The sequence below is a fragment of the Nocardia caishijiensis NBRC 108228 genome (assembly GCF_001612825.1).
Classification (GTDB): domain Bacteria; phylum Actinomycetota; class Actinomycetes; order Mycobacteriales; family Mycobacteriaceae; genus Nocardia; species Nocardia caishijiensis.
Window position 1 is genome coordinate 1 of record NZ_BDBE01000018.1, and the last position, 42757, is coordinate 42757.

Genomic DNA, 42757 nt, shown 5'->3' on the forward strand with positions numbered 1-42757 from the left:
AATGCTGTCATGGCGGACTCGAGTGGTTCGGGCTCTGTTGTGGGGGTGGATGATCGTGTCAGGGTCTGCGGCCTAAGCTGCAGGTTGCCGCCTTCGAGGTTTCGGGGGTGGTCGATTACGGCGAGCGCAGCGTTGCTCGGTTTCCGGCTGGTGGTCGGTCCGGGCAGGTGATGGAAGGGATGTCCCGTTCATGGTCAACGTCACCGATGGATTCGGGTCGAGCGTTCTCGGATATCCGCGGATCGGTCCGCACCGGGAACTCAAGCGCGCGCTGGAGTCGTACTGGCGTGGGGCGCTCGAGCGCGACGAGCTGCTCGCGGTAGGGCGCGACATCCAGGAGCGGCAGTTCGACGAGCTGGCCGCGACGGGCCTCACGCAGGTGCCGGGCAACACCTTCTCCTTCTACGACCACATCCTCGACAACGCGCTGCTGTTCGGTGCGGTGCCGTCGCGGTTCAAGCCACATCAGGAAGGCCTGCACCCGCTGGACTTCTACTTCCTGATGGCGCGCGGCAACCCAGACCTGCCGCCGCTGGAACTGGTGCGTTTCTTCGGCACCAACTACCACTACCGGCAGCCCGAACTCGACGCCGACTCCACGTTCTCGCTGCACCCGCAGGCCCTGCTCGACGAGTGGGACCGGGCGATGGCGCGCGGGATCGAACTGCGTCCGGTGGTGCTCGGGCCGGTGTCGTTGCTGCTGCTGTCCAAGGCGGGACAGGTGCCGGGTGAGGCGGAGTTCGACACGCTGAGCCTGCTCGACAGGCTGCTGCCGTTCTACGAGGAACTGTTCGAACTGCTCGCCAAGCGCGGGTCGACCTGTGTGCAGCTCGACGAACCCTGCTTCACCGGGGAGCAGTCCGACGCGGCGCTCGCGGCGTTCGAGAAGACGTATCAGCGGTTGTCGAAGGCGCCGCTGCGCCCGCGCATCCTGGTCACCGGCCAGTACGGTGATTTCGGTGAGGCGCTGCGGATCCTGGCGGCGAGCAATGTGGAGGCCATCGGGCTCGACCTGGCGTCCTACCGGATGACGCCCGAGGAACTGGCCGAGATCCCCGGCATTCGGCGCAAGCGGATCTACGCGGGCGTCATCAGCGGCACCAATGTGTGGCGCGCCGACCGTTACGTGACGCTGAACTACCTGAACTCGATCGCCGAGGTGTGCCCGGATCTGGTCGTGTCCACGGGTTCGACCCTGCTGCACGTGCCCTACGACGTGCTCGCCGAATACGACATCGAAGGAAACGTGGCCGACCGGCTCGCCTTCGCCAAACAAAAGGTGGGCGAGGTCGTTTCGCTCGCCAAGGCGCTCACCGAGGGTCCCTCGGAGAACTGGCGCAAGCGGCCGACCTCGGTGCATTTCAAGCAGAAGCACGCCGTGCGCCAGCGCGTGTACGCGATCACCCCCGACATGCGTGAACGGGTGCCCTACGCCGAGCGGGCCGTCGCCCAGCAGGAACGGCTGAACCTGCCGCTGGTTCCGGCGACGACGCTCGGGTCGTTCCCGCAGAGCGGCCGGTTGCGACAGGCACGGCACGAGGTGGCGGCGGGCCGGTTGTCGGAGCAGGACTACCGCAAGCAGGTCGAAGCCGAGATCGAGGCGACGATCCGGCTGCAGGAGGACATCGGCCTCGACGTGTTCGTGCACGGCGAGCACGAACGCAACGACATGATCCAGTTCTTCGCCGAACAGCTCGACGGCATGGCGACCACCCGCTTCGGCTGGGTGCAGGTGTACGGCTCGCGGTGCGTGCGACCGCCGATCATCTACGGCGACGTGGCGCGGCCCGCGCCGATGTCGGTCGACTGGACCAGCTACGCGCAATCGTTGACCGACCGGCCGGTGAAGGGCATGGTCACCGGGCCCGTCACGATGCTCGCGCGCTCGTTCGTCCGCCAGGATCAGCCGCTCTACGAAACGGCCGACCAGGTGGCGCTCGCCATTCGCGACGAGGTGGTCGACCTGGAGAAGGCGGGCATCGCCATCATCCAGGTCGACGAACCGGCCATCCGCGAGCTGCTGCCCGCGCGTCCCCAGGGTCGCGAGGAGTACCTGCGGTGGGCGGTCGCCGCGTTCAGGCTGGCTACCTCCGGCGTGCGCCCCGACACCCAGATCCACACCCACATCGGCTATTCCGGCCGCACCGAGGTGGTCGACGCGATCGAACAACTCGACGCCGACGTCACCGCGATCGTCGCCACCCGCTCGATCGAATGGGTCATGCAGGCCCTCACCGAAGACGTCGCCACCGGCCACGGCCTGAGCCACGGCGTGGGGCCCGGTGTGTACGAAAGCCGCTCGGCCCGCATCCCCGACATCGACGAACTCGACGAACTCCTCACCCAGGCGGCCGAAGCCGTTACACCGCAACGCCTCTGGGCCAATCCAGACGGTGGTCTGAAAACCCGCCACTACTGGCAGCTCGATCCGTCCCTGCGCAACATGGTCGCCGCGGCCCGCCGCGTGCGCCGCCGGGCATTGGCCGCGCTCGCGGAAGAAGCGGCCGCGAAGTAGCCCGAACCCGAAGGGGCGCACCACATCCGGTGCGCCCCTTCGTCATGTCGGCACCCGGTGCCAAAAATTACTGAATGGCAGCGCATCAGAGATCCCACCGACTAGAGTTCGCCCTCGGCAGGGTCGGGTGGGTCCAGGAGGGGCGCGGTGCTGGATCCGAACAATCATCAAGGCGCGTTCGGCGAGGACTACGTTCGGGTACTCGCCTCGGCGGCCGGATTGGTCTGGTCGACCGACAGCGTCGATGTCGATGGTGTCGACCTGACGATCAAGAAGCCAGGCAAGACACCGCACGGGTTTTCGCCACAGATATCAGTGCAGGTCAAAACGGTTTCGAGGCCGCGGTTTCAGCGGGGTCACCTGGTCTTCCCCGGCTTGACCCACAAACAGTTCAACCAGATCGCCGGTCCGGACTTCGCGACACCTCGGTATCTGTTCGCCATCCACGTGCCGCGGACGGCCGATCATTTCGCCGATGCCGTCACCGGTGCGATGACGCTGCGCCACTGCGGATACTTCTTGTCGCTGCGTGATCGCACCCGGTTCGCTGCCGACGACGCCAAGCGCACGGTGTCGGTGCACATTCCGCTCGGCAACATCCTCGACGTCGAGGCGCTGCGCTCGCTCGTCGCCGGAACGCCACGGTAGCCGCGATGGCGACGATGCCCCGGCACGAGGAGGTGACCGGGTATCTGCAAGCCCAGGGTTGGATACCGCAGGCACCGTGGGGTGGTGGCACGGTGTGGTCACACGGCGAGTTCGAGGTACTCGTGCCTGGTGGCGATGTGGTCGACTACCGCATCCGGATGCGTGAATTGGTCTTGTGTCTGGCCGATTTCGAGCAGCGGTCGCTGGATATCGTTGTGCGCGACATCGTCTCGGGTGGCGTCGACGTGATCGGCTACCGCGCGGGGCACGACGGTGACGAGATCTCGCTCGAAACCGGTGCCGCCGCGCTCGCCGCGCTGCGCTCGTTGCTGGCATCCTGCGTCGACCAGGCTGCCGAGCGGGAGATCGCGGCGTGGTCGATGCGCAGGTATGCCGTTGCCCAACTGCTGGCCGCCACCACGCTGCTGCCACACCGCGACTCCTTCGGGTTCGACGTATTTCTCGGCGGACCGGGCTCACGGCTGGGCCGCAGTTCGGCGGTCCGGCTGCTCGATGCCGCCGCGACCGTGCGCGAAGCCGCCGGCGGTGGGCACGGGTGGAGCGACGAAATCCGCCACGACACGATCGATGCTTTCGGTGCGCTCGGGTCAGCTGAGCAGCGTCCGATGCGTTTCGCACTCAGTTTTCACTGGTCGCGCCAAGTACCACGACCGGATGTCGTCGTCGAGTTTCCGCGTACGACAGTGGAGGGGTTGGGACAGGCTCTGAACGTCGCGGTGGCATCGTCGCCACCGCGGGACGCGGACGCCGACGCGGATATGGCCGAGCTCGCCGCTGTAGTCGATGGGACCGTCGTCGGTGTCGACAACGACGGGGCGCTCAAAGCGATTGTGCGAGGCGCACTCTGGGTCGGCGAGATCACCACCGGTCGGCAGCGACGCATCACCGTGCGCCTACGCACCGCGCAGGAATACGCCCGAGCCCTCACCGCGCACAGCTCCGGAGCGAGGGTGCGCGCCCGTGGGCTCTTCGACGGCAAACGGGACCTGCAGGTGTCCGAAAACGGATTCTTCGTCGACGGCGACGAATCGTGAGAGAACGGATCGAACATTGTCGGATGGGATGAGCCCCCGCGAGCTCGCGGTGCTGTTGACGTTGCTGGCGGAGGCGCGTGAACTCACCAACGTCGAGCTCTTTTCGGTGGCCGGGGTGACGCTGGACGGTGCGCCGAGGCGCAAGCTCAACGGGATGGGGTTGGTCACCAGTGAGAAGGTGGGGCGGGCGCTGGTGCACGAACTCACCGACCGAGGAGTTCAGTGGTGCACCGACGAGCTCACTCGCCCCCGTCCGCAGCAGGCCGGTTCGCACTACTGCGGAGCCCTGTACGCGATGCTCGCGGGTCTGCATCGACACCTCGACAGCACGGGACAACTGCTGACCGATGTGTTCCAGCCCGACGTGGCAGGCCAGATCACCAGGAAGTACACCGAACTCAGCGAAGGCAAGGAGCGGCAGGTCCGGCTCGCCGACCTGCGCGCGCAGCTGCCCCACGTTCCCCCGGAAGACTTTTCGGCGACCCTGCGGCGGCTCGCCCGGCGAGACGGCGTCCATGTCCGCGCGGAAGCCGACCGCAAGATGCTGTCCAGCGAAGACCATGCGGCCGCCGTGGAATTGGGTGGGACCGCCCGTCATCTGCTGACCATCGAGGCGGCACGATGAACGAACTGGAGAATCGCGCGCTCGCGCGGGTGCAGTTCAGTACCGCCCTGGGGCCGGACACGATCTGGCGCCCGCAGGCGCACCACGTGGAGGAATTGCACCGCGCGAAGTCCGCCGAGATCGCGCGGGCCATCGAGCTCGCGAAGGACCGGCCCGACGTATCGCCGACGGGTTTCATCCTCAACGGCGATCCAGGGGTTGGTAAGACGCACCTGCTCGGGTGGGTTCGCCAATATGTTCAAGATCCGGGCGTCGACGGCTTCTTCTTCATGCCGAAACTGCTCGACGGTGAATCATTCTGGGACGGCGCGGTGCACGGGGTGATGAACCGGCTGGCCGACGGCGACCAGTTGCGCAGGCTGCTCCTCGCGCTCGCGACCCGAGCAGGCAGCGACGCCGAGCGCAGGGCCCGCATCGCCGGACCGATGCAGCCGACAGCGGACGACATCGAGAGTTTCCTCGAGGATCTGTCGGTCCCGGAGCCGCGGCTGGTCTACGAATGCCGCGACACGCTGCGCGCCCTCATCCTGTTCCGCGCAGGCGGGAAACAGCGGTACGTCGGTGACTCCTTCCTAGTGTTGCGGCAACCGATCGACCCGGAAACCGCCGCTGAGTGGGGTTTTCGGCCCGGCCGCCGCAACGCGCAATTGATCTTCAACGATCTGATCAGCTTGTTCGCGGCCGCGGGCCCGGTGGTGATCGCGATCGACCAGATAGACGACGTCATGGCCAAGGGCGGGGCCGATCGAACCGCACATCTCGCCGACAGCTTGATGAAGCTGCGCGAAGAGACCATCCGAACGATCGTCGTCGTCGCCTGCATCCCCACGACCTGGGAATACCTGCGGACTCATGGAGTGGCCTCGGTCGAAGACCGCTTCAAGAATCTACAACTGGCGACCAGAATGCCCGGCAGCGCGGTGGCAGCCGCTGTGGTGGCAGGGCATCTGCGCGTGCTCTACGACGAGGTCGACTTCGTCCCGCCGACGCCGACTTGGCCCATCGGGCAGCAAGCCTTCGACGACGAAGAGGTGACGTTCTATTCGCCACGCAAGTTGCTTCAGCGAGTGGCCCAGCACGTCCAACTTTGTTTGGAACGCGGTGAGATTCGCGAGCTCCGCAGTTTCGCCGACATCGACGCGGCCGAACGTGCGCCCGAGCAGCTGCCACCTGCCGACCTGACGGCCTTCGACCGTCGCTTCGTGGCTCTGCGCGAGACCGCCGATGTCGCCGCCGCTCTCGACCCGGCCGAAGAAGACGAGATCATGGCCGAATTGCTGACGGCCGCCCTGCATTGCTTCGTGAACGAGCACCGCGACCGCGACGACCTGACCATCGACCCGGCCACCGGACGCGCGCTGCACGCCCGGTTGATTCGGACGGTCGATCCTGTCCTCGAAGAACAGGAGCACTGGAGCTTCCGGGCCGTCGGTCACACCCATCCCCGCGCGGTGCAGTCCAAGTTGCGCTCCGCAGTGCTCGAATCGGGTATCGGGCACTCGACCGGTGGTCGTCATCTGACGATCCTGCGCAATATCGCCTACTCCGCCGGGCCGATGACGCAGGAAATGCTCGATGATTTTCGCGCGGCGAACGGAGAGACCCTGCCGATCACCCATGACGACCTGCGTACCTTCACCGCCCTGCGTGAGCTGATGGCCGACCCGAAGCCTGGCTTCGCCACCTGGTTGGAGCAGCGCAAGCCCTCAGCGCAGACGCAACTGTTCCGGCGCATCTTCCGGGACCTGCCCGATCCGCGACGTGAGACGGTCGACGCACCACCGCCGACGGTGTCCGTCGATGGGAATGGACCGGTGCGCGGTCGCGGCCTCGAGCCTGCGGACTCGCGGTCCGAGGGGCCGACAATCGTGCTCGGGCGGGGACTCGTCGACGACGTGCTCTTCGATGTGCCGTTGGAGTTGTTGTGCAAGCACCTCGTGCTGTTTGCCAGCAGCGGGTCGGGCAAGACAGTCTTGCTGCGGCGATTGGTGGAAGAAGTGGCACTGCACGGTGTTTCGGCGATCGTGCTGGATGTGAACAACGACTTGTCGCGGCTGGGGGACGCATGGGAACAGCCGCCTGCCGCGTGGGGTTCCGGGGATGTCGAGAAGGCCGCGCGATATCTCGCCGAGACAGATGTGGTGGTGTGGACGCCGCGGCGGCAAACGGGACGACCGCTGATCCTCAATCCGCTGCCGGACTTCGCGGCGGTGCGCGATGACCTCGACGAATTGCGCACGGCGGTAGAAGTGGCGACCGCTGATCTACTGGTGCGGTCTGGTGTCTCGCGGGCGAAATCGAGGCACGCGCGGGCGGTTCTGGTGGAAGCTCTCACGCATTTCGCGCACTCGGGCGAGCCCACGCTCGAGGGGTTGATCGCGCTGCTGTCGGACCTACCCGACGGCGTGAGCCGGGTCCGCAACGCCGCCGCACTCGCGGCCGAACTGGCCGACGGGCTCACGGTTTCCATGATCAACGACCCGCTGTTCGGTGGCGACGGCGAACCCGTCGACCCCGGTGTACTGCTCACCCCGGCCCCTGGCAAGCGGGCACGGGTGTCGGTCATCAGCTGTGTCGGTTTGCCCGATGACGATCAGCGCGCCATGTTCATCAGCCAACTCCAGGTGGCTCTGTTCACCTACTTCAAAACTCATCCGGCCGGTGATCGTCCGCTCGGCGCCCTGCTTGTCCTCGACGAGGCGCAGATGCTCGCCCCCTCGGGCAAGAGCACCCCCGCCTCGGCAAGCACCCTGATGCTCGCCGCCCAAGCCCGCAAGTACGGGCTCGGCATTGCCTACGCCACCCAGGCACCGAAAGGCCTGGACAACAAGGTCGTCGGCAATACCGCGATCCAGTTCTTCGGGCGATTGGGAACGGCGGCACAGATCCAGGCGGCGAAGGGGATCGCCGCCACCTGGGGCGGGAATGTGGACGATGTCGGTCACCTGAAAACCGGCCAGTTCTACGGTGCCAGCGAAGGACGGTCCTTTCGGAAGCTGGCCACCCCGCTGTGCCTGAGCCACCATCCACCCAGCCCGCCGACCGAAACCGAAGTGCTCGAGCGTGCCCGTCGCACCCGCGAGCAGCTGTAGCTCGGGGTCAGTGGCTCAACGCCGACACCACGAACATCGCGCCCACTCCGAGGAGGGTGAGGAAGAGGGTGAGGCGGGAGGGGTGTTCGGCGTGGGCCTCGGGGAGGATGTCGGCGGTGGCGAGGTAGAGGAGGAAACCGGCGAAGTAGCCGAGGTAGAGGCCGATCCATTGGTCGGGGACGTGGATGAGTGTGCCGAGGATGGCGCCTACCACCGGGGCCAGGGCGTCGAGGGCCAGGAGGGTGATGGCGCGTTTGCGGGCGTGGCCGTAGAGGGTGGGGATGGTGAAGGTGTTGAAGCCGTCGGCGAAATCGTGGCAGATGACCGCGATGGCAACCGACAGGCCGACGGTGGCGCCCGCCTGGTAGCCGATGCCGATGCCGAAACCGTCGAGGGTGCTGTGGAAGATCAGGCCGAGCGCGGCCAGCAGGCCGACCGATTCGAAACCGTGGTGGTGTGAACCGAATTCGTCCTCGTGGCCGGTGTGGATGGCGACGGCGCGTTCGATGACGTGCAGGCTCAGGAAGCCGACGACCGCCGCGATCAGCGCGACCGGCACACCGAACACCTCGTCGGGTGACTGTTCGAGGGCCTCGGGGATCAGGTCGAAGGCCACCAGCCCGAGCATCACCCCGGCGGCGAGACCGAGGACGAGGTGCTTGCGGTCGCCGATGCGCATGGCGACGAAACCGCCGAAGAGGGTGGACAGCATGGAGACCACGGACAACAGGATTGCCATGGTGCGGGCCTATTCGTCGGCGGGGCGGTGGGTGTCGGCCGGTGGTTTCGGGCGGGATCTGGGGAACCAGTGGCGCTTCTGTTTCGCCGGTTGCTCGGCTTCCTCGGTCACCTGGTAGCGGCGGATGTAGGCCCCGGCGAAGCCCTGCAGGGTGGCGGTGACCGGGATCGCGAGCAGGGCGCCGGTCGGGCCAAGTAGTGCGGCGCCCGCGATCACCGCGCCGAACGCCACCGCCGGGTGCATGTCGAGGGTGGTCGCGGTGATTCTCGGTTGCAGGACGTAGTTCTCGAACTGCTGGTACGCCACGATGAACAGCAACACCCACAGGGCGCTGATCGGGTCGTGCACCAGCGCGACGAGCACGGGCAGGGCCCCGGCGAGGTAGGTGCCGACGGTCGGGATGAACTGTGAGACCACACCCACCCACAGGGCCAGTGCGAACGCCGACGGTACGTCGAACACGCGCAGCGCCACGTAGTGCGCGATCGCCGAACACAGGGCGAGGAGGGCACGTGAGTAGATGTAGCCGCCGGTTTTCTCCACCGCGATGTCCCAGGCGCGCAACACGTGTTTCTGCTGGCGCGGCGGCAACAGTGAACACACCCAGGTGCGGAAACGTGGCCCGTCGGCGGCGAAATAGAAGGTGAACAGCAGCACGCCGAGCGACTGGAACAGCGCGCCGATCGCGACCGTGCCGATGCCCCAGACGTTTCCGGCGAGACCGACGAGGTAGCCCTCGATGGTCGAGCTCCACTCGGTGGCGTACTTGGTGAGATCGGCGCCGGAGAGGTTCTGGTCGAAGGTGCGGTTGATCCAGTCGACCAGGTCCTGGATATAGCCGGGGGCGTTCTGCACGAGCATGGTGACCTGGTCGATGAGCAGGGCGCCGAGCGTTCCGAAGAACGCGACCATCACCACCAGCACGACGAGGAACACCGCCCCGGTCCCGGCACCTCGCGGAATGCCGTGCCTGGCAAGCCAGTTCACCGCCGGTTCGATGGCGAAGGCCAGGAACAGCGACACCAGCAGGATGGTGAGCAACCCCTGCAACTTGCCGAGCACCCAGAAACCGGCGATCAGGACGACGATCGCCAGGGTGGTGTAGAGCAGGGCGCGCGGCACCCAGCGGGGTGGGGTCCGCACCGTCCAGGTGATCGGCAGGGCGCCCACCGTGGTCGGTGCGTCCGGTGAGGTGTCGTCGGCCACGCCGATCACGGTACTCGCCGGTGGGTGCCGGACCAGCTCAGATCGAGGCGGTGTCGATCACGAAGCGGTACTGCACATCGCTGGCGACGACCCGGTCGTAGGCGGAATCGATGTCGTCGGCGGAGATGAGTTCGATTTCGGCGCCGATCCCGTGCGCGGCACAGAAATCCAGCATCTCCTGGGTCTGGGCGAGCCCGCCGATCATCGAACCCGCCAGCGAACGACGGTACGCGGCGAGGTTGCGACCGGTGACGGTCATCGGGTTCTCGGGCAGGCCGAGGATCACCAGGGTGCCGTCGAGGGCGAGCAGTCGCAGGTAGCTGTCGATGGGCAGATCGGCGGAGACGGTGTTGATGATGAGGTCGAATTCGCCGCGCAACCGGCGGAAGGTTTCCTTGTCGGAGGTGGCGTAGTAGTTGGTGGCGCCCATGCGCAGGCCGTCGTCGCGTTTGCGCAACGACTGGCTCAGTACCGTCACCTCGGCTCCGAGCGCGGCGGCGATCTTCACGCCGATGTGTCCGAGCCCGCCCATGCCGATGATCGCGACCTTCTTGCCCGGACCGGCACCCCAGTGCCGCAACGGCGAGTACAGGGTGATGCCGGCACACAGCAGCGGTGCGGCGACATCGAGGCCGATGCCATCGGGAATGCCGACGACGAACCGCTCGTCGACGACGATGTGGGTGGAGTACCCGCCCATGGTGTACCCGCCGGGCTGGTCTTCCTCGGCGACCGGGGAGTTGTAGGTCCAGGTGGCGCCCTTGGCGCAGTACTGCTCCTCACCGGCCAGGCACGGTGCGCACTTGCCGCACGAATTCACCAGGCAGCCGACGCCGACGCGGTCGCCGACCCGGTACTTGCGCACCGAGGAGCCGACCGCGCTGACGATGCCCGCGATCTCGTGGCCGGGCACGCAGGGATACCGCGCCCCGCCCCACTCGTTGCGGGCGGTGTGGATGTCGGAGTGGCAGATACCCGCGAATGCGATGTCGATCGCGACATCGTCGGGCCCGAGCGCACGGCGTTCGATCGTGACCTTCTCGAAGGAACCGTCGGCGGCGGGCAGGGCGTAGGCGGCAGCGGTGCTCATGGGTATATGCCTACCGCCGCATACGAGGTTTGCCAACCGCCGCGCCCCGGATGTCGACCGGGCCGGACGCGAGCCGGGGGACAATGAAGGGATCGGCCCGCGAGAGAGGACGTGCGCGTGCAACGTGGATCACGGGTGCTCATGGCGCTGGTCGTCGCGCTGCTCGCCCTGGGCGGTGTCCTCGGGTATCGCGGGGAACTGGGGTTCGAGCGGACCGCACCGCAGGAATTCGTCGCGGCCACGCCCGCGCCCGTCCCCCTGGACCCGGGGCTCGTCGCCGCGCAGGTGCAGCCGGTGCTGGTCAACATCTCGGTGGACGCGAACCGGTTCGGCACCGCCGCCGCCGGGTCGGGCATCGTGCTCACCGCGGACGGCCAGATCCTCACCAGCCACCACGTCATCAAGGGCGCCGAAGCGGTGTCGGTGACCGATATCGGCACGGGGCAGCGCTACCCCGCCACCGTGCTCGGCTACGACTCGGGCACCGATGTGGCCCTGTTGGCGCTGGTCGGGGCGTCGGGGTTGCCGACCGCGCGGATCGGTTCCTCGGCCGGACTCCGCATACGTCAGGACGTGCTCGCGATCGGTGACGCGGGCGGCGACGGTGGCGCGCCGACCTCGGTGGCCGGGCCGATCACCGATCTGGACGCCAGCATCGTCGCGATGAACTCCGCGGATCTGAGCCGCAAGTCGCTGCGGGGGATGGTGGAGATCGCGGCACCGGTGGTCGGTGGGCAGTCGGGTGGGGCGCTGGCCGACGGCACGGGCGCGGTGGTCGGCGTCATCACCGCGGCCTCCGGCGATCGCGGCGAGCAGGACCGGCAGCCCAAACCCGCGCACGGTTACGCGGTGCCCATCGACACGGCCATGGGGATCGTGGCCCAGATCCGCTCGGGGACACCGACCGACACCGTGCACATCGGCCCGACCGCCACCCTCGGCGTGCAGATCGTCGACGCGAAACCGGCGGGCGCGCGGGTGGACTGGGCTTTCTTCGGGCAACCGGCCCGGGCCGCCGGGATCAGCGACGGTGACGTGGTCACCGCCGTCGACGGCGCATCGGTCACCACCGCGCGGGCGCTGAGTGTGGCCATCGGCAGGCGCAAACCCGGCGACGTGGTCCGCCTCGACGTCACCGCGCCCGACGGCACCACCCGGGTGGTCGAGGTGGTGCTTGCCGAGGGCACACCCAATTAGACCTTGCTCAGCCAGTAGTCCTGGAACTTCAGGAACATCAGCAGCAGCACCACGGCGTAGAACACCACGACCAGCGTCCAGCGCCACTCGGCGAGGATCCCCATCGGGCCACGCGCGCCACCCCAGGTCTCCTGGGTGGCCACCGCGAACAGCACCGGCACCGCCACCCATACCACCATGCAGTACGGGCACAGCGCGTTGATCCGGTACAGGCTCTGGAAGATCAGCCAGCAGATCGCGACGACGCCGAGAACCGTGCCGACCCAGAGCGAACCCCAGATCCAGCGCGGGAATCCCACACCGACCACCGAGAGCACACCCAGGGTCACCACCACCGAGAACCCGACGATGCCGATGATCGGATTCGGGAACCCGAACACCGCGGCCTGCTGGGTCTGCATGATCGAACCGCACGACAGCACCGAGTCGAAATTGCACGACGCCATGTAGGTGGGATCGGTGAACAGCTTGAACCGTTCGACGGTGAGCGTGCACGACGCCAGCCACCCGGCCAGCCCCGCGATCAGCAGCAGCCAGCCCGAGCGTGCCGACGGGGTGATCACTTGGCCGCGTCGGCGATCACGGACGCCAGACCGTCCTCGGTGTAGACGGCGTCGCTCTCGATCAGCTGACCGTTGACGAACACCGACGGCGTGCCCTTCAAACCGCTGCTCAGCACAGTCTGGGTGGTCTTCGCGAGGGTGTCGGCCATGGCCTTGTCGTTGATGCAGGTGGCCACCGCGGGGTCGGTGTAGCCGGTCTCGGTGGCGATGGCCACGAGCTGCTCGTTGCTCAGGCCCGCGCCGCCCTCGGCGGGCTGACGGTGGAACATCAGCTGCAGCCAGGTGGGGAACTTGTTCGCGTCCGACCGGGCCACACAGTAGGCGGCGTTGCCCGCGCGCGAGGAGTACTGGTTCGTCGAGACCTTGTCGAGGAAGGAGATGACCTGGTACTCGACCGAGGCCGTGCCGTCGGCCGCGGCCTGGGCCAGGGCGAGACCGTTGGCGGATTCGAACTGCTTGCAGGCCGGGCACTGCAGGTCGGCCACCACGCGCACCTTCACCTTGGCGTCCGGATTGCCGATCAGCACGCTGCCGGACGGCGTGACCGTGCCGACGGTGGCGGGCAGGGCGGGCAGTCCCTCGGCCGCCGAGGAACCGCTGCCGCCGCTGGTGTCGGAATCGGAGTTCATGGCGATCCCGACGCCGATCGCCACGACCAGCGCCACCAGCACCGCCGCGACGCCCGCCTGGATCGCCCGCTTGCGCTTCTTGTCGGCGGCCTCGGCCGCCGCGAGAGGGTTCTTGCTGCCCGTGCTCACCGTTGTCACACGCCTTTCGCTCGTCTGCTGCCCATCATGCGGGCCGAACCTGAGAGTTTGTTCAAAGACAAGATCAGGACTGATCGAGCAGACGCAGCTGCTCGGCCACGTCGAAACCGGCCTTCGGCCAGTCGAGCCCGAGACCGGTGAGCGCGTCGATCAGCAGTTCGGTGACAGCCAGCCGCGAATACCACTTGTGATCGGCGGGCACCACGTACCACGGAGCGTAATCGGTATTCGTGCGATCCAGAATGGCCTGATAGGCCTTCTGGTACTCGGGCCAGAAGGCCCGCTCGGTGATGTCGGCGGGGCTGAACTTCCAGTACTTGTCCGGCCGTTCCAGGCGGGCGCGCAGCCTGCGCTTCTGTTCGTCGAGGGAGACGAACATGGCGACCTTGACGATGGTCGTCCCGGCGTCGGCGACTTCCTTCTCGAAGGCGTTGATCTGGTCGTAGCGCTGCTCCCATTCGGACTGCGGCACCAGGTCGTGCACCCGCACCACCAGCACGTCCTCGTAGTGGGAGCGATCGAAGACGCCGAGCTGACCGGGCGTGGGCACGCGCTTGCGGATACGCCAGAGGAAGTCGTGGGCCTTCTCCTCCTCGGTCGGCACCCCGAAGGAGGCGTGGTCGACACCCTGCGGGTCGACCGAACCGATCACGTGCCGCACGATGCCGCCCTTACCGGCGGTGTCCATGCCCTGCAGGATGAGCAGCACCTTGCGGTCACCGCCGGTGCGTCCGTGCGCGAACAGCTTCTCCTGCAGCACCGAGAGCAACTCGCCGCGTTCGGGCAGCATCGCCTTGCCCAGTTGCTTGCCGCCGATGAACCCGGGCGTGGCCGAGGTGTCGATGTCGGCCACGCGCAGCCCGTCGGCGCGCAGGGCGGTGGTGACGGGTTCGGTCCACAGTTTCGCCATCAGCCATGCCTACCACTAGTCGCGGCGGGTCTGCCAGCACGCCACCCCGGCGGGGTCGGCGATCTCGGGCCGGTGCACGTACACCGGGTCCGCGCCCGCGCGGCGCTGGGCGTGGTAGTCGGCGAGCAGCCGGACCGCCACCGCGCCGAGCGGCAGGATCGCGGTGAGGTTGACCAGTGCCATCACGCCCATGAACACGTCGGCCAGGTTCCAGATCAGCGCCACCGAGCCGAGCGCGCCGCCGAACACCGCGCACAGCACCAGCACGCGGAACACGGTGAGCAGGCGCGGATGGTCGGTGATGAACTCGATGTTGGAGCGGCCGTAGTAGAAATTGCCGATCATCGAGCTGAACGCGAGCATGAAAACCACCGCGGTGAGCACGTGCCCGGCCCAGCTACCGAGGGTGGTGTGCAGCGCGGTCTGGGTGAGGTCGGCGCTGTGGCGTTCGGACAGGTCCGGGTCGCTGGTCAAGATGATGAACGCGGTGATCGAGCACACCAGCAGCGTGTCGAAGTAGACCCCGAGCGACTGCACGAGGCCCTGCTTCACCGGATGCGAGACATCGGCCGCCGCGGCGGCATTGGGGGAGGAACCGAGACCGGCCTCGTTGGAGAACATGCCGCGCCGGATGCCCTGGGTGACGGCGACGCCGATACCGCCACCGACCACTTCGCGCAGCCCGAACGCACCGCCGACGATATCGGCGAGCACCCGGGGCAGATCGGAGAAGTTCAACGCGACCACCGCGATGCCGAGCAGCAGGTACACCATCGCCATCACCGGAACGAGCACCTCGGTGATGCGACTGATCCGGCGCACCCCACCGAAGATCACCACGCCGAGCAGCAGCACGAGGAGCAGGCCGACCAGCGCGGGGAACCAGTCGCCGTCGAGCGCCGACAGGGAGGCGCGGCTGGTCGCGACGATGGTGTTGGCCTGCACGGCGTTGAAGACGAAGCCGAAGGTCACTGTGATGACGACGGCGAAGATCAACCCCTGCCAACGGCGGCGCAATCCATATTGCATGTAGTAGGCCGGTCCGCCACGGAAGGTGCCCGGCTCGTGTTCGGGTCGCTTGTACAGCTGGGCGAGGGTGGACTCGACGAACGCCGATGCCGCACCGAGGGTGGCCATCGCCCACATCCAGAACACCGCGCCGGGCCCGCCGACACTGATCGCGGTGGCTACCCCGGCGATATTGCCGGTGCCGACCCGCGCCGCCGCCGAGATGCTGAACGCGCCGAACGCCGACACCGACCGTTTGCCGTCGGCGGCGGGCGTGCCCTTTTCGGCCACCACCCGGAACATCTCCGGCAGCAACCGCAACTGCACCACCCCGCTGCGCGCGGTGAAGTACACGCCGGTGACGATCACCAACGGGATCAGCAACCAATTCCAGAACACCGAGTTGATGTCGACGATCACCGAATTCAGCGTGTCCATGCCCGGCACGCTACCGCCGGGCTACCGCGCCGGAGGATCAGGCGGGGCGCGTCGCTTCGACGTATTGCATGAAACGGTGCACGCGCTGGGTGATTTCGGTGAGCCCGGAGGTGGCGAACAGCGTCGGGAAGGTGTCCCGGTCGAACAGCCGGAGGCCGCTGACCCCGGCGGCCAGGGTGCTCGCCTTGCCCAAGAGGTTGTCCTCGCGGTAGCTGGTGGTGATGGCGATGCGCCCGCCGGGAGCGAGGACGCGGATCATCTCGCGGGCGGCGGCGATCGGATCGGGAATCAGGTACAGGGCGCCGAAACAGCAGACCGCGTCGAAGGTTTCGTCGGCGAAGGGCAGGGTGCGGGCGTCGCCGCGCACGTAAGCGACGCGCGGGCCCGCGTTGTCGGCGGCGGCGCGCGCCAGCATCGGCGCGGAGTAGTCCAGGCCGGTGACGAAACCGTCGCCGGTGAGGTGCTCGCTCAGGTAGTGCGTGAAATTGCCTGGGCCGCAGGCCAGGTCGAGCACCTTCTCGGGACCGCCGAGGCGCAGCGAGCGCACCGCGTCGCGCCGGTCGTCGCCGGTGGTGCGGCCGCTGGCCAGGTAGAACAGGGTGGGACGCCAGGCGTGCTCGTAGATCGCCGCGAGCGCGGGCGCGTTCATGGCTTTGCGGGCCAGGTTCACTGTCGTGCGACCTCGATCGTCATGCCCGCCGCGCGCAGTCGCTCGGTGAGCGCCTCGCCCATGGCGGAGGCGGGGGTGAGCACACCCGCGCGCTCGGGCAGTTCGTCGAAGGCCAGGCACAGGCCGCTCTGGCCGAGCAGTACGGCGGTGGCCTGGTAGCCGGGGTCGCCCGTGCCGGAGAACGTGGCCTGGTACTTGGCGCCGGAACTGGTGTGGGCGAAGGTCTTCATGGTGAACCAGCCGCTGCGGCGGGCCTTCTCGCTCGGACCGGTGCCCGGCTCGGGCAGGATGCGATCGAGCAGCTTGCGGCCGAGCGACACTCGCGAGAGCAACGCGCCCGAGGTCATCCCGGCCACGATGCCGCCCGCGATACCGGCCGCGACCAGCGGTGCGGTGGCCGAGGTGCCCGCGTTCATCACCTCGCGGTAGCGGAACTGCTTACCGTAGGGCCAGCCGAGCAGACCGTTGCTGCGGCGGACCACCTTGGTGTTGTGCGAGGCCATGATGAAGGTGGTGACCCAGCCGCGCAGGCTCGCATCGATGCTGTCGGCCCGGGCGAGCCCCTGGTCGCTCTGCCGACCGACCTCGGGATCCATGCTACGGTCGGGGCTCAGCGAGTACGGGTGGGCCAGGATCTTGGCGCGCCGGGAGTCGGCGGCGATGTCTTCCATCATGGCCCGGCCGGAGTCGATGGTTCCGCCGCTCATCCCACCCTTGAGGTAGGCGACGAGCGTGGTGTCCTCCAGCTCGCCGGTGTTGTCGGCGACGGTGGCGCGGTAGATCTCGTACACGCTCAGATCCGACGGAATCGAGTCGTAGCCACAGGAATTCACGATCTTGGCGCCGGAGTCGACGGCGGTCCGCTCGAACTGCTCGATCGCGTCGTGGATGAACAACGGTTCGCCGGTGAGGTCGGCGTAGTGGGTGCCCGCCGCGGCGCAGGCGCCGAGCAGCGGCATGCCGTAGCGCAGGTACGGGCCGACCGTGGTGACGACGACCTTGGTGCGCTCGGCCATCGCCGCGAGCGAGGCCGGGTCGGTCGAATCGGCGACGACGAGTTCCCACTTCACGGCGGCGGGGCCGAGTTCTTCGCGCACGGCGGCGAGCTTGTCGCGTGAACGGCCCGCCAGCGCGATCTTCGCGGTGGCGGGGGCGGCGGTGAGCAGGTACTCGGCGGTGAGTTTGCCGACGAAGCCCGTGGCACCGAACAGGATCAGGTCGAACTCGCGGTCTTGCGGCACGGAGGAGCCTTTCATCGGGTGGTCGCATTGCGGGCGCGCGTCTTCTTCACCGGTTTCGGTGGATGGGTGCGGAGCCAATCATGATGGGCGATACCCAACTCGGTGATCGGCGGTTCGTCGTAGAGCCATTCGCGGGCGATCGAATGCCAGTTGTTGGTCGCGTCGAGCTGACCGAGCATGCCGAAGGTGAGGAAGTCGGCGCGCCGCGAGAACAGGTGCTCGGGCGGCAGATTCTGCTGCTTCATCCCGGTGAACTCGCTGGCCCTCGGGTCGACGGCGAGCAGGAACGCGCCGCTGGCCAGCTCCGGGGTGATGGTGAGGACCTCGTCGACCAGACACCACTCCGAGGCGGCGAGCACGTACTCGAGGCATTCCTCGGCGCCGATCTCGTCGGGCGAATCGATCACGCCGCGGTCGATCATCAGCTGGCGCAGGTCTTCCGACCGTTCCTCGGCCGCCGCGCGGAGGCACAGCTTCTCGAAGTGCACCAGTTTCGGGTCCATCCGGTTGAACAGGCCGAAGTCGAGGAACGCCACCCGACCGTCGGGCGCGAGCAGCACATTGCCCGGATGCGGGTCACCGCAGAACTCGTTGAACGTGAACAGCGAACCCACGTAGAACCGGTAGACGATCTCGCCGATGCGGTCGCGCTGCTCGGCGGGCAGGGCGCGCATCTCGTCGAAACCGATGCCGTCGACGAACTCGCTCACCAGCACGCGGGTGGTCGACAACTCGGGCACGGCCGCCGGAACGGAGATGAACGGGTGCTCGCGGTAGAGGTGCGCGATCTCGCTCTGCGTGGCCGCCTCGGCCCGGTAGTCGAGTTCGGCCTCCATGTTGAGTTTCAGCTCGTCGAGCACGGCGGGGGTGATCCACGGCATGGCCGAGGCCAGCACCCGGCGGAACATGGTGAGGTTCTTCAGATCCGCGCGCACCGCCACGTCGACGCCCGGGTACTGCACCTTCACCGCGACCCGCCTGCCGTCGGCGAGGGTGGCGCGATACACCTGGCCGATCGAGGCGGCGGCGATCGGCTCGGGGTCGAATTCGGCGAACACCTCGTCCAGCGGACGGCCGTAGTCCTGCTCGATCACCGTGCGCATGTTGTCGAACGACACCGTTGGGGCCGCGTTGCGCAACACGGCGAGGCGCTGTTGGAAACGCTCGCGATGATCTTCGGGAACCAGGTCGAGGTCGAGGACCGACATCATCTGGCCGAGCTTCATCGCCACGCCCTTCATGGTGCCGAGCACCATGACCACCTGCTCGGTGGTGCGGATCATCGACTCCTCGGCCATCTTCGCCCGCACGGCCTCGGACCTGCCACGCATCGACAGCCGGGTCTTCTTGGAACGGATGACCGAACTCGCCGCCACCGCCCCCAGCTTCGTGCCGCGGGCAAGCCGGGATGTCGGCACGTTCTTCGCCATCGAGGTACCTCCGTTGGTGCCGACGTGCACGGCGCCGGGCGCCTGTCGGCGCACAGCGACCTCGCGGTGACACAAGCCACAGCGTCCCGCTCGGTTCAGCGTAACCAACCGAGCGGTGATGTCGAGCCCGGGACGGTCGAAAAGGCTATCGAGGCTGGTCAGGACTCCGGAACGGTGGGCAGGACGTGTACCTGCTCGGTGAAGACGGCGGGCGAACCGCCCGCGCGGGCGATGCCCTCGATGGCGCTCCAGGCCATCATCGTGAGGTAGTCGATGACGTCCTGTCGTGGCATGGCCTTGTCGGTGGTCGTCCACCAGTGGGTGGCCAGTTGGATGCCGCCGACCAGCACGTACGACCACAGCATCGCGCCGTCGGTGCGGACACCCTTGGCTCCGGCCCGGTCGATGAGCACGGCGGTGACGACCTCGGCGAAGAGGCGCTCGAACTCGGCGAGCGAGGCGTTGTCGCCGCTGCCGTTGTGCATGATGAACCGGTAGACCTCGGGGTCGTCGTCGACGGTTCCGACGTATTCGGTCATCGCGGCGCGCACCAGTTGGTACTCGTCGGCGTCGAGGTTGATGGCGCCGTACACGCGCGGCAGCAGTGTGGTCTCGATGAAGCGCTGCATGGTGGCGTGCACCAGGTCGTTCTTGTCGGCGAAGTACCGGTACAGCACGGTCTTGGACACGCCGATCTCGGCGGCGATCTCGTCCATGCCCGCCTGGGCGCCGCGCACCCGGATGGCCTGCAGTGTGCCGTCGACGAGCTCCTCGCGCCGGTCGATCTTGTGCTGGCGCCACCGCCGCTTGCGGCCGTCGACGGGGCCGGTGCCGCGCATGGCGGCACCACGACCGGTCTGCTCGCCGAGCTCGACAAGGTCTTCGGTGGACAGGACAGCCCCCTTGCGATCGATGTGGCGTCTCTCCCGATACAGCTTAGGCCTGCCGATGTGGGGTGGCGCTCGTTTAGGCCACGTTGGGGGATTTACCACAGGGCGGCGTCGGCATGGCGGCATTTCGCACAGCAGAATGGGGCCATGGAGAAATCTCCCGGCAACACGGCGGTGCTCACGCCGCGTACCGCACCGGCGCAGCCCGCCGGGTTCGCGGACCTGACCGACGAGGCGGGCAAACGACGCGACCTGTTCAAGATGAAAGCCCTGGCCACAGGCTTCCTGCTGGTGGCGACGGTGATCTATCTGCTGTGCCGCTGGCTCGAGTCACGCGGCGACGGCGGCGCCTGGGTGGGTTATGTACGCGCGGCCTCGGAAGCGGGCATGGTCGGTGCCCTGGCCGACTGGTTCGCGGTGACCGCGCTGTTCAAGCACCCGCTCGGGTTGCCCATCCCGCACACGGCGATCATCCGCAAGAAGAAGGATCAGCTCGGCGAGAGTCTCGGCGCGTTCGTCGGCACCAATTTCCTCGCTCCCGATGTGGTCTCGGCGCGGCTCGACGCGGCCCAGATCTCGCTGCGCGTCGGTCGGTGGATGGCCACCCCGGCCAACGCGGCCCGGGTGGCGCAGGAGAGTTCGACCATCCTGACCGCCGTGGTCGGGGTACTGCGCGACGAGGACGTCGAGCAGATCATCGACAACACCATCGTCAAACGCATCGCCGAACCGCAGTGGGGTCCGCCGCTGGGCCGGGTGCTCTCGGAGCTGATCGCCGACAACCGGCAGCTGCCGCTGATCGATCTGCTTGCCGAGCGGGCGCATCAATGGGCGCTCGGTTCGCAGGAGACGATCGACCGGATCGTGCTGCGGGACGCGCCGCAGTGGGCGCCGAAATTCGTCAACACCTTGCTTTCGGAACGGATCTACCGGGAATTGGTGGAATTCACCTGGAAGGTGCGTTCGGACCCCGACCACGAACTGCGGCTGGCCGCCACGCGATTCCTGCAGGATTTCGCCGACGACCTGCAGCACGACGAGGCCATGATCGCCAAGGCCGAAAAGGTGAAGGCCGAGATCATGGGCCGCGAACAGATCACCGGAATGGCGGAGGCCACCTGGCGTGCGGCGAAGCGACTGATTCTCGAGTCGGCGAACGACCCCGATTCCACGCTGCGGCGCAAAGTGGCGGAGAATGTGCAACAGCTGGGCGAACAGTTGCGTGACGATCCGGCGACGCGCGGCAAGGTCGACGGGTGGATCGACCGGGGGGCGCGCTATCTGGTCGGTAACTACGCCGCCGAGATCTCGACACTGGTGACCGATACGGTCGCGCGCTGGGATGCCGACGAGGCGAGTAGGAAGATCGAATTGCAGGTGGGCCGGGATCTGCAATTCATCAGGATCAATGGCACGGTCGTCGGTTCGCTGGCGGGCCTGGTGATCTACACCATCTCGCAGCTGCTGTTCCACTGACTCCGGGTGTTCGCCCGGCGGCTGCTAACTGTAGTGCTTGCAAGAGCTAGCACCCTGACCTAGTATTGACCGTACAACGCCAGAAGGTGAGTGATGGCAGACCAGCCCGAGAACCGAGTGGTACACGCTGCTCAAGATATCGGAGGGTTCATCAGGTCCCAGCGCGAAGCAGCGCAGGTGTCCCTGCGTCAACTTGCCGCCCTGGCGGGGGTGAGTAATCCGTACCTGAGTCAGATCGAACGCGGATTACGTAACCCCTCCGCCGAAGTACTCGCGCAGATCGCGAAGGCGCTGCGGGTTTCTTCGGAGGTGTTGTATGTGCGGGCCGGATATTTGGAACAGCGCCCGCACAGCCCGGTCCGGGACGCCCTGCTGGCGGACACTTCGGTGACCGAACGGCAGAAACAGGTGTTGCTGGAAATCTATGAGTCGTTTCGCCGGGAAAACGGGGAAGAAACCGGCTCAGGGGGGAACGAACGGGACAGCGACGTTTCGTTCACGACAATTGACACTCCGCCACACCAGGAGAGCGAAGACTGATGACCGAGAAGACCGCTACCGTGACCAAGCCGCTGTTCGCCACCGTCGGCGCCGGTGATGCCATCTACACCGCCGTGAACGAGGTGGTCGCCGACGTCCGTGAGCGCGTCGCCACCACCGATGCCAAGGCCCGTGTCGAAGAGGCCCGCGAGCGTATCGCCAACGTGCCCGCCGACGTGCAGGCCCAGTTCGACAGCATCCGTGAGCGCCTCGCCGGTCTGCCCTCGGAGCTGCCGGAGGACCTCGCCGAGCTGCGTGAGAAGTTCACCCCGGAGGAGCTGCGCAAGCTGGCCGAGCAGTACTACCGCCAGGCCCTCGACATCTACGCCGACCTCGCCGTGCGCGGTGAGGAGACCGTCGAGCGGCTGCGTGCCAACGAGGCCGTCGACGAGCAGATCGGTCGCGTGGAGTCGCTGTACAAGGACGCCTCCACCCGCGCCGAGGAAGCCCTGGCCAAGGTCAACGACCTGCTCGGCCGTGGCAAGGAAGAGGCGCAGGCCGCTGCCGCCGAGGCCGCCGCTGTGGTCGAGGCCGAGGTCGTCGCGGTGACCGACGAGCCCGCTCCGGCCAAGGCCCCCGCCGCCAAGAAGGCCCCGGCCAAGAAGGCCCCCGCGAAGAAGGCCGCCCCCAAGAAGGCGTAACTCTTCAGCGCGCGCAGCGGCCCCGCACACCCCTGGTGTGCGGGGCTGCTGTTCGTATGATGGGGGAGTGAATGTGGTGCATGGAGTGACGGGGATGATTTTGCTGGTCCTGTGGCTGGCAGCTTTCGGCGCGACGGTGTTCGCGCTGATCCATGCCGTGCGTCAGCGGCCGGACGCGTTCACCGCTGTGGACAAGATGACCAAGCCGATCTGGCTGGCGATCCTGGCGGGCGCGCTGGTGTTCCTGCTGCTGGGGATCAGCGGGTTCGGCATGCTCACCTCGTTCATCGCCATCATCGCGACCGGTGTGTACCTGGCCGATGTGCGGCCGAAGGTCGACGAGGTGCAGCGCGGGCCGCGCTGGTAGATCGCGCCCGACCCCTCGCGGTCGACCGCTCCCGGTGTTACTGTTTCTATGAGTAACACAAAGGAGTGTGTCGATGCGCGCAATGCTGCCCGCGGCCGTGAACGATCTGGTCGATACCGTGACCACCAGGATCAAGGCCGGACTGGCTGCCCACCGGGCCGATCTGCGGACCCGGACCCACGGCGTGGCGGCCTTCGATCCGCCGACGGTCCCGCACGAGGTGATCCCGGTGGTCACCGCCGACGGCGCCCGGCTGCGCGTGCACGCCTACGGCCCGGTCGACGCACCCGTCATCGTGTTCGCCCACGGCTGGACCTGTTCCATCGAATACTGGAACGCCCAGATCAACGCCTTCGCGGGCGAATACCGCGTGATCGCCTACGACCAGCGCGGCCACGGTGAGAGCACCAACGGCTACGCGCGCCCGAGCACCGACCTGCTCGCCGACGACCTGTGCGACGTGCTCGACGCGGCCCTGCTGCCCGGCCAGCGCGCGGTGCTCGTCGGCCACAGCATGGGCGGAATGACGCTCATCGCGTGGGCCGGTCGCTACCCCGAGCGGGTCGCCGAGCAGGCCGCCGCCGTGCTGCTCACCAACACCGGCGCGCACTCGCTGGTCGAGGTGTCGACCATGGTTCCCGGCCTGAACAAGCCGCTGCGGTTGCTGCGCGGCCGGGCCCTGCCCTCGCCCGACTGGCTCGGCAAGCTCATCCTCGGCACCCCCGTGGTGTTCCCGCCGATCGCGCCCGTGCGCTGGATCTTCGCCCGTCAGGTGATGACTCTCGACACGACCCCGGAGAAGCTGAGCTACGCCCTGTCGGTGGTGCGCGCATGCCCGATGATGACCCGGTCCCGCTACGGCCTGCTGCTGGCCGCGCTGCACCTGGGCGACGCCGCGAGCAACTTCACCGTGCCGACCACCGTGCTCGCCGGTGACCGCGACGACATGACCCCGGCCATCCACGCCGAGCGCCTCGCCGAGCTGTTGAGCAAGGCGGGCACGCTGGCGAAGTTCACGGTGCTACCCACCGGGCACCTGGGCAATGTGGAGCGCTACGACCTGTTCAACCGGGAGTTGCGCGAAGTACTCGCCGCCGTCCGCGAGCCCGCCCGCGCCTACGCCTGAGGGCCTGCGAGGATGAGGGGATGAGTTCTGCCCCTGTGACCTCGGACGACCGTCGGTTCGTGCTGACGCTCGGCTGCCCCGACCGGCCCGGCATCATCGCCAGGATCTCCTCGTTCATCGCCGATTTCGGCGGCTCGATCGTGGAGGCCGGGTACCACTCCGACGGTGACATCGGCTGGTTCTTCACCCGGCAGGCCGTGAAGGCCGCGACGGTGCCGTTCGGCATCGATGAATTGCGCGCCCGGTTCGCCGAGGTGGCGGCGGAGTTCGGTCCCGAGACCGACTGGCAGCTGCACGACACCGGCGCCCGCCGCCGGGTGGTGCTGCTGGTGAGCAAGGACGGGCACTGCCTGCACGATCTGCTCGGCCGCGCGGGGGCGGGTGAGCTGCCCGCGACCATCGAGGCGGTCATCGGCAACCACCCCGACCTGGCCGCGATGACCGAGGCGCACGGGGTGAAGTTCCACCACGTGCCGTTTCCGAAGGATCCGGCGCAGCGTGGTCCGGCGTTCGAGCAGGTCCGTGAACTGGTCGACGTGCACGACCCGCACGCGGTGGTGCTGGCCCGGTTCATGCAGGTGCTGCCCGCCTCGCTGTGTGAGCACTGGGCGGGCCGGGCGATCAACATCCACCACAGCTTCCTGCCGTCGTTCGTCGGCGCCCGCCCCTACCACCAGGCCTACGACCGGGGCGTGAAACTGATCGGGGCGACCTGCCACTACGTCACCGCCGAACTGGACGCGGGCCCGATCATCGAGCAGGACGTGATCCGCGTCGACCACGCCGACGACGTGCCCGACATGGTCCGTCAGGGCCGCGACATCGAACGGGTGGTGCTGGCTCGCGGCCTGCGCTGGCACCTCGAGGGCCGGGTGCTGGTGCACGGGCGGCGCACCGTGGTGTTCGAGTAGACCTACAGGTCGTAGAACGGTGCCGGGTAGCGGAATTCGCCGGTGACCGCCGGGTCGTAGGCCGCGAGCGGCCGGACCTGGAAGTAGTCGGCCCAGTCCGCCTGGTCGGGGACGATGCCCCGGCGCGCGCCCGGCACGAAACCGAAGCGCGAGTAGTAGTCGGGATCGCCGACCAGGCCGACCACGGATTCGTCGAGGGCGTCGGCGGCGCCGAGCGCCGCGTGCACCAGGGCCGAGCCGACACCGGACTTCTGGTGGTCGGGATCGACGCCGAGCGGGCCCAGGGCCAGCACCGGGAACGGGCCGATGCCCGCCCGGGTGAGACAGACGTGCCCGACCACGGTGTCGTAGGCCAGCGCGACCAGCGACAACGTAGGCATCCACGATTCGTCGGCGCGTAGGGCCTCGATCAGCGCGGGTTCCGGCGGTTCGGTGACGGTCGGATCGCCGAGGTAGTGCGGGGCGAAAGCGGCGCGCTGGATCGCGGCGATCGCCGCGGCATCCGCAGGGGTCTCGCGACGAATCAACACGGTCCAAGTGTCCCGGATAGGGGTACGCGTGCGCAATGGAGTTCTGTGCCGATGTGTCAGACTCGCTCCCATGACGTCGCTGACCCGGGCCGACGTGGCCGCCATGATCGATCACACCCTGCTCGCTCCCGAGGCGACCCCCGAGCAGGTGAACGACCTGATCGCCGAGGCCCGCAAACTCGGCGTGTACGCGATCTGCGTTTCACCGTCGATGCTTCCGGTGCGCGCGCCGGGGCTTGTGGTCGCCACCGTCGCGGGATTCCCTTCGGGCAAACATCATTCGCTGGTCAAGGGTGCCGAGGCGCGCCTGGCCGTCGACAGCGGCGCGGCCGAGGTGGACATGGTGATCGACGTGGGCGCGGCGGTGGCCGGTGACTACGCGGCGGTGCTCACCGACATCATCACCGTGCGGGAGGCGGTCGAGGACCGGGCGGTGCTGAAGGTCATCATCGAATCGGCCGCGCTCACCGACGAGGCGATCGTCGGCGCCTGCCGGGCCGCCGAGCAGGCCGGGGCCGATTTCGTGAAGACCTCGACCGGTTTTCACCCCGCCGGTGGCGCGAGTGCGCACGCGGTGCGGCTGATGGCCGACACCGTCGGCGGCAGGCTCGGTGTCAAGGCCAGTGGCGGAATTCGGAGCGCGCAGGACGCGGCGGCGATGATCGAGGCGGGCGCCACCCGGCTCGGGCTGTCGAGATCGGCGGCCGTGCTCGACGGCTTTCCCGACTGATCAGCAGCGCAGCTCGGCGTCGCCGCGCCCGGAGCTCTCCAGGACGGTTCGCCCGCCCGAAAGGTGGACGACCACACCGTCATCGGTGACGTCGACCTTCTCGGCGCGCAGCCCCAGCGGGTAGCTCTGCAGGCTCTGGGTGAACGTCTCGACGATGCCCTGCACCAGATCGGTCGGCAGGCCGATGCCGAGCAACTGCGCGGACGTGGTCTCCACCTCGACATTGCCGTCGCGGACCATCGGCCGCACCTGCAGTTGCGCCAGGCCACCGAGCACGTCGAGGGTGAGCGTGTCGGTGCTCGCCGAGGAGCTCACCCCGCTCACCATCGTGCCGAGAGTCTGACGGATGCCGTCGTTGTTCCAGGTCACCTCGGCCTCCGAGCCGCCGACGGTCGCGCCGCCGCGCCCACGATCGGTGAGTTCGATGTCCTCGAACTTCGCGTGCACCACCATGCCGACGGCCGGACCGAACTTGTTGTCCTCGCTGTCGATGCGCACCGACCCGACCTTGCCGTCGAGGTAGGTGATGAGCATCGGTTTCGGGCCGAAGCTCACGTCGATGCTCGAGCCCATCTCCTGCTCGAACTGGCTGCTGATGCAGCGTGAGATCTGGTGGCGGGCATAGGCTTCGGTCGCCGCGATGGTGCCGACCAGTAGCACGGCGACCACGGCCAACGCGATCACCAGCGTGCGCCGACGGACCTTCGGGCGTTGGGGTGTCTGGGTGCTCATGGCACTGAATTCTTCCCGATTTTTCTGTGTCCGCTCTGAGGAGGTCATGAAAGCCGTCACAGCAATCTGTGACCTGGACCACTGCGCGCGGCGTAGCATGGCTGAATGGCTGGCGAGGCAGCGCGCCGGATGGCGGGGACCACCGAACATCGCTGGCGGGTGCTGCGGCGGCTCGCCGGACGGCACGCGGGGTTCTTCACCACCAGGCAGGTGCTGCGCACCGGCTGTGAGCAGCGGGTGCGGGCGGCGCTGGCCGACGGATCGGTGACCAGGTCGGGGGTCGGGATGCTGCGGTTGGCGCAGTGGCGGCCGGGTCCACTCGACGAATACGCGATGTGGGCGGCCTGGTTCGACGGCGCCGCGGTGGTGTCGTATCAGAGCGCGGCCGAACTGCACGGGCTCGGACGGTTGCGGCCACGGTTCCTGCACCTGTCGGTGTCGGCGGGGCGGCCACCGGTGACACCACGACTGGTGCTCACTCGCCGCAAGCTCGCCGGGGCGGCGACGGAATCGGCGGGCTCGTTCCTGGTGACCACTCCGGCGCGGACGGTGCTCGATCTGGCCGAAACCGAGATCGCGCAGTCGGCGCTCGACGAGGTGGTGGCCGATGCCATCGCCATCCACCGGTGTGCTGTCGACGAAATCCGTTGGGGTGGGGAGCAGTTGGCTCCGCGCGCGGCCGGACGGATGCGGCGGGCGTTGCTCGCGCACTGACTTTCCGGCCGAGTGGGCTCGCGGTGGCATCGCGCGATCCGGCCGGTGCGCGTGTTCGCCGACGTTACTGGTCTGCGGGCCACCCGTTCGGGGCGACGACATCCCACGGCACCGACAGCACGCAATCACGCATCCGTCGGTTGTAGGCGCGCACCGGGAACCCGTTGGCACGCAACAACTCCGCCGTACCCCGCCAGCGGATACGCGGGCCGAAGGGTGCCAGTGCGGCGTTGCGCTCCCAGGCCTGATCGGCGGCGGCGAGCAGGGCGTGCACCTTCTCGCCGCGAATATTGCGGTGGATCAACACCTTCGGCAGCCGCTCGGCGACATCGGACGGGCGCTCGACGGTGAACGGGTCCCACGCGAGGGTGAGCGAGAGCGGGCGGTGCCGGTCGAGCAGCACCCAGGCACTGCGGCGGCCCAGTTCGTCGCAGGTGCCGTCGACGAGCAGACCCTCGGGCGCCAGATTCGACTGGATCCGCGCCCACGCGCCCGGGACCGCGTCCTCCGGGTACTGGCGCAGCACATTGAAGGCGCGGACCAGAACCGGGCGCAGACCGGCCAGTTCGAAACCGCCGCGGGCGAAACGCACGCCCTCGCGGGGTGGCAGCACGCGGGCCGGGTCGATCTCGAGGCCGACCACGCGCAGGTCCTGGCGCACGGTGCGCAGCCGCGCGGCCAGTTCGATCGTGGTCCAGCCCGCCGCGCCGTAACCGAGGTCGACCACGAGCGGGTCGGCGGCCTCGCCCAGGCGGGTGCGCACCAGGTCGTCGTTGACCAGCCAACGATCGCAGCGGCGCAACCGGTTGACGCCGGTGGTGCCGCGCGTGATGGTGCCGACCGGCACCGTCCTCCTCGTGCCGGTCATCGGACGAGGATCAGACCGGGTTCTTGGCGGCCGTCTCCAGCCAGCGCAGCGTTTCCTCCTGCTCGGCGCGGAACAGGTCGACCAGGTTCACCAGCATCAGTTGTTCCAAACGCGGGCCGACCATGGGGATGAACACCTTGGCGACGGGGGAGAAGCGCATGGTGGCGCCGGTCTCGGTGGGGAACAGGCGGATGGTGCCGTTGAGACTGCCGGGACCGGCCGGGATCGAAGCGGAGAACTTGCCCTCGGTCTCGTCGTGGTCGAACGGACCCCAGCTCTCCTTGCGAGTGATGACCATGTCCTTGCGCATCACCGTCTGCGCGATCTCCGGGAGCATCTCCCTGGGCAGCGTGTGCGCGAGCACCACGTCGATGCCGTCGTCGCTCACCTCGTGGCTGATCACCTCGTTGTGCGGCGCGTACTTGCGCATCTCCGCCACGCGCGCTTCCCAGTAGTCCCTGCTCCGCAGGGCCGCGTACAGCTCTTCAGTGGTGTGCAGCGGGTAACGGGCGGAGTAGTCCAGTCGACGTGCCATGTCCTGACACGTTACCGGGGCACTCCCGAGGAGCGCCCCGGACCGGTGTCACTTGGTGGCGAGCCACTGTTCGGTGAAGGTGGCCTCGTTGCTCAGCAGTTCGGTGAGGCGTTCGGCGATGGCGGCTTCGATCTTGCCGCCGAAGAGGGGGATCTTCACCTCGATGGTGCCGGTGACGGTGCCTTCGCAACCGGTGCCCGTCGAGGTCAACGTGACGGTGCCTCGGACGGTGGCGGGGGCGCCGTCGACGTGGGCCTCGAAGCTGCCCGTGGTTCCGGTGTACTGCTCGGTACGCGGGATCACCAGGTCGCCGGGGCGCACGGCGGTGATGGCGGGCGGGAGCTGGTCGGCGGGGATGGACTGCACCAGCTGGACGCGGACCTGATCGCCGTCGACGGTCAGCGAGTCGAGGCGGGCACCGGGGCCGCCGACCTCGGCGATGCGGGCCTTCCAGTACTGCTCATCGGAGTACGCGGCGCGCACCGCGTCGATGGAATGCGTATAACCGGCCGTGAACGCCAGAGGTGTAGCCATGTGCGACACGGTACCGTCTTCTGACGTGCGAACAACACGGGTGGTGTCCCCCGAACAGCTGCGTGACCTGCTGGCCGAGACCGGTGCGCTGGTGCGCCCCGCGGTGCCGCTCGCGGAACTGACGACATTGCGCGTGGGCGGGCCCGCCCTGGTCGCCGAATGCGACAGCACCGAGGCGCTCGTCGCGACCGTGCGGGCATTGGACGCCGCCGGGATCGCGCTGCTGCTGGTGGCGGGTGGGTCGAACCTGCTCATCGACGACGCCGGGTTCGACGGTGTGGTGGTGCGGGTGCGCAACACCGGCGTCGAGTTCGGCACCGACTCGGTGCTCGCGGAGGCGGGCGCGAACTGGGACGAACTCGTCGCGGCCTCGGTGGGGGCGGGTTTCGGCGGGCTCGAATGCCTGTCGGGGATCCCCGGTTCGGTCGGCGCCACGCCGGTGCAGAACGTCGGCGCCTACGGCGTCGAGGTGGAGTCGTTGCTGCGCCGGGTGCGGCTGCTCGACCGGGCGAGCGGTGCGGTGCGCTGGGCGGACCCGGCCGAACTCGGTTTCGGCTATCGCACCAGCGTGCTCAAGCACAGCGACGTCGCCGTGGTGCTCGCCGTGGAGTTCGCCCTCGATCCCAGCGGTATGAGCGCGCCGTTGCGCTATGGCGAGCTGGCCCGGGTGCTCGGCGCGGGCGAAGGCGAGTCCCGGCCCGCGGCGCGGGTGCGGGACGAGGTCCTGCGGTTGCGCGCGGGCAAAGGCATGGTCCTCGACCCCGCCGACCACGACACCTGGAGCGCGGGCTCGTTCTTCACCAACCCCGTGGTCGGCGACGACCGGCTCGACCAGGTCCTCGCGGCCATCACCGCCCACCTGGGCGAGGTGACCGTGCCGACCTACCCGGCGCCGTCGGGCACCAAGTTCTCCGCGGGCTGGCTCATCGAACGTGCCGGTTTCGCCAAGGGTTTCCCCGGTGAGCAGGCGTCGGCGCGCCTGTCGACCAAACACACCCTCGCGCTGACCAACCGGGGCTCGGCCGGCGCCGCCGACATCGTCGCCCTGGCCCGCACGGTCCGCGACGGAGTGCGTGACCGCTTCGGCATCGTGCTCGAACCGGAACCGGTGACCGTCGGGATCAGTCTGTGACCTGAGCCGGGTCCTTCTTGGCCTGCTCGGTGCTCAGGGCGGCGGCCTGGCTGGCATCGAGGCCCTGCTGCTTGGCCAGCAGGTCGCGGATCTCGATGAGCAGTTCGGTCTCGGTCGGCTCGGCTTCCTTGGTGGTGCCGAACTTGTTCTTCAGCGTCTTCATCGGCAGCATCAGCACGAAGTAGAGCACCGCCGCGACCATCACGAAGTCGATGAGTCCGGTGATGATCGGGCCGACCGCGATGAACGTGGCGGGCTTGTCGGCGACCAGCTGCACGCCGAGGCCGAGCTCATTGGTCGAGCCGAACACCGCGAGCAGCGGGTTGACGACACCCTTGGTGACCGAGGTGACCACCGCGGTGAACGCGGTGCCCATCACCACGGCGACCGCGAGATCGATGACGTTCCCGCGCATCAGGAAGTTCTTGAAACCGTCGAAGACCGACTTGACTTTGCCCATTACAGGGATGCTAATGGCGAGTCATACGCCCAGCGAATTGTCGGAAACAATCGTGGTCAGGCTCACGACCTGCGGTTTCAGTTCGCCGGGCGCCGGGAGAACCGGCCGGGTCCCTCCTGATCGCGCGGCTTCACCACGATCGTGTCGAGGTTGACGTGCGGCGGCCTGCTCGCGGCGAAGGCGACGATCTGCGCGATGTCCTCGGCGTAGAGCGGGTCGATGCCCTCGTACACCTTGGCCGCGCGCTCGGCGTCACCGTCGAAGCGGACCAGCGAGAACTCGGTCTCCACCGCGCCCGGCGCGATCTCGGTGAGCCGCACCGGCTGACCGAGCAGTTCCCCGCGCAGCGTCCGGTGCAGGACACCCTGCGCGTGCTTGGCGGAGGTGTAACCGGCGCCGTTGTCGTAGGTGTGCAGGGCGGCGACCGAGGTGACGGTGACGATCAGGCCGTCGCCGGAGGCGATGAGCTTGGGCAGCAGCGCCTTGGTGACGCGCAGGGTGCCGACGACGTTCGTCTCCCACATCCAGCGCCAGTCGTCGAGGTCGGCCTCGAGCACCGGTGCGAGGCCCTTGGCGCCGCCCGCGTTGTTGACCAGCACGTCGACTCGCTCCACCGCGTCGGTGAACGCGCGCACCGAGTCCTCGGAGGTGACGTCGAGTTCCAGTGCGGTGCCGCCGATGTCCTCGGCGAGCCGCTGCACGCGGTCGAACCGGCGAGCCCCCACGTAGACGTGATAGCCCTGCTTGGCCAGCTCTCGGGCGGTGGCTTCCCCGATGCCCGAGCTGGCTCCGGTGACGACGGCGGTGCGAGTACTCATGGCCACCGATCCTATTCGTCGCCGTTTCGCCGTCGCCACGGCTCCGATCAGGGTGAGTGATACCGGCGTTAGCCTGTCGGCATGGCTATTCGTGATGCTGTCAGCGCCGATGGAACGAGGATCGTCTACCGGGTGACCGGTCCGGAGACGGGCAGGCCGCTGGTGCTGCTGCACGGCTGGGCGGGCAACCTGCGCTGCTGGGGCGCCGCCGCCGACGACCTCGCCCAGCGCTACCGGGTGATCGCGGTGGACCTGCGCGGCCACGGCTACTCCGACGATCCCGGCGTGTACGACGACCCGAAGGCCTGGGCCGCCGACGTGGCGGCCGTGCTGGCCGCCGAGGGCATCGACGCCGGTGCCGTGCTGCTCGGTTGGTCCTACGGCGGCATCGTGGCCACCGACTATCTCGCCACCTACGGCACCGGCGCGGTCGCCGCCGCGATCTACACCGGCTCGCTCGCCCACATCGGCCCCGGCGTGCCTGGCGCGGCGACCGGACCCGCGATGGACAAGGCGATTCCCGGCGTCTTCGAGGAGTCGGCCGGTCGGGCGGTGCGCGCGTTCGCGGTGTTCGGCAACGCGAACACCGGGCCGGGAGAGGACAAGGGTGTCGACGCGCAGCGGTTGTTCGGCGGCAGCCTCGCCACCGCGCCCTCGGTGCGCAAGGCACTGTTCTACCGCACCATCGACAACACCGAAACCCTTCGTGGCCTGGACATTCCGGTGTTGGTGCTGCACGGGACCGCCGATCCGGTCGTGCCCGCCGACAACGGGCGCTACATCGTCGACAACGTGCCCGGCGCGCGCGGATCGTTCTGGGAGGGTGCCCAGCACGGACTGTTCATCGAGGACCGGGCGCGGTTCGTCGCCGAGCTGAGCGAGTTCGTCGACGCCCTGGACTGAATTCCCCGAAGCCGTCATGGGGGATTGCCCGGCTGTGCCCGAAACCAATCCGACGGGTCTATTTTTAGGCTGTAATAAGATTGCTTCCGGTGCGGCTGGTGTCCGCTGAATACCCCGTGATCCGACTCCTGTTCCCGCAGCTAGAGCGCTGGTCGTCAAGGCGGATTGCACGGGCGTGATAAGCCCGTGATCGAGATCGTTCCGGTAGCGAACTATCCGCACAGATTCACGGAAAATCTTCTGGGGATCGTCACAATGATTTTCCGAAAGCGTGTGTAGCGTTCGGATATGTCGTTGAATCACGAATCAGGAACAGGATTCGGCGATCGGAGTTCGATGATGTCTTGTCGGGCGTTGGGGGTTCGGATCGTCATCGCGGCGCTGGCCGCGATGCTCGCCACGGGAACGGCGGCGGGCCAGGGGATTTCCGAGCCGATCGAGCGGGCGCGGATCGATGATCGACGTGTGGAAGCCGACGCGACCATCGATATCGGCGTGTATTCGCCCGCCATGGACAGCGTCAACCGGGTGCGGGTGCTGCGTGCCGCCGACCCGTCGAAACCGGCGCCCACGTTGTACCTGCTCAACGGTGTCGGCGGCGGGGCCGACGGCAACTGGCTCGATCGCACCGATGTGGTGTCGTTCTTCCGCGACAAACAGGTGAACGTGGTGATCCCGTTCGGCGGCGCGGGCAGTTACTTCGCCGACTGGCGCCGCGACGACCCGGTGCTGGGCAAACAGCGCTGGACCACCTTCCTCACCAAGGAACTGCCGCCGCTCGTCGACGCCGAATTCGGCGGCACCGGTGCCAACGCGATCGCCGGACTGTCGATGGCGGGCACCTCGGTGTTCCAGCTCGCCCTCGCCGAACCCGGCCTCTACCGGGCGATCGGCTCCTACAGCGGGTGCGTGCGCACCAGCGACCTGCGCGGACAGGCGATCGTGCGCACCGTCGTCGGCAGCCGGATGGGGAACGCGGCGAACATGTGGGGTCCGCCGACCGACCCCGCCTGGTCGGCCCACGATCCGTACCTGCACGCCGAATCGCTGCGCGGCACCGAGGTCTACATCTCCTCCGGCACCGGTCTGCCCGGCCCGTACGACAACCCGGCCGTCCAACCCGACCCCATCCAGCTCGCCTATCAGCTGGCCTTCGGCGCCACCCTCGAAGCCGTCACCAACCAGTGCACCCGGCAACTGCGCGACCGGTTCCTGTCGCTCGGCATCCCGGCCACCATCAACCTGCGCCCGACCGGCACCCACTCGTGGGGCTACTGGCAGGAGGATCTGCACACCTCGTGGCCGCAGTTCGAGTCGGCGCTCAACCGTTGAGCACCGGCCGAACGCGACGTCCGAAAATCGCTGGCGGGCGCTGCCTGGATCGGGCAGGCTCGATGTCGATCGGTGCGTGAACTCGCTCACCGCACGGCTGTGATGGCCGTCACCGATCCCGGTAGGGATGTTATCGGCGGCGTCGCGGCGTGCACACTGGAAGGTGTGAGTCAGCGACGCCTTGAACTTCAGCCCCGCCGTATCGCGGTGCTGTCGGTGCATACCTCCCCGCTGGCCCAACCCGGCACCGGCGACGCCGGGGGGATGAACGTCTACGTGTGGCAGACCGCGCTCGAGCTGGCCGCCCGGGGCACCGAGGTGGAGATCTTCACCCGGGCCACCTCCTCGGACCTGCCGCCGGTCGTCGAGGCCGCGCCAGGGGTGCTGGTGCGCCACGTCGTCGCCGGACCGTTCGAAGGGCTCGACAAACACGAACTGCCCACCCAGCTGTGCCCGTTCACCGCCGAGGTGCTGCGGCAGGAGGCCCGCCATCTGCCCGGCCACTACGACCTCGTGCACTCGCACTACTGGCTGTCCGGTCAGGTCGGCTGGCTCGCCCGCGACCGCTGGCGGGTACCGCTGGTGCACACCGCGCACACGCTGGCCGCGGTGAAGAACCTGGCGCTCGCCGAGGGCGACACCCCCGAACCCGAAACCCGGGTGATCGGGGAGAAGCAGGTGATCGCCGAGTCCGACCGGCTGGTCGCCAACACCGCCGACGAGGCCGGTCAGCTGGTCGACCTCTACGGCGCCGCCCGCGACCGCATCGACGTGGTCCCACCGGGCGCCGACCTCGGCCGCTACCGCCCCGGTGACGAACTCGCCGCCCGCGCCGAGCTCGGGTTGCGCGCCGACGAGCAGGTCGTCGCGTTCGTCGGCCGGATCCAGCCGCTCAAGGCCCCCGATGTGCTGGTCCGCGCGGCCGCCGAGCTGCTGGCCCGCGACCCGCGCCGCGCGCTGCGCGTGCTGATCGTCGGTGGACCGTCCGGCACCGGCCTGGCCCGCCCCGACGCCCTGATCGAACTGGCCGCCGACCTCGGCATCGCCGAGCAGGTCACCTTCCTGCCGCCGCAGCCCGCCGACCGCCTCGTGCAGGTGTACCGCGCGGCCGACGTAGTCGCCGTCCCCAGCTACAACGAGTCCTTCGGCCTGGTCGCCATCGAGGCGCAGGCCAGCGGCACCCCCGTGCTCGCCGCCGACGTCGGCGGACTGGGAACCGCTGTGCGACACCGTGAATCGGGCCTGCTGGTGCCGAGTCACCGCACCGACGACTGGGCCGACGCCCTGGCCGCCCTGCTCGACGACCCCGACCGCTTGCGCAGCATGGGCGCCACGGCGGTCGCGCACGCGAGCCGGTTCTCCTGGGCGCACACCGCCGAAGGGCTGCTCGACAGTTACGCCGCCGCGATCGCGGGTATGCGCGCCGAACGCAACCCGATCGCTCTGCGCGCGGGCGAGACGAATCAGGCCAGATCGCGGGCGCTGTGGCGGCGCCGGACAGGAGTACTCAGGTGAGCGCCGTATCGCAGGTGATCGACGAGACACTGCGCGACCGGGAGATCGAATACACCCGCCACGGTGACGACACGTTCATCGTGGTGCTGCCCGGCGAACGCAAGCTCAAGACCACGGTGATGCTCACCGTCGGCAAGCACGGCGTGCGGATCGAGTCCTTCGTCTGCCGCAAACCCGACGAGAACTTCGAAGGCGTCTACAAGTACCTGCTGCGCCGCAACCGTCGCCTCTACGGTGTGGCCTACACCCTCGACAACGTCGGCGACATCTATCTGGTCGGTCGTATGTCGAGCGAATCGGTGACGCCCGACGAACTCGACCGCGTGTTCGGTCAGATCCTCGAGGCCGTCGACACCGACTTCAACATGCTGTTGGAGCTCGGTTTCGCGGAATCCATTCGTAAGGAATGGAAGTGGCGCGTCTCGCGCGGAGAGTCGCTGAAGAACCTGCGCGCCTTCGAACATCTCATCGACGAGGCCGACAAGGTATGAAAAACGCGGGTGCCGTTGTGCGGCACCCGCGTTCGGGTCCTTCTCAGCAGGTGGTCGGCACCGGTTCGTCACGGAAGCGGGACTCCACGTAATTCCACGCGTCGACGAATCCGGCCACCGCCGCCGTCATGTGTTCGGCGATGTCGTAGGTCGCCAGCTTCACCGGTGCGCCCGCACCGCACCAGTGCGACACGGTCTCGGCGACCGGGCCGTACGGGGTGAGGGTGTCGTAGCGGCCCTGCCAGATGTAGGTCGGCGCGGCCGGGGCACCCTCGTAGTGCACGATGCTGTTCTCGCGCAGCACACCACGCGCCACCTGGCTCGACAGCAGTTCCTTCGACGCGGCCATCTGCTCGGCGTTGCGGAAGATGCCGTGGAACAGCAGGAAGCGACGGCAGGCGTCCTTGGTGAACTCACGGAACCACAGGCCGGTCTCGTTGAGCTGATCCGACACCGGCACCCGGTCCGGGTACTCGCGTTCGATACCCATGGCGGCCGCGAAGGCCAGGCCGAAACCGGGGTGCGGTGCGAAACCGAGGGCGTCGGCCATCAGTTCGAGGTCGCTGGGGATGCCACCGGCGACCACCGCGGCCAGCTTCAGCTCGGGGGCGTACTCCGGCTGCAACGCACCGGCCCACGCGGTGGCCATGCCGCCGCCCGAGTACCCGGCCAGCGCCACCGGCGAACCGCCGAGGCCGAGCTCGGTGACCTTCTGCACCGCCCGCACGCTGTCGAGGGTGACCATGCCGCTCATCCGCGCCGCACCGTAGGCGACGGTCGGGCCGAGGTAGTCGGGCACCGACACCGCCCAGCCGCGGCCGATCGGCAGCATCGCGCCGGGCGCGTCCTGCAGCTCACCGTTGAACAGCGACTTCGACGGGTTGCACCGGGTACCGATGGAATTGATCAGCGCCTGGTAGGAAACCAGCGGCGGGCTCTGCACGCCGATCGGCATGAAGACGGTGGTCACGCCCATGATCGCGTCGCCCGCCGAGTTGGTGGAACGGAACGCGACCTGCCAGCCTTCCGTGCCCGGGTAGAGCATCGTGTCGATGCGGCGCGTGCGGACCACGTCACCCGGGGCCGACGCGGCGATGTCGGCCGGTGCGGTGAAGAACGGGTCGGGATCGGGCGTCGGGTACAGCGGGTTGGCACCCGCGGGAGCGGCGAGGAAGCTTACCGAGAGCAGGCTCAACACCAGAACTACTAATTTCGACACAACTTTCCTTCATCATCGGTAACGCAGCCCAACGGAATGACCCGACCCGGGACGAAGTATCCAACGAAAACCGGCGGTGTGGAGCAACCACTAGTCAAAGTGTCCACCGCCACATTTTTGTGAGCGTTCACATCGGCGGATGGGTCGTGGCTGCTCAACCGGGCGCGCACGGACAGACAGGAGTAGGCGATGGTTGTCCTCGCACTCGACATCGGAGCCACGAAATTCGCTGTAGGAGTGGTCGATCCGGACTACACCGTGCACTCGGTGCGGCGCGCGCCGGTGGCCGTGGACGACCCGTGGGCGGTGTGTCGTGAGTTACTGCTCGCTGTGGCGGGCGACAACGCGGTGCGCGCGGTCGGCATCGGGTCGGCCGGGCCGGTCGACGTGCCCGCCGGGGTGACCCGGCCGCTGAACTTCCCCCAGTGGCGCGCCGGGTTCCCCATCGTCGACCGGGTGCGCGCGCTGTTCCCCGGGACGGCCGTGCGGTTCGCGATCGACGGCGCGTGTCTCGTGCTCGCCGAACACCGGGTCGGCGGGTTGCGTGGGCTCGACAACGGACTGGCGTTGACGGTGTCGTCCGGGGTCGGCGGCGGTGTGCTCGCCGACGGACGGGTGCTGCGCGGGCGCACCGGCAACGCGGGTCACCTCGGTCACATCATCGTGCCCGGCGATGAAACACCCTGTGCCTGCGGTGGATTCGGATGCGTGGAGGCGGTGGCGAGCGGAATGTCGAGCGTGCGCTGGGCGCGTGCGCAGGGCTGGGCGGGTGCGACGGGGATCGAACTCGCGCGGTCCGCGCACGACGGCGAACCCGTCGCCGTCGCCGCGCTGGCCCGGGCCGGGACAGCGCTCGGCCGGGCCGTCTGTTCCGCGGCGGCCCTGCTCGACGTGGACCGCGTGGTGGTCGGCGGCGGCTTCGCCGAGTCCGGGGAACCGCTGTGGGGGCCGTTGCGCGACGCTGTCGACCGGCACGCGCGCCTCGAATTCATCCACTCACTGACGGTTTCACCGTCGGCGCTGCCCGAGGGGGCCACCTTGGTCGGCGCGGGCGTGCTCGCCATCGACGAGGTGGCAGAATACCGCCCATGACCTACACCCTCGTGCTGCTGCGCCACGGCGAGAGCGAATGGAATGCCCTCAACTTGTTCACCGGCTGGGTGGATGTGCACCTGACCGACAAGGGCATCGCCGAGGGCAAGCGGGCAGGCGAGCTGCTCGCCGAGCACGACGTGCTGCCCGACATCGTCTACACCTCGCTGCTGCGCCGCGCGATCAGCACCGCCAACAACGCGCTCGACGCCGCCGACCGCCTCTGGATCCCGGTGATCCGCGACTGGCGCCTCAACGAGCGCCACTACGGCGACCTGCAGGGCAAGAACAAGGAGCAGGTCCGCGAACAGTACGGCCAGGACCAGTTCATGCTGTGGCGGCGCAGCTACGACACCCCGCCCCCGCCCATCGCTGACGACAACGAGTACAGCCAGGAAGGCGACCCCCGTTACGCGGGCATCGAGGTCCCCAAGACCGAGTGCCTCAAAGATGTGGTCGCCCGCATGATCCCGTACTGGGAGAACACCATCTCCAAGGAACTGCGCACCGGCAAAACGGTCCTGGTGGCAGCCCACGGCAACTCCCTGCGCGCCCTGGTGAAGCACCTCGACGGCATCTCCGACGAGGACATCTCCGGCCTCAACATCCCCACCGGCATCCCCCTGCGCTACGAACTCGACGAGAACCTGCGCCCGATCAAGCCCGCCGAATACCTGGACCCCGAAGCCGCCGCCGCGGGCGCGGCCGCCGTGGCCAACCAGGGCGGGAAGTAGTCGTTCGACGACGTCGGCCCCGCATCGCGCGTTCGATGCGGGGCCGAGTTGTTTCGTCCGATGTCACACTCCGGGACGCTGTGTCGTCGGTTCGGTAGATACCGCGAGAAGCGCGGTCGCCGAAGGAGAGTGCCATGTCCACCGCCTACGTCATCGTCACCGTCGTCGCCGCGCTCTGGGTGGGGTTCTCGGCGTTCTCGCTGCTTCGTCGGGCGGCTTTCGTCGTCGATCCGCTCATTGATTACGGGGTGCCGGAGAGCTGGTGGACGCCGTTGGGTGTCGCCAAAGGGGCTGGGGCGGTGGGGTTGCTGGTCGGGCTGTGGGCGCCGGTGGTCGGAGTGGCCGCGGCGGTAGGGCTGATTCTCTATTTCACCGGGGCGGTGGTGACGGTGTTGCGGGCCCGCTCGTACAAGACCGTCGCGTTTCCGGTGCTGTACCTGGCTCCGGTCGCGGTGGCGCTCGGATTGGGGCTTGCCGCCTAGGAATTCGCACGGGCGTCGGCGCCCGAGCGGCACCGGCCCCGCCGACGCTGGAGATTTCGACAGGCACCTCCGGGTGCCTCACGGTGCTGCCACATTCGACAGGCGACCGAACCGGCCCGCTTCGCTCCCTATGGTGATTTCGAGGCCGACTGTCCGGCCGGACTCGGCGTCGATCTGTTCGGCAACAGGTGGTTGCCGGTGGTCGTGTACATGCTCAGGGATGGTCCGCAACGTCACAGCGAACTTCTCGCGGGCATCGGCGGCATCAGCCAGAAGATGCTGACGCAGACACTGCGGCGGATGGAACGGATGACGCTCGTACGCAGGCGTCGGTACGCTGAAGCGCCGCCACGCGTCGAATACGAACTCACCGGATCCGGCCGCGATCTGCTCGTCCCGATTCATGCGCTCGGTGCATGGGTCGAGGTGCACGGGGCCGAGGTGAACGCCGCGCCGCACGGCGAAACCGAGCCCTGACACGCCCGGCGGCCCACCGGGTGCCCGCTGGGTGAACGGGGGACGAACACCACCCCAAGGGCCCGTGACCTGCGCGAAACTTCACCCCACCCGGCGCCGGGAAGTCGGTGTGCACTCGTACGATCAATATCGTGAGCGTTCCGCAGGCCGTGCTGTTGGCAGTCCTCGCGGCTGTCGTCGGACTGGCAGTCGGGGGCCTGCTGATCCCCTACGTCAATGCCAGGCAGGCGGCGCGGACCCAGGAGGACACCGGGCTCACCATGTCGCAGGTGCTCGACCTCATCGTCCTCGCCTCCGAGAGCGGCATCGCCGTGGTCGACGAATACCGCGACGTGGTGCTGGTGAACCCACGCGCCGAGGAACTCGGCCTGGTCCGCAACCGGCTGCTCGACGAACGGGCCTGGTCGGCGGTCGAGAAAGTCCTCGCCACCGGCGAATCCGCCGAGTTCGACCTCACCGCGAAGAACCCGTCGCCCGGTCGCGGCCGCATCGCGGTGCGCGGGATCGCCCGCAAACTCTCCCGCGAGGAGACCAGCTTCGTCGTGCTGTTCGCCGACGACGACTCCGAGCAGGCCCGCATGGAGGCGACCAGGCGCGATTTCGTCGCCAACGTCAGCCACGAACTCAAGACGCCGGTCGGCGCGATGAGCCTGCTCGCCGAGGCCATGCTCGAATCCGCCGACGATCCCGACGCGGTGCGCCACTTCGGCTCCCGGGTGCTCGCCGAGTCCCGGCGCCTCGGGAAGATGGTGACCGAGCTGATCGCGCTGTCGCGGTTGCAGGGTGCGGAGAAGTTGCCCGACCTGGCCGTCGTCGACGTCGACACGGTGGTGCAGCAGGCGGTCGACCGCTCGCGCACCGCCGCCGAAGCCGCGGGCATCACCGTGAGCACCGACCGGCCGAGCGGGCTGGAAGTGCTCGGCGACGAAACGCTGCTGGTGACCGCGCTGTCGAACCTGGTGGAGAACGCCATCGCGTACTCGCCGCAGGGTTCGCACGTGTCGGTGAGCCGCTCGTTGCGCGGCGATCACGTCGCGATGGCCGTCACCGACCGCGGCATCGGCATCGCGAAAGAAGACCAGGAACGGGTGTTCGAGCGGTTCTTCCGCTCCGACAAGGCTCGCTCCCGCTCGACCGGCGGTACCGGGCTCGGCCTGGCCATCGTCAAACACGTGGCGGCCAACCACAACGGTGAGATCACCTTGTGGAGCAAACTTGGCACCGGCTCGACGTTCACCCTGCGCATCCCCGCCCATCTGGAAACCGATGGGGACGAGGATGCCGGGCAGACGCCCGAGCCCGCCACGAGAGAAACCATCGTCCAGCGCAATCCCGCTGGACGAACGAACGGTGTGGAGGCACGCAGATGACGAGTGTGTTGATCGTCGAAGACGAGGAGTCGCTGGCCGATCCGCTGGCGTTCCTGCTGCGCAAGGAAGGCTTCGACGTCACCATCGCCGGTGACGGGCCCGCCGCGCTGGCCGAATTCGACCGCTCCGGCGCCGATATCGTCCTGCTCGACCTCATGCTGCCCGGCATGAGCGGCACCGACGTGTGCAAGCAGCTGCGCACCCGCAGCGGCGTGCCTGTCATCATGGTGACCGCGCGCGACAGTGAGATCGACAAGGTCGTCGGGCTCGAACTCGGCGCCGACGACTACGTCACCAAGCCGTACTCCGCGCGCGAGCTCATCGCCCGCATCCGCGCGGTGCTGCGTCGCGGGGCCGGGGACGAGCTCGATTCCGGCAGCGAGAACGGTGTCCTCGAGGCCGGGCCGGTCCGAATGGATGTGGATCGCCACACGGTGCACGTCAACGGCGGACAGGTCACCCTCCCGCTCAAGGAGTTCGACCTGCTCGAGTACCTGCTGCGCAACTCGGGCCGCGTGCTGACCCGTGGTCAGCTGATCGACCGAGTCTGGGGCGCGGACTACGTAGGCGACACCAAGACCCTCGACGTGCACGTCAAGCGTCTGCGCTCGAAGATCGAGGCCGACCCGGCGAAGCCGGAACACCTGGTAACCGTGCGTGGCTTGGGCTACAAGCTCGAGGCCTAACCCCACCCCGAAACCCAGCCCGCCACAACCGCACTCCCAGCCCCACCCGACCGGCCCTCCATGACCGCGCTCGGGTGGTGCTGTTGGGGCAGCGAGTGGAGTACGTTGCGGACCTGAGCGATGCCGCCCGAATAGCATTCCCGGCAGTCCGCCGTGACCACGCTCGAGTGGTGCTGTGGTGCGGGGAGTGGAGTACGTTGCGGACCTGAGTGACGCCCGCCCTGAACAGGATTCCCACCAGTCCGCCATGACAGCATT

44 protein-coding genes are annotated in these 42757 nt (G+C 68.2%); 25 read left to right on the forward strand and 19 right to left on the reverse strand.

Annotated elements, in window-relative coordinates:
- The first annotated feature begins 190 nt into the window (after window positions 1–190).
- The 5 genes from metE to NC7_RS04715 all read left to right on the forward strand — a co-directional run bounded on the left by metE (window position 191) and on the right by NC7_RS04715 (window position 7935).
- Window positions 191–2515 (forward strand): 5-methyltetrahydropteroyltriglutamate--homocysteine S-methyltransferase, encoded by a 2325-nt coding sequence (gene metE, locus NC7_RS04695; protein WP_067979342.1) that lies wholly within the window; start codon window positions 191–193, stop codon window positions 2513–2515.
- A 147-nt stretch (window positions 2516–2662) separates the two neighbouring features.
- Complete coding sequence (locus NC7_RS04700; RefSeq protein WP_067979344.1) at window positions 2663–3163, forward strand: DUF4365 domain-containing protein; 501 nt, start codon at window positions 2663–2665, stop codon at window positions 3161–3163.
- A gap of 5 nt (window positions 3164–3168) precedes the next feature.
- The gene (locus NC7_RS04705) at window positions 3169–4218 is read left to right on the forward strand and encodes a hypothetical protein (protein WP_067979347.1); all 1050 of its coding nucleotides are present in this window, start codon (window positions 3169–3171) and stop codon (window positions 4216–4218) included.
- Between the two features lie 28 nt (window positions 4219–4246).
- Window positions 4247–4843, forward strand: a complete 597-nt coding sequence (locus tag NC7_RS04710; RefSeq protein ID WP_067979351.1) for a hypothetical protein — start codon at window positions 4247–4249, stop codon at window positions 4841–4843.
- Window positions 4840–7935, forward strand: a complete 3096-nt coding sequence (locus tag NC7_RS04715) for an ATP-binding protein (RefSeq protein WP_067979352.1) — start codon at window positions 4840–4842, stop codon at window positions 7933–7935. The genes NC7_RS04710 and NC7_RS04715 overlap by 4 nt, the downstream gene beginning before the upstream one ends.
- Window positions 7936–7942: 7 nt before the next feature.
- Here the strand turns inward: NC7_RS04715 and NC7_RS04720 are convergent, their stop codons facing one another.
- The 3 genes from NC7_RS04720 to NC7_RS04730 are packed head-to-tail and all read right to left on the reverse strand — an operon-like array spanning window position 7943 to window position 10970.
- Window positions 7943–8674: a ZIP family metal transporter gene (locus NC7_RS04720; protein ID WP_067979355.1), complete on the reverse strand. Its 732-nt coding sequence runs from the start codon at window positions 8672–8674 to the stop codon at window positions 7943–7945.
- A gap of 9 nt (window positions 8675–8683) precedes the next feature.
- Entirely contained in the window at window positions 8684–9880 is a 1197-nt protein-coding gene (locus NC7_RS04725) for an AI-2E family transporter (protein ID WP_236573122.1), read from the reverse strand.
- 37 nt (window positions 9881–9917) lie between these two features.
- Window positions 9918–10970: an NAD(P)-dependent alcohol dehydrogenase gene (locus NC7_RS04730; protein ID WP_067979359.1), complete on the reverse strand. Its 1053-nt coding sequence runs from the start codon at window positions 10968–10970 to the stop codon at window positions 9918–9920.
- A gap of 117 nt (window positions 10971–11087) precedes the next feature.
- Here NC7_RS04730 and NC7_RS04735 point away from each other — a divergent pair, with 117 nt between their 5' ends.
- On the forward strand, window positions 11088–12167 hold the full coding sequence (locus NC7_RS04735; RefSeq protein WP_236573121.1) for a S1C family serine protease: 1080 nt from the start codon (window positions 11088–11090) through the stop codon (window positions 12165–12167).
- Here the strand turns inward: NC7_RS04735 and NC7_RS04740 are convergent.
- From NC7_RS04740 to NC7_RS04775, 8 genes are all read right to left on the reverse strand, one after another.
- On the reverse strand, window positions 12164–12730 hold the full coding sequence (locus tag NC7_RS04740) for a vitamin K epoxide reductase family protein (protein ID WP_067979362.1): 567 nt from the start codon (window positions 12728–12730) through the stop codon (window positions 12164–12166). The two genes, NC7_RS04735 and NC7_RS04740, sit on opposite strands and share 4 nt — an antisense overlap.
- Window positions 12727–13488, reverse strand: a complete 762-nt coding sequence (locus NC7_RS04745; protein ID WP_236573120.1) for a DsbA family protein — start codon at window positions 13486–13488, stop codon at window positions 12727–12729. Before NC7_RS04745 ends, NC7_RS04740 begins: the two co-directional genes overlap by 4 nt.
- Before the next feature lie 73 nt (window positions 13489–13561).
- Complete coding sequence (locus tag NC7_RS04750; RefSeq protein ID WP_067979367.1) at window positions 13562–14407, reverse strand: polyphosphate kinase 2 family protein; 846 nt, start codon at window positions 14405–14407, stop codon at window positions 13562–13564.
- Window positions 14408–14422: 15 nt separating this feature from the next.
- The gene (locus NC7_RS04755) at window positions 14423–15853 is read right to left on the reverse strand and encodes an alanine/glycine:cation symporter family protein (RefSeq protein ID WP_067979370.1); all 1431 of its coding nucleotides are present in this window, start codon (window positions 15851–15853) and stop codon (window positions 14423–14425) included.
- Window positions 15854–15890: 37 nt separating this feature from the next.
- Window positions 15891–16523, reverse strand: coding sequence for a class I SAM-dependent methyltransferase (locus NC7_RS04760; protein ID WP_067979373.1), 633 nt, complete (start codon window positions 16521–16523; stop codon window positions 15891–15893).
- Window positions 16520–17779 carry a saccharopine dehydrogenase family protein gene (locus NC7_RS04765; RefSeq protein ID WP_067979376.1) on the reverse strand — a complete coding sequence of 420 codons (1260 nt, stop codon included), beginning with the start codon at window positions 17777–17779 and terminating at the stop codon, window positions 16520–16522. The genes NC7_RS04760 and NC7_RS04765 overlap by 4 nt, the downstream gene beginning before the upstream one ends.
- Complete coding sequence (locus NC7_RS04770; RefSeq protein ID WP_067979442.1) at window positions 17776–19194, reverse strand: ABC1 kinase family protein; 1419 nt, start codon at window positions 19192–19194, stop codon at window positions 17776–17778. The genes NC7_RS04765 and NC7_RS04770 overlap by 4 nt, the downstream gene beginning before the upstream one ends.
- Before the next feature lie 158 nt (window positions 19195–19352).
- Window positions 19353–20033, reverse strand: a complete 681-nt coding sequence (locus NC7_RS04775; RefSeq protein ID WP_067979379.1) for a TetR/AcrR family transcriptional regulator — start codon at window positions 20031–20033, stop codon at window positions 19353–19355.
- A gap of 198 nt (window positions 20034–20231) precedes the next feature.
- Here NC7_RS04775 and NC7_RS04780 point away from each other — a divergent pair, with 198 nt between their 5' ends.
- The 6 genes from NC7_RS04780 (at window position 20232) to purU (ending at window position 25145) form a co-directional block, all read left to right on the forward strand.
- Window positions 20232–21560, forward strand: a complete 1329-nt coding sequence (locus NC7_RS04780; RefSeq protein WP_067979382.1) for a DUF445 domain-containing protein — start codon at window positions 20232–20234, stop codon at window positions 21558–21560.
- Window positions 21561–21653: 93 nt separating this feature from the next.
- The gene (locus tag NC7_RS04785) at window positions 21654–22100 is read left to right on the forward strand and encodes a helix-turn-helix domain-containing protein (protein WP_067641944.1); all 447 of its coding nucleotides are present in this window, start codon (window positions 21654–21656) and stop codon (window positions 22098–22100) included.
- A complete protein-coding gene (locus NC7_RS04790) occupies window positions 22100–22741 on the forward strand; it encodes a heparin-binding hemagglutinin (protein ID WP_067979385.1) in 642 nt (213 codons plus the stop codon). The genes NC7_RS04785 and NC7_RS04790 overlap by 1 nt, the downstream gene beginning before the upstream one ends.
- A 94-nt stretch (window positions 22742–22835) precedes the next feature.
- Entirely contained in the window at window positions 22836–23108 is a 273-nt protein-coding gene (locus NC7_RS04795) for a DUF2516 family protein (RefSeq protein ID WP_067485839.1), read from the forward strand.
- 73 nt (window positions 23109–23181) lie between these two features.
- The gene (locus tag NC7_RS04800) at window positions 23182–24234 is read left to right on the forward strand and encodes an alpha/beta fold hydrolase (RefSeq protein WP_067979443.1); all 1053 of its coding nucleotides are present in this window, start codon (window positions 23182–23184) and stop codon (window positions 24232–24234) included.
- Window positions 24235–24254: 20 nt separating this feature from the next.
- The gene (gene purU, locus NC7_RS04805; protein WP_067979388.1) at window positions 24255–25145 is read left to right on the forward strand and encodes a formyltetrahydrofolate deformylase; all 891 of its coding nucleotides are present in this window, start codon (window positions 24255–24257) and stop codon (window positions 25143–25145) included.
- A 2-nt stretch (window positions 25146–25147) separates the two neighbouring features.
- Here the strand turns inward: purU and NC7_RS04810 are convergent, their stop codons facing one another.
- The gene (locus NC7_RS04810; protein WP_067979391.1) at window positions 25148–25675 is read right to left on the reverse strand and encodes a GNAT family N-acetyltransferase; all 528 of its coding nucleotides are present in this window, start codon (window positions 25673–25675) and stop codon (window positions 25148–25150) included.
- Between the two features lie 70 nt (window positions 25676–25745).
- Here NC7_RS04810 and deoC point away from each other — a divergent pair, with 70 nt between their 5' ends.
- Window positions 25746–26405: a deoxyribose-phosphate aldolase gene (deoC, locus tag NC7_RS04815; RefSeq protein WP_067979392.1), complete on the forward strand. Its 660-nt coding sequence runs from the start codon at window positions 25746–25748 to the stop codon at window positions 26403–26405.
- On the opposite strand, the gene NC7_RS04820 is transcribed toward deoC, so the two are convergent.
- Entirely contained in the window at window positions 26406–27137 is a 732-nt protein-coding gene (locus NC7_RS04820) for an LmeA family phospholipid-binding protein (RefSeq protein WP_067979395.1), read from the reverse strand. It lies immediately after the preceding gene.
- A 105-nt stretch (window positions 27138–27242) separates the two neighbouring features.
- On the opposite strand from NC7_RS04820, the gene NC7_RS04825 reads away from it, so the two are divergent.
- Window positions 27243–27851 carry a type IV toxin-antitoxin system AbiEi family antitoxin gene (locus NC7_RS04825; protein ID WP_067979399.1) on the forward strand — a complete coding sequence of 203 codons (609 nt, stop codon included), beginning with the start codon at window positions 27243–27245 and terminating at the stop codon, window positions 27849–27851.
- Window positions 27852–27915: 64 nt separating this feature from the next.
- Here the strand turns inward: NC7_RS04825 and NC7_RS04830 are convergent, their stop codons facing one another.
- From NC7_RS04830 to NC7_RS04840, 3 genes are read right to left on the reverse strand one after another with little or no spacing between them, the layout of a single operon-like run.
- Window positions 27916–28719 (reverse strand): methylase, encoded by an 804-nt coding sequence (locus NC7_RS04830; RefSeq protein WP_067979402.1) that lies wholly within the window; start codon window positions 28717–28719, stop codon window positions 27916–27918.
- A gap of 10 nt (window positions 28720–28729) precedes the next feature.
- Entirely contained in the window at window positions 28730–29254 is a 525-nt protein-coding gene (locus NC7_RS04835) for a DUF2505 domain-containing protein (protein ID WP_067979404.1), read from the reverse strand.
- Window positions 29255–29302: 48 nt separating this feature from the next.
- Window positions 29303–29788 carry a DUF2505 domain-containing protein gene (locus NC7_RS04840; RefSeq protein ID WP_067979407.1) on the reverse strand — a complete coding sequence of 162 codons (486 nt, stop codon included), beginning with the start codon at window positions 29786–29788 and terminating at the stop codon, window positions 29303–29305.
- Between NC7_RS04840 and NC7_RS04845 the strand changes: the two genes are divergently transcribed.
- Window positions 29787–30920, forward strand: coding sequence for a UDP-N-acetylmuramate dehydrogenase (locus tag NC7_RS04845; protein WP_157101844.1), 1134 nt, complete (start codon window positions 29787–29789; stop codon window positions 30918–30920). The genes NC7_RS04840 and NC7_RS04845 overlap by 2 nt on opposite strands.
- Here NC7_RS04845 and mscL read toward each other — a convergent pair.
- Together mscL and NC7_RS04855 are read right to left on the reverse strand one after the other, a co-directional pair.
- A complete protein-coding gene (mscL, locus tag NC7_RS04850) occupies window positions 30910–31380 on the reverse strand; it encodes a large conductance mechanosensitive channel protein MscL (protein ID WP_067979412.1) in 471 nt (156 codons plus the stop codon). The two genes, NC7_RS04845 and mscL, sit on opposite strands and share 11 nt — an antisense overlap.
- Before the next feature lie 77 nt (window positions 31381–31457).
- Entirely contained in the window at window positions 31458–32198 is a 741-nt protein-coding gene (locus NC7_RS04855) for an SDR family oxidoreductase (RefSeq protein WP_067979414.1), read from the reverse strand.
- An 81-nt stretch (window positions 32199–32279) separates the two neighbouring features.
- Here NC7_RS04855 and NC7_RS04860 point away from each other — a divergent pair, with 81 nt between their 5' ends.
- From NC7_RS04860 to NC7_RS04875, 4 genes are all read left to right on the forward strand, one after another.
- Complete coding sequence (locus NC7_RS04860; protein ID WP_084457964.1) at window positions 32280–33101, forward strand: alpha/beta fold hydrolase; 822 nt, start codon at window positions 32280–32282, stop codon at window positions 33099–33101.
- A 339-nt stretch (window positions 33102–33440) separates the two neighbouring features.
- Complete coding sequence (locus NC7_RS04865) at window positions 33441–34433, forward strand: alpha/beta hydrolase (protein WP_067979445.1); 993 nt, start codon at window positions 33441–33443, stop codon at window positions 34431–34433.
- Window positions 34434–34589: 156 nt separating this feature from the next.
- A complete protein-coding gene (gene mshA, locus NC7_RS04870) occupies window positions 34590–35948 on the forward strand; it encodes a D-inositol-3-phosphate glycosyltransferase (RefSeq protein ID WP_084457971.1) in 1359 nt (452 codons plus the stop codon).
- Window positions 35945–36439, forward strand: a complete 495-nt coding sequence (locus NC7_RS04875) for a type III secretion system chaperone family protein (protein WP_067979420.1) — start codon at window positions 35945–35947, stop codon at window positions 36437–36439. Before mshA ends, NC7_RS04875 begins: the two co-directional genes overlap by 4 nt.
- Before the next feature lie 43 nt (window positions 36440–36482).
- Here the strand turns inward: NC7_RS04875 and NC7_RS04880 are convergent, their stop codons facing one another.
- On the reverse strand, window positions 36483–37658 hold the full coding sequence (locus tag NC7_RS04880) for a lipase family protein (protein WP_236573119.1): 1176 nt from the start codon (window positions 37656–37658) through the stop codon (window positions 36483–36485).
- Window positions 37659–37847: 189 nt separating this feature from the next.
- Here NC7_RS04880 and NC7_RS04885 point away from each other — a divergent pair, with 189 nt between their 5' ends.
- The 6 genes from NC7_RS04885 to NC7_RS04910 all read left to right on the forward strand — a co-directional run bounded on the left by NC7_RS04885 (window position 37848) and on the right by NC7_RS04910 (window position 42499).
- Entirely contained in the window at window positions 37848–38750 is a 903-nt protein-coding gene (locus NC7_RS04885; RefSeq protein WP_067979425.1) for an ROK family protein, read from the forward strand.
- On the forward strand, window positions 38747–39484 hold the full coding sequence (locus NC7_RS04890) for a phosphoglyceromutase (protein ID WP_067979428.1): 738 nt from the start codon (window positions 38747–38749) through the stop codon (window positions 39482–39484). Before NC7_RS04885 ends, NC7_RS04890 begins: the two co-directional genes overlap by 4 nt.
- A 134-nt stretch (window positions 39485–39618) precedes the next feature.
- Window positions 39619–39966 carry a DoxX family protein gene (locus NC7_RS04895; protein ID WP_067979430.1) on the forward strand — a complete coding sequence of 116 codons (348 nt, stop codon included), beginning with the start codon at window positions 39619–39621 and terminating at the stop codon, window positions 39964–39966.
- Window positions 39967–40140: 174 nt separating this feature from the next.
- Window positions 40141–40443 (forward strand): winged helix-turn-helix transcriptional regulator, encoded by a 303-nt coding sequence (locus NC7_RS04900; RefSeq protein ID WP_255285038.1) that lies wholly within the window; start codon window positions 40141–40143, stop codon window positions 40441–40443.
- Window positions 40444–40574: 131 nt separating this feature from the next.
- Window positions 40575–41813: a sensor histidine kinase gene (locus NC7_RS04905; protein ID WP_067979434.1), complete on the forward strand. Its 1239-nt coding sequence runs from the start codon at window positions 40575–40577 to the stop codon at window positions 41811–41813.
- Window positions 41810–42499 carry a response regulator gene (locus NC7_RS04910; RefSeq protein ID WP_067979437.1) on the forward strand — a complete coding sequence of 230 codons (690 nt, stop codon included), beginning with the start codon at window positions 41810–41812 and terminating at the stop codon, window positions 42497–42499. Before NC7_RS04905 ends, NC7_RS04910 begins: the two co-directional genes overlap by 4 nt.
- Window positions 42500–42757: the final 258 nt, after the last annotated feature.

Coding starts and splice junctions, on each gene's coding strand:
- metE (WP_067979342.1), top strand. CDS start 191: ATGGTCAACGTCACCGATGGATTCGGGTCGAGCGTTCTCGGATATCCG.
- NC7_RS04705 (WP_067979347.1), top strand. CDS start 3,169: ATGGCGACGATGCCCCGGCACGAGGAGGTGACCGGGTATCTGCAAGCC.
- NC7_RS04710 (WP_067979351.1), top strand. CDS start 4,247: ATGAGCCCCCGCGAGCTCGCGGTGCTGTTGACGTTGCTGGCGGAGGCG.
- NC7_RS04715 (WP_067979352.1), top strand. CDS start 4,840: ATGAACGAACTGGAGAATCGCGCGCTCGCGCGGGTGCAGTTCAGTACC.
- NC7_RS04720 (WP_067979355.1), bottom strand. CDS start 8,674: ATGGCAATCCTGTTGTCCGTGGTCTCCATGCTGTCCACCCTCTTCGGC.
- NC7_RS04730 (WP_067979359.1), bottom strand. CDS start 10,970: ATGAGCACCGCTGCCGCCTACGCCCTGCCCGCCGCCGACGGTTCCTTC.
- NC7_RS04750 (WP_067979367.1), bottom strand. CDS start 14,407: ATGGCGAAACTGTGGACCGAACCCGTCACCACCGCCCTGCGCGCCGAC.
- NC7_RS04755 (WP_067979370.1), bottom strand. CDS start 15,853: ATGGACACGCTGAATTCGGTGATCGTCGACATCAACTCGGTGTTCTGG.
- NC7_RS04765 (WP_067979376.1), bottom strand. CDS start 17,779: ATGAAAGGCTCCTCCGTGCCGCAAGACCGCGAGTTCGACCTGATCCTG.
- NC7_RS04770 (WP_067979442.1), bottom strand. CDS start 19,194: ATGGCGAAGAACGTGCCGACATCCCGGCTTGCCCGCGGCACGAAGCTG.
- NC7_RS04775 (WP_067979379.1), bottom strand. CDS start 20,033: ATGCGCGGCACCGGCCCCGTCGACGGCCGCAAGCGGCGGTGGCGCCAG.
- NC7_RS04780 (WP_067979382.1), top strand. CDS start 20,232: ATGGAGAAATCTCCCGGCAACACGGCGGTGCTCACGCCGCGTACCGCA.
- NC7_RS04785 (WP_067641944.1), top strand. CDS start 21,654: ATGGCAGACCAGCCCGAGAACCGAGTGGTACACGCTGCTCAAGATATC.
- NC7_RS04790 (WP_067979385.1), top strand. CDS start 22,100: ATGACCGAGAAGACCGCTACCGTGACCAAGCCGCTGTTCGCCACCGTC.
- NC7_RS04795 (WP_067485839.1), top strand. CDS start 22,836: ATGATTTTGCTGGTCCTGTGGCTGGCAGCTTTCGGCGCGACGGTGTTC.
- NC7_RS04800 (WP_067979443.1), top strand. CDS start 23,182: ATGCGCGCAATGCTGCCCGCGGCCGTGAACGATCTGGTCGATACCGTG.
- purU (WP_067979388.1), top strand. CDS start 24,255: ATGAGTTCTGCCCCTGTGACCTCGGACGACCGTCGGTTCGTGCTGACG.
- deoC (WP_067979392.1), top strand. CDS start 25,746: ATGACGTCGCTGACCCGGGCCGACGTGGCCGCCATGATCGATCACACC.
- NC7_RS04820 (WP_067979395.1), bottom strand. CDS start 27,137: ATGAGCACCCAGACACCCCAACGCCCGAAGGTCCGTCGGCGCACGCTG.
- NC7_RS04825 (WP_067979399.1), top strand. CDS start 27,243: ATGGCTGGCGAGGCAGCGCGCCGGATGGCGGGGACCACCGAACATCGC.
- NC7_RS04830 (WP_067979402.1), bottom strand. CDS start 28,719: ATGACCGGCACGAGGAGGACGGTGCCGGTCGGCACCATCACGCGCGGC.
- NC7_RS04835 (WP_067979404.1), bottom strand. CDS start 29,254: ATGGCACGTCGACTGGACTACTCCGCCCGTTACCCGCTGCACACCACT.
- NC7_RS04845 (WP_157101844.1), top strand. CDS start 29,787: ATGTGCGACACGGTACCGTCTTCTGACGTGCGAACAACACGGGTGGTG.
- NC7_RS04840 (WP_067979407.1), bottom strand. CDS start 29,788: ATGGCTACACCTCTGGCGTTCACGGCCGGTTATACGCATTCCATCGAC.
- mscL (WP_067979412.1), bottom strand. CDS start 31,380: ATGGGCAAAGTCAAGTCGGTCTTCGACGGTTTCAAGAACTTCCTGATG.
- NC7_RS04855 (WP_067979414.1), bottom strand. CDS start 32,198: ATGAGTACTCGCACCGCCGTCGTCACCGGAGCCAGCTCGGGCATCGGG.
- NC7_RS04860 (WP_084457964.1), top strand. CDS start 32,280: ATGGCTATTCGTGATGCTGTCAGCGCCGATGGAACGAGGATCGTCTAC.
- NC7_RS04865 (WP_067979445.1), top strand. CDS start 33,441: ATGTCTTGTCGGGCGTTGGGGGTTCGGATCGTCATCGCGGCGCTGGCC.
- NC7_RS04885 (WP_067979425.1), top strand. CDS start 37,848: ATGGTTGTCCTCGCACTCGACATCGGAGCCACGAAATTCGCTGTAGGA.
- NC7_RS04890 (WP_067979428.1), top strand. CDS start 38,747: ATGACCTACACCCTCGTGCTGCTGCGCCACGGCGAGAGCGAATGGAAT.
- NC7_RS04895 (WP_067979430.1), top strand. CDS start 39,619: ATGTCCACCGCCTACGTCATCGTCACCGTCGTCGCCGCGCTCTGGGTG.
- NC7_RS04910 (WP_067979437.1), top strand. CDS start 41,810: ATGACGAGTGTGTTGATCGTCGAAGACGAGGAGTCGCTGGCCGATCCG.